This window comes from Flexivirga sp. YIM B11880 (genome assembly GCF_058148645.1).
In genome coordinates this window covers 56,886-109,192 of sequence record NZ_JBMAMH010000012.1, presented here as the reverse complement: position 1 = coordinate 109,192, position 52,307 = coordinate 56,886, and the positions used below count along the sequence as shown (strand labels likewise).

Genomic DNA, 52,307 nt, shown 5'->3' with positions numbered 1-52,307 from the left:
ACCAGCGACGTCGTCGCCGAGCTGCGCGACGAGAACGACGGGTGGCCGGAGCTTGTCGAACGGTTGCGCTCGGCCGGGCAGCGCGTCGAGATCGCCCGCCGCTTCCACAACGAAGCGGTGCGCGACGTGCAGCGCCTGCGGCACCGGCCCCAGGTGCGCTACCTCGGCCTCGCCGGCCACACACCGCTGCCGGCCCCGGTCGACTTCGACGACCGGCTGCCCGACGGCCTTTGAGCCGCACTGCGGTGTGCTCCGCCGCGGTGGCCGGTGCGCGCCGTGACCTAAAGGTGCCACGGGAATCTTTATGGCACCAAGCTGCCGTGGTGCGGCGGTATTCTGGCGGCGTACCCACATCTGAGCAAGGAGTCCAGCAGTGACGAACGTGTCCGAGACCGGCACCGCCCGAGTCAAGCGCGGTATGGCGGAGATGCTGAAGGGCGGCGTCATCATGGACGTCGTCACGCCCGAGCAGGCGAAGATCGCCGAGGACGCCGGCGCGGTGGCCGTGATGGCGCTGGAACGCGTGCCCGCCGACATCCGCGCGCAGGGCGGCGTGTCGCGGATGAGCGACCCGGACATGATCGACGGCATCATCGAGGCCGTCTCGATCCCGGTGATGGCCAAGGCTCGCATCGGTCACTTCGTCGAGGCACAGGTGCTGCAGAGTCTCGGCGTCGACTACATCGACGAGTCCGAGGTGCTGACCCCCGCCGACTACGCCAACCACATCGACAAGTGGGAGTTCACCGTTCCCTTCGTCTGCGGTGCGACCAACCTGGGCGAGGCGCTGCGCCGCATCACCGAGGGCGCGGCAATGATCCGCTCCAAGGGCGAGGCCGGCACCGGGGACGTCTCGAACGCCACGACCCACATGCGCCAGATCCGCCAGGAGATCCGCCGGCTGACCAGCCTGCCGGAGGACGAGCTGTATGTCGCCGCCAAGGAACTGCAGGCGCCGTACGAACTCGTCAAGGAGGTCGCCGAGGCCGGCAAGCTGCCCGTCGTGCTCTTCACCGCCGGCGGCATTGCCACCGCGGCCGACGCCGCGATGATGATGCAACTGGGTGCCGAGGGCGTCTTCGTCGGCTCGGGCATCTTCAAGTCCGGCAACCCGGCTCAGCGCGCCGAGGCGATCGTCAAGGCGACGACCTTCTACGACGACCCCGACGTGATCGCGAAGGTTTCGCGTGGTCTGGGCGAAGCCATGGTTGGCATCAACGTCGAGGACATCGCGCAGTCGCACCGGCTCGCCGAGCGCGGTTGGTGACACCCCTGCCGACAGGCTCAGAAACATACCGAGAGGCTCAGTTAATCGGCGCGAAACCGCCATATTTACTGAGCCTTTCGGCGTTTGGTGAGCCTCTCGGCGAGGCGGCTGCCCTCGCTCCGTCGGCGGTCAGGCGGTGCGCGGCAGGATCATCAGGTGGATCGGCAGATCCGTGTCGGGGTGCCACGGCGCCTGCGTCGTCTCGATGATCTGCCAACCACGCCGCAAGTACAGCTGGACCGGTGTCTCGTGAGCGGCAACCACGTCCAGCACCGGATAGCCTTCGGCCCGCGCTGCCTGGGTCGCGGTCTCCAATAGACGTGACCCGATGCCCTGTCCGGCGCGTTGAATGTCAGTGAAAAACGCTGAAACGCAACGCAACTCGTTCACGCCGACATCGTGGGCCGCGGCCCAGGATCGTCCCAGCAGGTCGTCCTCGACGCGCTCGAGGGCGACATGTCCCGCGACCTCGCCGTCCACCTCCGCGACCCAGGCGTGCAACTCGGTCGAACGCTTGAGGAACTGCTCGAGCGGCCGTGGGAACGGCCAGATGAACGGGTAGCGGGTCTGTGCCTGCTGGCGGGCGATGAGTGCGGCGAGCACCGGCAGGTCCGCATCCTGCCGGTCACGTATGACGAGATCCACGCCGGCACGTTATCCGGTCAGCCGGTGAGCGGTGCCACCGGTCGCTGGCCCGCCCGAGCGCGGCGGATCCGGCGAGCCGGTCCGCTGCGCAACAGCTCCCGCAGCCGCGCCTGATCGTATGTCGAGGGGCGTGTCGCGGACAGGAAGTCCTGCACGATCCGCACGAACTCCCCGGGATGATCCCGATGCGGGAAATGCCCACTGTCCGCAACGATCTCGACCCGGGCGCCAGGTGCCAGCGCCGCCACGTTGCCGGCCTGCGAGGCCGGGATGATCGGGTCATCGGCGCCCCAGACGACAGCCAGCGGCATCGACTCGGTGAGGTAGGCGCGGTCGGTCATCGTGACGATCTGGCCGTGCCGGTCGACGACGGCCCGCAGCACGTGGCCGGCGGCCGCGCGGGCCTGCGGGTCGCGGAAAGCGTTGTAGATCTCGGCGATCTCGTCGATGTCGCGCGTGCCGGGCAGCCGGGCGGCGTGCGCCATACGCAAGCCCACGGTGTTGACGTGCCGGATGCCGGGCAGCGTCAGCAGCCCCATCACCTGCTGGAATCCGGGCAGTGTCGCGAGCCGAATGACCGGGCTGACCTCCGGACCGAGGCCGCCGGGGGCGACCAGCACCAGCCGCTCGGTGAGCTCGGGGTACTGATAGGCGAACTGCATCGCCACGCCGCCACCGAAGCTGTGCCCGATCACTGTTGCCCGATCGATCTCGAGCACGCCGAGCAGGTCGCGCATCCCGTTGGCGAAACCGCCGAGGGTGTAATCGGCGCGTGGTTTGGCGGACCGGCCATGGCCCAGCAGGTCCGGCGCGATGACCGTGTGATCGCGGGAGAGCGGGCCGATCACCCGGTCCCAGGTCGTGTGGTCGCACGCGACACCGTGCAGCAACAGCAGCGCCGGCCCGTGACCGGTCAGGACGAACGCGCGGCGGTGACCGTGCACGTCCACGAACCGGATCCGGCGGGTTGCCTTCATGACGGGCGATTCAATCACTTGAACGGACGTCCTGCTACCAGGCGGTAAGTCCGTGTTGAAAACGTGTCCTACGCTCGGCACCGTGGCAGGCGGCAGCAGACCGGCATCGGGCCGTGGGTCCGCACTCACCCGCGAGCGGATCCTCGCCGTGGCGGGGGAGCTCGTGCGCGACGACGGCTCGCCGACGCTCAGCATGCGGACGCTCGGTGCCCGGCTCGGCGTCACGCCGATGGCGATCTACCGNCCTCGCCGTGGCGGGGGAGCTCGTGCGCGACGACGGCTCGCCGACGCTCAGCATGCGGACGCTCGGTGCCCGGCTCGGCGTCACGCCGATGGCGATCTACCGCCACTTCGGCAGCCGCGACGAGTTGCTCGTCGCGCTGCTCGACGAGGAATTCGCCGAGGTCACCTGGCCGGACCTGCCCGCGCCGGGGCCGGATCGAGCGGTCGAGGTGCTGTTGATGCTCCGCCGGGAGCTCGGCAGCCGACCCTGGGTGCTCGACGCGCTGACCCGCGGAGATCTGATGGCACCCTCTGCTGCTCGCGCCACGGACGACATCCTCGGCTCGTTGCTGGCCGCCGGCTGCACCCCCGAGCAGGCCGCCCACCGCTACTCGGCCGCCTGGCGGCTCCTCCTCGGCGCGACGCAACTCGACGCCCGCACCGCGCAGACGATGCGGAGTCTGCAGCGGCCCACGGTGCAGGAGAGCGTGCGGCGAGATGCGGCCGACAGTGGCTTCGAGGCGCTGGCCGCTTGCGGCGCGGCGCTCGCCGCGCAACGAGCGGAATTCGATCTGCGGGCCGCGCTGGTCTTGTTGGTGAGCGGGCGTGCGGACTAAGGTATACGCGTAAACACCGTCCACGGGAGCAGGTATGGCGCAGCGCTCGATCTTCGAAGCCGCCGGCGGAGCGGAAGCCATGACGCGCATCGCAGACGCGTGGCACCGGCGGGTGATGGCCGACCCAGTGGTGTCGCACGCCTTCCACGGAGGTGCCAAGCCGGGTCACGTCGACCGGCTGGCGGCATACCTCGGCGAGGCGCTCGGTGGCCCGGCGCGCTACACGACGACGTATGGCGATCACGCCACCGTGGTGCGCCTGCACAGTGGCAACGGGGAGCACGACGAAATGAATGAACGCGCGATCGACTGCTTCGCGGGAGCGTTGCACGACGCCGGGTTGGATACCGATCTGGAGACGTACCAAGCGATTCTGGACTACTGGGGCTGGGCGACCTGGTATCCGATGTACTTCCACGGGTCGGCTGAGGACGTACCCGCGGATCTGCCGATGCCGCACTGGAACTGGGACGCGACCGTCGGCTACCAGGGGCGACGATGATCACGCGATACCTGACGGTCAAGGACGCACGGGCGGCAATCGACTGATATCGCAGCGCGTTCGGCGCCCGGGTGTCCTTCGAGCCGATCGTCATGGCTGACGGCCGGGTCGGCCACGCCGACTGAGGTCTCGATGCGGCATCGGCCAGCGCCTCGGCCTACTCGGCCAAATGGGCTAGAGCCGTTCGCGGAGCCAGGCGATGTCGGCCTTGTGCTCCTCGGCACCGCCGGGCGTCTCGCACACCACCGGCGCCGCGGCGGCGCGCACGACCGCGGCCAGCTCGTCCGGATCGATCTGTCCTGCACCGAGATTGGCGTGCCGGTCGGCGCCCGAATCGAAGTCGTCGCGGCTGTCGTTGCCGTGCACCAGGTCGATGCGACCGGTGATCTCGTGGATGCGTTCGGCCGCCTCCGCGAGAGGAATGCCACCGGCCCAGGCGTGACAGGTGTCGAGGCAGAAACCAATCTGCTCGTGACCGTCCGCCTGGCGAATCGCCGCCCAGACGCCGGCGATGCGGACCAGGTGACGCGCCATCGCGTTGTCGCCACCGGCGGTGTTCTCGATGAGCAGGGGGACTTTGCAGTCCGTCGCCTCGACCGCCTTGCGCCAGTTGTCGAACCCCTTCGCCGGATCATCGGACTTGCCGACGTGCCCGCCGTGGACGATGAGCCCGGCTGCACCGATCTCGGCCGCCGCGTCCATGTGCTGTTGCAGGAGCTTGCGGCTCGGGATGCGGATCCGGTTGTTGAGCGTGGCGACGTTGATGACGTATGGCGCATGCACGTAGACCGTCACTCCCGCAGCTTCGGCGTCGGCGCGCAGCTTGGCCGCCCCACCGTCATACGCAACGACCGGGCCCTTGTAGCTCTGCGGATCGCCCAGGAAGAACTGCACCACCGTCGTGTCGCGGGCAGCTGCCTCCGCGAGCGGGTCCTGCTGGTTGACGTGGGCACCGATGCGAAGCGTCATGGCGACCAGCCTACGGAGGCTGTGTGACAGGCCGGCAGGCCGGCGGATCCGGACTCTCCCTCCGCTTCCGCCTCGGAAAGGGCGTAGCGTTGACGACGTGACGGATTCGACCACTTCGACACCTGCACCCGCCATCTCCACCGTCGGTGAACTGCGCGCCAGCGGACACCGGCAGCGCAGCGTCCGGGAGGAACTGCGCGAGAACCTGATCGAGAAACTGACGGCAGGCCACGATCCGTGGCCCGGGATCCAGGGCTTCGACTTCACCGTGATCCCGCAGCTGGAGCGGGCGCTCCTCGCCGGTCACGATGTCGTGCTGCTGGGCGAACGCGGCCAGGGCAAGACCCGCGTGCTGCGCACGCTCGTCGGCCTCCTCGACGAATGGACCCCGGTGATCGCCGGCTCCGAACTGGGCGAGCACCCCTACGACCCGATCACCCCGGCGTCCCGGCGCCGTGCGGCAGAGCTCGGCGACGAGCTGCCGGTCGCGTGGCGGCATCGGGAGACCCGGTATGCCGAGAAGCTCGCGACCCCGGACACGTCCGTCGGTGACCTGGTCGGTGATGTGGACCCGATGAAGGTCGCCGAGGGCCGCAGTCTGGGTGACCCGGAGACGATCCACTTCGGGCTGATTCCCCGCGCGCATCGCGGCATCGTCGCCATCAACGAGCTACCGGACCTGGCCGAACGCATCCAGGTCGCGATGCTCAACGTCATGGAGGAGCGCGACATCCAGGTGCGCGGCTACACCCTCCGCCTGCCGCTCGACGTGCTGGTGGTCGCCAGTGCCAATCCGGAGGACTACACCAACCGCGGCCGGATCATCACTCCGCTGAAGGACCGCTTCGGCGCGCAGATCCGCACCCACTACCCGCTGGAGGTGGAGGGCGAGATCGCCGTCATCGAGCAGGAGGCGCGCTTGGTCGCGAGCGTGCCGGCATACCTGATCGAGATCCTGGCGCGATTCACCCGTGCGCTCCGCGAATCCAACGCCGTCGACCAAAGGTCGGGTGTCTCAGCGCGATTCGCGATCGCGGCGGCCGAGACCATTGCCGCTGCCGCACTGCACCGGGCGACGCTGCGGGGGGAGCAGGAGGCGGTCGCACGGGTCATCGACCTCGAGACGGCGGTCGACGTGCTGGCCGGCAAGGTCGAGTTCGAGACCGGCCACGAGGGTCGTGAGGAGGCGATCCTGGAGCACCTGTTGCGCACCGCGACGGCGGAGACGGCGCGGGGCCGGCTGCGGGGCATCGATCTGGGGCTACTCGTGCGCGCGCTGGAGCGTGGTGCGCGGGTCACGACGGGCGAACAGGTCAGCGCCACCGAGGTGCTCGGCGAACTGCCGGTCCTCGGGGAGTCGGATCTCTACGACCAGGTCGCGGACCGGCTGGACGCGCGCACGCCCGGCGAGCGGGCGGGTGCGATCGAGCTGGCGCTCGAGGGTCTCTACCTGGCCAAGCAGGTCAGCAAGGAGTCGGACGACGAGGGCAACGCGACCTACGGGGAGCGCGAATCGGTATGACGATGCGCAAACCACAACTGCTGCCAGTGCACGGATAGCGTCTGAGAGATGGTCACTCACAGCGCTTCCCGTCGTTCCGTGCGAGTTGCCGGCTTCGCGGCGACCGTCCTCGCTGCTGCCGCGCTGGCTGTGCCCGCTGCGACCGCATCGCCGAACCGCGGGGCGCCAGACGGTTATTCGTGGATTCCGCGTCCGACCGGCGTGCAGGAACAGTTCCGCGGCCTGGCCGCCGTGAGCAGTCGCGTCGCATGGGTCAGCGGTGAGCAGGGCAGTGTGCTCCGCACCGCGGACGGTGGCCGCACCTGGACCGACGTGTCACCGTCGGCCGCCAAGGCCGACGGGCTGGCGCTGCGCGACATCGAGGCGGGGGACAGCCGGCACGCGGAGGCGTTGTCGATCGGTCCCGGGAGCGATTCACGCATCTTCCGCACCGACGACGGCGGCCAGACCTGGCAGCAGGTGTTCACCAACACCGACCCGGCCGCGTTCTACGACTGTATGGCGTTCAGCTCCCACGGCATCGGTCTCGCCATGAGCGACCCGGTCGACGGCTACTTCCGGATGGCGCGCACGACCGACGGCGGCCGCACTTGGAAGGTGTTGCCGACGACCGGCATGCCTCCGGCATACCCGAACGAGTTCGGGTTCGCCGCGTCCGGCACCTGCCTGGTCGCGGCGCAGGACCCGCACCGCGCGCGTCCGGGCGAGTTCTGGTTCGCCACCGGCGGCCAGGCGCCACGGGTGTTCCACACCACGAACGCCGGGGACAGCTGGACCGCGGAGGCGACACCGGTGCGCGCGGGTGACTCCGCCGGCATCTACAGCATCGCGTTCAAGAACTCCTGGACCGGCGTCGCAGTGGGCGGCGACTACACCGCGCCGACGGATGGAAGCAATGCAGCCGCAACGAAATTCGCCTGGTTCCCGTGGAAGGCGAGCAACTCGCTCGGCGGCTACCGCTCCGGTGTCGCGTACGGTCCGGGCTGGGGCGATGACATCATCGCGGTGGGGCCGACCGGCAGCGATGTCAGCACCAACGACGGTCGGACCTGGGCCACATTCGACACCACCGACTACGACGGCATCCATTGCTCGGTGGGCGGCGCATGCTGGGCATCGGGTCCGAACGGCGCGGTCGCCAAGCTGGTCACGCCATACTCGCGTTGGTCCAGGAAGTAGGCAAAAGCCTTGGCAACACTGGAGATCCTGCATTGGAACGACGTACACGGGCGCTATGAGGAGCTGGCGCGCGCCTCGGCGATGGCCCGCCGGATCCGGGTAGAGTCCGACCATCCGGTGCTGCTCTTCGACGGCGGTGACATCGAGGAGTCGAGTGTTCGCCTCTCCGCGCTGAGTTACGGGGCGGCAGGGTGGGCGGTGCTGCGGGCCGCAGATGTGGATGCGGCGGTGGTCGGCAACGGAGGCATGCTGCGATACGGCCCGGACCGGCTGGTCGACTACGCCGAGGCGTTCGGGCGGCCACCGCTGCTGGGCAACTTCCACCGCGACGGTGCACTCCCGGCCGGCGTCGCCGCGACCCAGGTGATCGACACCGACTCGGCGCGCGTGGGCGTCATCGGCATCTCGGTGCCGCTGATGAACTCCTACTCGTCCTACGGGTTGACCGAGGTGCCGCTCTACACGCTGGTTCACGACGCAGCCGTGCAACTGCGGCGCGACGGCGTGGACGTGGTCGTCGTGCTGAGTCACTGTGGGCTGCCGCAGGACACGGCACTTGCCGCCACACTCGGCGGCAGCGTCGATCTGGTCGTCGGCGGTCACACCCATGACGCGCTGCCCGACGGCACGTGGGCGTTCGGCGGCGTCCCGATCGCCCAGGCCGGCAACTACGCCGAGCACCTGGGCCGTGTGCTGCTCGACGTGACGACCGACGGCGTGACCGTCCGGTCGATGAGCCTCGAACCCGTGCCCGAGGACGGTCCCGCCGACCAGCGGGTGCTGGACGCCGTTGCCGACCAGGAGCGCAGGATCGAGGACTGGCTGGCCGAGCCGATCGCGACGCTGAGGGAAGCGGCGGACTACAACCCGGTCGACGGCGGTGGGGTGGCCCGACTGCTGGCGTGGGCGATGCACGAGGCGCAGCCGGTGGATGTCACCCTGCTCTATCCGGCCAATTGCGATGCCGGCCTGCCGGAAGGACGGGTGACGCGCGGAGACATCTGGGCCGCGACGTCGTCGCCGGCCAACCTGTCGATCATCACCACCACCGGCCGACGGCTGCGATCGATGCTGCAGATCGGGCTCAGTGCGGACAACGCCGACAGGACGCCGCGACTGTTCCGTGGCCGAGCGCTCGGTCGTCTGGTGGTGGTCGGCGCCACCATCGCGGACGGCGAGGTGTTCGTCGGCGACCGGCCGCTGAATGACGACGCGATCTACCGCGTGTCCGGCGGGGACGTCGAGGTCTCGTCATACGGCGGTCTCGTGCCGGACAACTCACCGGACATGGAGATCTTCGTTCCGCAGATCCTGCCGGAGCTTCTGGAGGCGTATCTCGTTGGCACCTAAGCACACTCATCGCGCACATTACGGCCGGTATGCCGGCGGCCCGGACCCGCTGGCGCCGCCGGTCGACCTGGCCGAGGCGCTCGACGCCATCGGCGAGGACGTCATGGCCGGCTACAGCCCGGAGCACGCGATGCGCGAGTTCCTGCGCCGCGGCGGCCGGCAGCAGCGGGGCCTCGACGACCTTGCGCGGCAGGTCGCCGAGAAACGTCGCGAGCTGCTCGCCAAGCACAACCTGGACGGGACCTTCCAGGAGATCAAGAAGCTGCTCGACGAGGCGGTGCTGGCCGAACGCAAACAGCTGGCACGCGACCTGGACGATGACGCCCGGTTCGCCGAGATGCGGATCGAGAACCTGCCGCCCTCGACCGCGGCGGCGGTCAACGAGCTGGCCGACTACCCGTGGCGCAGCTCCGAGGCTCGGGAGAAGTACGAGCAGATCAAGGACCTGCTCGGCAGGGAGATGCTCGACCAGCGGTTCGCCGGCATGAAGCAGGCGCTGGAGGGCGCGACCGACGAGGACCGGCAGCGGATCAGCGAGATGCTGCAGGACCTCAACGACCTGCTCGAGGCGCATGCCCGGGGGGAGGACACCGATCAGCAGTTCGCCGACTTCATGGCCAAACACGGCGACTTCTTCCCGGAGAACCCGCAGAACATCGACGAACTGCTCGACTCCCTGGCACAGCGCGCGGCCGCCGCGCAGCGAATGCTCAACTCGATGACTGCCGAACAGCGGGCCGAGCTGATGCAGCTGTCGCAGCAGGCGTTCGGCTCACCGGAGTTGATGCAACAGCTGGCGCAGCTGGACGCCAACCTGCAGTCGTTGCGCCCGGGCGAGGACTGGTCGGGTTCGGAGGAGTTCAGCGGCCAGCAGGGGATGGGCCTGGGTGACGGCACGGGCGTCATACAGGATCTCGCGCAGTTGGACGATCTGTCCGAGCAGTTGTCCCAGCAGTATGCCGGTGCGCAGATGGACGACCTGGACCTCGACGCACTGGCCAAGCAGCTCGGTGGGGAAGCGGCCGCATCTGCGCGAACACTCGCCGAGCTGGAGCAGGCGCTGCGCGAACGCGGTTATCTGACAAAGGATTCCAGTGGCGAGCTGAAGCTCTCCCCGCGTGCGATGCGGGAGCTCGGCCGGACGCTGCTGAAGGACGTCGCGACCCGGTTGAACGGCCGAGCCGGCTCACGCGATGCGCGTCGGGCCGGTATGGCGGGGGAGCCGACCGGCGCCAGCCGTGGGTGGGAGTTCGGCGACACCGAACCGTGGGACGTCACGCGCACGCTGACCAACGCCGCGCTGCGCCGGGCAAGTGGTGAAGACGAGCGACTCCTCGCGATCTCCGACGTGGAGGTGCAGGAGACCGAGGCGCGCACCCAGGCTGCGGTCGCACTTCTGGTCGACACGTCGTTCTCGATGGCGATGGACGGGCGGTGGGTGCCGATGAAGCGCACCGCTTTGGCGCTGCACCACCTCATCCAGACCCGCTTTCGCGGAGACACGTTGCAGCTCATCGGTTTTGGCCGGCATGCGCAGACGATGGACATCGACACGCTGACCGCCTTGTCGGCCGAGTGGGACAAGGGCACCAACCTGCACCACGCGCTGATGCTGGCCAACCAGCACTTCCGCCGGCACCCGAACGCCCAGCCGGTGCTGCTCATCGTGACCGACGGCGAGCCGACCGCGCACCTGGAGCCGGACGGGGAGGCGTGGTTCAGCTACCCGCCGCACCCGCTGACGATCGCCTACAGCGTGCGCGAACTCGACAACGCGGTGCGGCTCGGCGCCCAGACGACGATCTTCCGACTCGGCGAAGACCCCGGACTCGCCCGGTTCGTCGACCAACTCGCGAAGCGTGCGGGTGGCCGTGTCGTCGCGCCGGAACTGGACGAGCTCGGCGCCGCCGTCGTGGGCGGTTACTTGGGTGGGCGCGGCGGGGGCGCAACCTACGGTGACTTCGGCGGCTGGGGTTGGCGCGGCGGCTGGGTCAGCTGACTTTGCAGCGTTTTCCGAATGACATGCAGATGCCGACCAATGTCGAATCAGGTTCCTATCAGAGTGAGCCGGACTGATTGACGTGCTGCGCCGAATGGGTGTCTATTTCAAAAGCTGAGTCGATCGGCCAGCAATTGATCTCCTCCACATTGGTGAGGTGCATTCGTGAAGCGACAAACATCGCGTACCAAAGTAGTTGCCTTGGCAGCAGCAGGAACGTTGGCGGTCAGCATGGGTCTTGCGACCGCAGGCGCTGCGTCGGCCCAAACCGGTCGGCATACGGTCCAGGCCCGGCCGGCCTGGCTGGGCAAGGCGCGTGCCGAGGGAGCCTTGCCGAGCCGGCAGACGCTGAGTTTCAGCCTCCTGCTCGCAATGCGTGACCAGGCCGGGGCCAACGCCGAAGTTCGCGCCCTCAGTGATCCGTCGAGCGCGCGCTACGGCAAATGGCTCAGCCTGAAACAGTTCAATGCCGCGTACGGCCCGAGTAGGTCCGACATCGCGGCCATCACCTCCTGGGCGAAGTCGCAGGGTCTGCACGTGTCGTCGGTCTCGCCGAGCGGCATGCTCGTCAACGTCACCGGATCGACCAGCACTGTCGATCGCGTTTTCGCGACGAAGATGGAGTCCTACTCCTTCCTCGGTGTGACGGTCCGGTCCAACACCACGGCGTTAACCCTGCCGAGCAACACGTCGGCGACGGTGCTGTCCGCGGTCAAGGGCGTCGTGGGTTTGGACACGGGCGCCACCGTCAAGAAGCCCGCCGACACGCTGCCCGGGCCGCCCCCGGGTGCCCGCTACGGCGTGCAGCCCTGCTCGTCCTACTACGGACAGAAGATCGCGCGGACACTGCCGTCGGCATACGGCAAGAAGTGGCCCTACGCGGTCTGCGGCTACACCCCGAAACAACTGGAGAGCGCGTACGGCGTCGACCGCCAGCTCAAGCAGGGGCACTCCGGCAAGGGGCAGACGGTCGTCATCACCGACGCCTTCGCGGCGCCGACGATCGTCCAGGACGTGCGCAGGTACAACGCCAAGTACGGCCTCCCGCAGTTCACGAAGGGCCAGTTCACCCAGCAGACACCGGGACCGAACGGCTACGACCTGGTCAACGAGTGTGGCGGCAACGGCTGGTACGGCGAGGAGACGCTCGACGTCGAGGCCGTGCACACGATGGCGCCCGGCGCCAAGATCGTGTATGCCGGGGCACCGGACTGCGCGTCCGGACTCGACGACACTTGGGCGGCGGCGATCGACAACCACACCGGTGACGTGATCACCAACTCCTGGACCGACGGCGTCGACGACGTCGCGGACCTGGGGCAGTCCTACATCGACTTCTACCAGCAGTACTCCACCGAGGCTGCGCTGCGCGGGATCACGGTGAACTTCTCCACCGGCGACAGCGGCGACCACACGGCCGGCGGCACCGATCTGGCTGCCAAGACCGCGGAGTTCCCGGCCGATCTGCCGTACGTGACCGGTGTCGGCGGCACCAGCCTTGACGTCAACCAGAAGGGTGTCTGGGCCGGTGAGTGGGGCTGGCAGAACGCCTACGCGCAGCTGTCCGCGAACGGCACCTCGTGGGTGTCACCCCCCGGGACCTACTCCTCCGGTGGTGGCGGCGGCACCAGCCAGCTCTTCCCGCAACCCTGGTATCAGAAGGGCATCGTTCCGACCTCGGTCGCGGACTACTACGGCAGCACGCCGATGCGGGCGATCCCGGACATCGCGACCGTCGGTGACCCGAACACCGGCCTGGTCGTCGGTGAGACCCAGGCGTTCCCGGACGGGACGTACTGGGACACCTACCGGATCGGCGGGACCAGTTTGTCCTCGCCGGTGATGGCGGGCATTGTCGCGGTGGCCAGCTCCCGGGCGCACCACGCCCTGGGCTTCGTCAACCCGCTGTACTACTCGCTGCTCGACAGTCGCGCGCTGCACGACTTGAAGGCGCCGAGGCAGCCCTTGTCGCAGGTCCGCACGGACTACGTCAACCATCTGAACCGGTCCGGCGGGCTGCACTTCGAGTTGCAGCGCATCGACGTGCAGACCTCGACGCTGCACGACACGCGCGGCTGGGACGACGAGACCGGTGTCGGTTCACCGGCCGCGCTGTTCTACGTGTTCGCCGCACGCAAGTAACCAGCAGATCGGCGCCGGGCTGAGAGGCCCGGGACGCGTCGAGCGGCTCAGAAGTCCGGCCGTCCGCACGGTCGGATTTCTGAGCCGTCGATCGTTTGCTGACCTTGTCGTCAGGTGGAGGCGGTGACTCGCTCCGCGGCGGCGTCCGACTCGATCTGCTCGTCCGTCGCGTCCGCCACCGTCCGCAGCTTGCCGGGCCACCAGATCGCCGGCCCGATGTCGAGCGTCAGCGCCGTGACCAGCACGGCCCGGACCACGATCGTGTCGAGCAGCACACCGAGTGCGACCGCGAAACCGATCTCGGCGAAGGTGACCAGCGGCAAGGTGCCGAGCACCGCGAAGGTCGAGGCCAGCACCAGGCCGGCCGAGGTGATCACCCCGCCGGTGGCCGACAGGCCGACGATCGCCCCGCGGCGTGTGCCGTGTTGCCGCGCTTCCTCGCGGACCCGGGTCATCAGGAAGATGTTGTAGTCGATCCCCAGAGCCACCAGGAAGACGAAGACGAACAGCGGCAACGACGGGTCGGTGCCCGCGAAACCGAAGACGTAGTGGAAGGTCAACGAGGACAGGCCCAGCGCCGCACCGAACGAGACGATCACGGTCAGGATCAGCACGACCGGCGCCACGATCGCTCGCAGCAGGATGCCGAGAACGATGAGTACGACGAGCAGCGTCAGTGGGATGATCACCCGGCTGTCGTGGTCGGTCGCCTGCTGCACGTCATACGTCACCGCCGTCGTGCCACCGACGAGAGCATGCGCCCCGGGTATGCCGTGCGCAATGTCGCGGATGCGGATGACCTGGTCGAAAGCGTTGGAGCTGTAGGGATCTCCGGAGATCGCCGTCTGCAGCAGCGTGCGGTCACCCCGGGTCAGCGGTGCCGCTGTCGGGCTGAAGCCGGCCGACGACAGCTCGCCGGTGACCTGCCGTGCCGACTGGGAGTCGACGAGCACGTAGACGGGGTCGGCGCTGTTCTGTGAGTAGTGACTCTGCAGGATCTCGGCCGCGGCGACCGAGTCAGGATGCCCGGTGAAGCTCTCCGTCGTCGACAGGCTGTGCGAGTTCAGCTGGGTCAGGCCGAGGGTACAGAGCAGCAGGATGCCTACCGTGACCAGCCAGACGGCACGAGGTCGCGGTCGGATGAACCGGCCGACGCGCGCCCACAGCCCGCTCTGGGTCGGTTCGGGGCTGCCGTAGGTCGGCCGGCGCGGCCAGAACACCCAGCGGCCCACGGTCACCAGCAACGCCGGCAGCAGCGTCACCATCGCCAGCAGGGCGAACACGATGCCGAGCGCGGCGACCGGCCCGAGTCCCTTGGTGGAGTTCATCTCCGCGGCGAGGAGGCACAGCATGCCCAGGATCACCGTGCTGCCGCTGGCCAGGATCGCCGGTGCCGATCGGTGCAGCGCGAAAGCCATTGCCTCGTGGCGATCGTCGTGCCTGCGCAACTCTTCGCGATATCGGGCCACGAGCAGCAGTGCGTAGTCGGTGCCGGCGCCGATCACGAGCACGGTGAGGATGCCGTAGCTCTGGCCGTTCACCGTCAGGCCGGTGTGGTCGACGAGCAGATAGATGAACGCCTGCGCCGCGATGAGCGCCACGCCGGCACTCAGAATCGGCAACACCCACAGCACCGGACTTCGATACGTGAGCAGCAGGATGAGGATCACCACGCCGAGCGTGCCGAAGAGCAGCGTGCCGTCCAGGCCCGCGAACGCATCGGCCTGATCGGCGCCGAAGCCGACCGGACCACCGAGGTGCACACTCATGCCATTGGCGTGGCGGTCCGCCGTCGCCCGGATGTTGTCCGCGGTCGCCGGCAGATCGTTCCAGCCAGACTTGGGATCGATGTGCAGGGGCACGAGCGTCTGCAGGGTCGTGCCGTCCTTCGACGGAATGGGTCCGATGACCTTGCCCGCGAGGTGCGGCGTGTCCTTGCTGTAGGTCGTAGCGTCGGCCTGCGCCTTCGCCCGATCTGCGGCGGTCAGCCCGCCGGCGCGGTGATAGACGACGATCGCGGGCAGGCTGTTGCGATCGACGAACTTGCCCAGCTGGTCGAAGGTCTTCGTCGACTCTGCGCTGGTCGGCAGCCACGACGAGGTCTGATTGTCCTGTGCGCCGGAGAGTTTGCCGGCGAGCGGGCCGAGCGCAATGAGCGCCACGACCCAGATGACGAGTACGGCGTACTTGCTGCGGCGACCGCAAATCAGCCCGGCGATGCGGTGGTCCATCCGAAGATCCTCCCGAGAAGCTGGATGGTGACAGCAAGTACTTAGGTTTTCTCACTATCACGATATATCGTGAGTTTATCGAATGCCTGGGGTCGATGCACCTGATTTTTCGGTTCTGGCCGCGCAGTCCGCTGGCCGGCCGCCACGGGCGCGTCGCCGGGGGTGTGGGACGCTACCCACGTGAAATCACTGATCGGCGTGTTAGCCGTACAGGGCGACGTCCGCGAGCACGCACGCTCGCTCGAATCCCTTGGCGCGAGAACGCGTTTGATCCGTCGCCCGGGAGAGCTGGCCGACCTGGACGGCATCGTGCTGCCGGGTGGGGAGTCGACCACGATGGACAAGCTGCTGCGCGCTTTCGAGCTGCGGGACCCGTTGCGTGAGCGGCTGCAGCACGGCCTGCCGGCATACGGCTCCTGCGCCGGGATGATCCTGCTGGCCGACCGCGTGCTCGACGCCACGGCTGACCAGCAGACGCTCGGGGGCCTCGACGTCACCGTGCGCCGCAACGCCTTCGGGCGACAGGTCGATTCCTTCGAGGAGGACCTGTCGATGCCCGCGATCCTGGGAGACTCCGCCGAACCGGTGCGCGCCGTGTTCATCCGGGCGCCGTGGGTCGAGTCGGTCGGCCCGGAGGTCCGGGTGCTCGGCACGGTGAGCAGCGGTCCGGCGGCCGGGCGGATCGTCGCCGTGCGGCAGGACAATCTGCTGGCGACGTCGTTCCACCCCGAGGTCACCGGCGATCACCGGATCCACGAATACTTCCTGCGTATGGCGAAAGCGTGAGCGCCGGGTCTCGATGCGCCGCTCGTCCCTCGCGGCACTCGACCAGCGACGCTGGTTATAGCATCGTCGGTCGAGGCGCGAGCACGTTCGAATCAGAAGAGGGTTAAGGGTTCCATGAGCGGTCACTCCAAGTGGGCGACAACCAAGCACAAGAAGGCAGCGATCGATGCCAAGCGCGGCAAGCTGTTCGCCAAGCTGATCAAGAACATCGAGGTCGCGGCGCGCTCCGGTGGTGGTGACCCGGCCGGTAACCCGACGCTGTTCGACGCCATTCAGAAGGCCAAGAAGTCCAGCGTTCCCAATGACAACATCGACCGCGCGGTCAAGCGTGGCTCCGGTGCGGAGTCCGGCGGCGCCGACTACCAGTCACTGACCTACGAGGGTTATGCGCCCGGTGGTGTCGCGCTGCTCATCGAGTGCCTGACGGACAACAAGAACCGCGCCGTGGCCGAGGTCCGCGCCGCGCTGTCGAAGAACGGCGGCTCGATGGGCGAGTCCGGCTCGGTCGCATTCCTCTTCAACCGCAAGGGCGTCGTGATCGTCCCCAAGAAGCAGCCGAACGGTGAGGCCAGCGAGGACGGGCTGCTCGAGGTCGTGCTCGACTCCGGGGCCGAGGAAGTCAACGACCTCGGCGAGTCCTTCGAAATCGTCTCGGAGGCAACGGATTTGGTCGCTGTGCGGGAGTCGCTGCAGGCTGCAGGCGTCGACTACGACTCGGCGGACTCGTCGTTCCTTCCGACTGTTGAGGTGCCGCTCGACAAGGACGGCGCGAAGAAGATGTTCCGGATCATCGAAGCACTCGAGGACAGTGACGACGTCCAGAACGTCTACGCCAACGGCGACGTGCCGGACGAGGTGCTCGCGGAGCTCGAAGCCGAGGACTGACCGCCGGTGCGTGCCCTGCCGCAAGCCACGCCCAGTGCGCAGGGCGTCGACGCCGCGGCGGTCGGCGGCTTTCTCGATGCGCTGACCGGCAGTGGTGTCGAGATGCACAGCCTCGTGCTGTTGCGTCACGGTGCGGTCGTCGCCGAGGCGCACTGGTCGCCATACGAAGCCGGACAGTTCAACCTGCTCTACTCGCTCAGCAAGAGCTTCGTGAGCGCGGCTGCGGGAATCGCCGTGGCGGAGAAGCGGTTTCGGCTCGATGACCGCGTCGTCGACCTCGTGCCCGACCTCGTCCCGGACGACGTGCACGACCGCTGGGGGCGGGTCACCGTTCGTGACTGCCTCTGTATGGGGACCGGACATCTCGAGGACCCCGCGATCAGTCCCCGAGCCGACGACTGGCTCGCCGCGTTCTTGCGGCTGCCGCCCGAGCGGGAGCCGGGCACTGTCTTCACCTACAACCAGCTGGCGACCTACACGGTCGCCCGGCTCATCGAATCCAGCAGCGGCGAGCGGCTGCTGGACTACCTGCGGCCGCGACTGCTGGATCCGCTCGGCGTCTCCGACGCGGCCTGGCTGACCGACGGCCACGGCCACGACTGTGGCTTCTCGGGCTTGCATCTGTCCACCGATGCGATCGGGCGCTTCGGTCAGTTGTTGCTGCACCACGGAAGGTGGGACGACCGGCAACTCGTCCCGGCCGACTGGGTCGCATTCGCGACGTCCCTGCAGATGCCGAACGACGCAGCGCACCGTCGACCGGGCGCCGACGAGCCGACGTTCGACTGGGGACGCGGCTACGGTTTCCAATTCTGGATCTGCCGCAACGGTTTCCGCGGCGACGGCGCCTACGGGCAGTTCTGTCTTGTGCTGCCCGAGCAGGACGCGGTGCTGGCGATGACCGCCGAGACGACGCAGATGCAGGATGTGCTCGACGCGGTGTGGCAGCACTTGCTCCCGGGACTCGGAACCGCTGGCACCGCCACCGCCGACGAAGCCCTCGGTGCACGGCTCGCCGCTGCGGCCATCGAGCCACCGACCGATGACGGCAGCGGGCGCGGCACCGATGTCCTGGCACGGGTCGGTGGTGACGCGGCGCCGAGCGTCCGGTCGCTGGCGATTCGCAGCGAGGGAGACGGCTGGTCTGCGACATTCCGCAGAGGTGCCGACTCCTGGCAGCTGCCGATCGGCAGCGGCACCTGGTCGGCCGGTGCATGGCAGGGTGACCATGGGCTCCCTTTCCGGTCCGCGGGTGGCTGGGCCGACGGCGTCTTCCGGGCCGAGCTGCGGATGATCCGGACGCCGCACGTCATCCGGCTCATCGCTGATCCGGCAGACGCCACGGTCGAGCTGCACTGGCGACAGCCGCCGCTGCACGGCCTCGAACCGGCCGCTCACCGCATTCCTGTGGCGTAATCGCGGGTTCAACCGGCGGCGAACGGATTGATGACCTGCAGCCCAGCGGCTTCGAAGGGTGCGACGTCGCGCGTTGCCACAATGAAGGAACGGCTGCGCACGATTGCGGCGATCAGTGCATCGACATCCCCGATGGCGCGGCCGGTCGATCGAGCTTCGGCACGCAATTCGGCACACGCGATCGATGCAGGTTCATCGAAGTCGAGCACCCGGTCGCCAAACATCGGCCGGATGGTCTCCTCGAAGGTGTGGCTCAACTGCGTGCGCCGTTGTCCGCGGGGCAGCGCGGCGATGCCGAAGCGAATCTCGGCCAAGCTCAATGACGCGACGAACAGCGTCGAGGACGCCTGCCGGTCCGCCCACTCCACAACCGAGCGTTGCGGCGCCGCGCGCATCAGTTCGGACACGACGTTCGTGTCGAGAACGATCACGCGAAGTCGATCGGCTCAGAGTTGGTGCGGTCGCGCTCTACTTCGAGGTCGAAGCCGCCGACCTCTGCCGCCGCCCGTGCCACGCGGGTACCGAAACCGGCTCCTTCCGGCTCCGCGACTGCGTCACGCAGGATCGCACGCACCTCGGCCTCAGTGCTCCGACCGTGTGCGGCTGCGCGCGCCTTCAGCGCACGATGTGTCTCGGCTGGGAGGTTGCGGACGGTGATGGCTGCCATGGTCTACTCCGAGTTGCTATCAATGATGGTAAATGATAGCACTGCGACGCGCCGGACGAGCCTTCGCAGGTATGACGGCCCGCGCGCCTAGGCTGGCGAGCACCGAACATATGTCGGACCACCTGTGATCAAGGAGCTGCCCCGCTGTGCGAGTGCTCGGAGTCGACCCCGGCCTGACCCGGTGCGGTCTGGGAGTGGTCGAGGGAGGCATCGGGCAGCCGGTGCGGATGATCGCGGTCGGCGTGGTCCGCACACCGGTGACCGACGACCCGGCGGAGCGGTTGCTCAGCCTGCAGACCGAGATCGACGAATGGATGGAGCGGCACGAGCCCGACTCCGTCGCGGTCGAGCGTGTCTTCGCCAAGGCCAACATCAAGGGCATCATGGGCACGGCTCAGGCGTCCGCCATACCGATGCTGGCGGCTGCGCGCCGCGGCCTGCCGCTCGCGCTGCACACCCCGAGCGAGGTGAAGGCCGCCGTCACCGGCAACGGGCGCGCCGACAAGGCGCAGGTGACCTCCATGGTGACCCGCATCCTGCGGCTGGACACTGCGCCCAAGCCGGCCGACGCCGCGGATGCGCTCGCCATCGCGATCTGCCACGTATGGCGCGGCGGCGCCCAGGACCGCATCGCCGCAGCGGTCGCGAGGCAACGCGCGACGGCGGGGGCCCGCCGGTGATCGCGACGCTGCGCGGGACGGTGCTGCACGTCGGGCTCGACCAGGTCGTCGTCGAGGTCGGCGGCGTCGGCCTGCTGACTCACACCACCCCGGGCACCGCGGCCGCCCTGCGGAGCGGGGGAGAGGCTTCGCTCTCCACCACGCTCGTCGTGCGTGAGGACGCCCTGACGCTCTACGGTTTCGCCACTTCCGACGAGCGCGATCTGTTCGAGCTGGTGCAGACCGTGAGCGGTGTCGGCCCCCGCATCGCGTTGGCCATGCTCGCCGTCGCCAGTCCCGACCAGATCCGCGCCGCCATCGCCGGCGGCGACGTCGCCGCCCTCGTCAAGACGCCCGGCATCGGCAAGAAGGGCGCCGAGCGGATCGTGCTGGAGCTGAAGGACAAGGTCGGACCGTTGGCGCCCGGCGGCACGCACAACGCGGCGCCGGTGCCGACCAGTGGTCAGCACGGCCAGGTGAGCGAGGCGCTGATCGGTCTGGGCTGGTCGGCCAAGCAGGCCGACGACGCCGTCGCGAAGGTCGCGGCCGCCGATCCCGACGTCACCGAGGTCGCCGCGCTGTTGCGTGCGGCGCTGCGTGAACTCGGGCGCTGAGCAATGATGGAACAGATGGATGAGCGCACTGATGACGGTTCGTGGGACGCGACGTCGCGCATCGTCGACCCGGGCAGCGACGAGGAGGAGCGCCGACTCGAGGTCGCACTGCGGCCCAAGCGGCTCGCCGACTTCCCCGGCCAGCCGCGGGTGCGCGACCAGCTCGGGCTGGTGCTGGAGGCTGCCCGCCGCCGGCAGCGGCCGCCGGACCACGTCCTGCTCTCCGGGCCGCCCGGGCTCGGCAAGACCTCGCTGGCGATGATCATCGCGGCGGAGCTGGAGCAGCCGATCCGCATCACCAGCGGTCCGGCCATCCAGCACGCGGGCGACCTCGCCGCGATCCTGTCCTCGCTGGCGGAGGGCGAGGTGCTCTTCCTCGACGAGATCCACCGGATGGCGCGGCCGGCGGAGGAGATGCTCTACCTCGCGATGGAGGACTTCCGGGTCGATGTGGTCGTCGGGAAGGGGCCGGGCGCCACCGCCATACCTCTGGAGTTGCCGCCGTTCACCGTCGTCGGCGCTACGACGCGCGCCGGCCTGTTGCCCGCGCCGCTGCGCGACCGGTTCGGCTTCACCGGGCACCTCGACTTCTACAGCGCCGACGACCTGGCGCAGATCCTCACCCGCAACGCCACGCTGCTCGGCATCGACTCCACCAAGCAGGGCATCACCGAGATCGCCGGCCGCTCCCGCGGCACGCCGCGGATCGCCAACCGGCTGCTGCGCCGGGTCCGCGACTACGCGCAGGTGCACGGCACCGGAGTGCTCGACCGCGACGCGGCGCGTGCGGCCCTCGCGCTCTTCGACGTCGACGAGAGCGGGCTCGACCGCCTCGACCGGGCCGTGCTGGAGTCGCTGTGCCGCCGGTTCGGCGGTGGACCGGTCGGCCTCTCGACGCTCGCCGTCGCGGTGGGCGAGGAGCCGGACACCGTCGAAACGGTCGCCGAGCCCTACCTGGTGCGCGAGGGATACCTCGTCCGCACGCCGCGCGGCCGGGCCGCGGCGCCGCTGGCGTGGGAGCATCTCGGCTTCACGGCCCCGTCGGGTGGCGCGCCGGGCGCCATACCCTTGCCGCTGGACGACGACAACGGCCGATTCGGGGGCTGAGCGACACGGACGGAACCCGACCACCCGTCGGCGACGTTACTCACTTAGACTCACCCGTCGGCCGCTGATGCTGCCCTGACCCCACCAATCTCAAGGACTGACTTTTCGATGTATGCCCTGGAGCAGCCATGGACTCGCTGATTCTTCTGGTCCCGATCGTGCTGATCGCGTGGCTCTTCTGGACCCAGCGCAAGCGCCAGCAGCAGATGCGCGCGGCGCAGGACCAGATCCAGGTGGGGCAGGAGGTCAGTACGACGTCCGGCCTGCTCGGCACCCTCGTCGCCCTCGACGACGAGGAGGGGAGCATCGAGGTCTCACCGGGAGTGCAGGTGCGTTTCGTGCGCCGCGCGATCGTGCCGCGCCAGAAGGTGACCGGGCAGTCCGCTCTCCCGCCGAGCGCGACGGCTGACACCGTCGACCTGGACAAGCACGACGACCCCACACCCGAGACGAAGGCCGAATAGGTGGCAACCCGAGCACGTCGATCGGCGGGCGTCAGCCCGCGACGGATTCTGGCCGTCCTGCTGTTGTTGGTCATCGCCTTGTATGCCGGCATCGCCGGCGCATCCCAGTGGGCGCACCCCAAGGGCAAATGGGTCCCGTTGCTGGGTCTCGACCTCGAGGGCGGCCGGCAGATCACCCTGCAGCCGATCGTGGGCAAGGGTCAGCAGGTCAACGCCGGCCAGGTGGACCAGGCCGTCGACATCATCCGCAACCGCGTCAACGGCAACGGCGTCTCCGAGGCGCAGGTCTCGACGCTCAACAAGTCGCTGATCGTCGTGTCGTTGCCGGGCAACCCGAGCCAGGCGACCCTCGACTCGCTGGCCCAGTCCTCGCAGCTCGCCTTCCGCGCGGTGATCCAGACCCAGCAGTTGCCCGTCGCGACGCCCACACCCAGTTCCAGCCCGAGTTCGTCCAGCTCAGCGAAGCCGTCGTCGAGCAGCTCGCCGTCGGCCACGGCGTCGACGAGCTCGTCCGCCGCGAAGTCGGGGTCGCCGAGCGCGACCGCGACGTCCACGGCGTCCGGCGCCAATGACGTGCTGCCGCAAGCGTATCGGGCCGCGACCTCGTCGCCGTCCTCCACTCCGAGCGCCACCGCGAAGTCGTCGGCGAGCTCGACCCCGTCCAGTTCCGCTACGCCCAGCCCGACCCCCACCCAGCCGGAGCGGCAGCTGCCGGGCGCACGTCCCGAGCCCACCTCGGCGAGCGACACCGCCTGGGGCAACATGCCGGTCGACAAGATTTGGGTCGACAACGGTATGGCGACCGCCGGCGAGACCTATTCGCAGCTGTTCTCGGCGTTCCCGTGCACCGCGGCGCAGCACGCCGCGGGCACCCCGCCGGTCGAGAAGTGGCGCGAGATCGCGGCGCAGGCCCCGCAGAACCAGGCCGACATCGGTTGTGACGCCACCACCAAATATCTGATGGGCCCGGCCGAGGTCACCGGTAAAGAGGTCAGCGGCGCGTCCTGGGGCAACACCACCAACCAGCAGGGCAACCTGACCAGCACGATCGCGGTCAACCTCAGCCTGAACGACCAGGGCAAGAAGGCGTTCGGTGACGTCACCCAGCGGCTGATGCAGTACCCCTACCAGTCGGACCAGAACCGCTTCGCCATCACCATGGACGGCCGGGTCATCTCGGCGCCGGGCACCCAGTCGGCGATCACCGACGGGCAGGCGCAGATCACCGGCAACTTCACCGAGTCGAGCGCCAAGACGCTCGCGAACCAACTGAAGTACGGCGCCCTGCCGTTCTCGTTCAAGGAACTCACCTCCAACCAGGTCAGCCCGCAGGTCGGCACCGACCAACTGCAGAAGGGCATCCTCGCCGGCATCATCGGCCTCGCCCTCGTGGTGCTCTACTCGCTGTTCCAGTACCGGATGCTCGGTTTCGTCACCGTTGCGTCGCTGTGCGTCGCCGGCGTCCTGAGCTACGGGCTGGTGGTGCTGCTCGGCACCACGGCCGGCTTCCGGCTCACGATGGCCGGCGTCACCGGTCTGATCGTCTCGATCGGCATCACCGCGGACAGCTTCATCGTCTACTTCGAGCGGGTGAGAGACGAAGTCAGATCCGGGCGGCCGTTGCGGGCCGCCGTCGAGACGGGCTGGGCCCGCGCCCGCCGGACGATCATCATCTCCGACATGGTCAACTTCCTCGCCTCCGCCGTGCTCTACGTGCTCAGTGAGGACAACGTGAAGGCGTTCGCCTTCACCCTCGGGTTGTCCACGGTCGTCGACATCGCGGTCGTGATGATGTTCACCCATCCGGTGCTCACCCTGCTGGCCCGCACGAAGTTCTTCGGCGGGGGCCACAAGTGGTCCGGTTTCGATCCCGACCGGCTCGGTGCGCGCGGTGTCACGTATGCCGGACGTGGTCGCGTGACCATCGCCGACCGGAAGGCTGCCGCGGGTGCCGCGACCGCCGTCGAAGGAGGAAAGGCCTGATGGCCAGCTTCGCGCAGTTCGGCAACGACCTCTACACCGGTCGGCGGCAGATCAACTTCATCGGCCGGCGTCGCACCTGGTATCTCCTCACGGCCATCCTGCTCATCGCCGCCGCGGTCGGCCTGTTCGGCCGGGGACTGAACTTCAGCCTGGAGTTCAAGGGTGGTTCGCAGGTGTCGGTCGCCGACATCAAGAACGTCAGCAACTTCGACCAGCGAGCCCACGACGCGGTGAAGTCCGCGGTCGGCTCGGCGGACAACCTGGTCGTGACCAAGGCCGGTCCGACCACCGTCAACATCGAGTCCAAGAAGCTCGGCCACGGGACGTCGGCCGACACCGACAAGGTCGCGCGCGCGCTGGCCAAGGAGTTCGGTGTCAAGCAGAGCTCGGTGACCACGCAGTTCATCGGGCCGTCGTGGGGGAGCTCGGTGACCCACAAGGCGATCCAAGCGTTGATCGTCTTCCTGTTGCTGCTGGCGATCCTGTTGTCGGTCTACTTCCGCACGTGGACCATGGCGGCCGCCGCGCTCGTCGCGCTGGTGCACGACCTCTTCTTCACCGTCGGCATCTACGCGCTGACCGGCATCGAGATCTCCCCGGCGACGATGATCGGCTTCCTGACCATCCTGGGCTACTCCATCTACGACACGGTGGTGGTCTTCGACAAGGTCCGGGAAAACACCAACGAGGCGATCAGGACCGGCAACCGCACCTACGCGCAGGCGGCCAACTACGCCGTCAACCAGACCTTGGTGCGGTCCATCAACACCTCCGTCGTCGCGCTGCTGCCGATCACCGCGATCATGGTCGTCGGCATCTTCCTGCTCGGTCCGGGCACGCTGCTCGACCTGGCCGTCGCGCTCTTCTTCGGCATCGCCGTCGGCACGTACTCGTCGATCTTCATCGCAACGCCGCTGCTGGTGTCCTTGCGGCAGCGGGAGGCGGGGATCAAGGAACTCGACCGGCGGGCGAAGGCCTACCAGAACAGCCAGGCCAACGTGCTCGCCAAGACCGGCAGCCGCGACCAGCACACGCCCGGTGAGTCGGTGTCCGGTGTCATCGAGCCGGAGCGAGCCAAGGCCGCCGCGGCCGCGATGGCGAGCAAAACTCGCCGCCGCGAGATCCACCCGCTGGCCAAGCGGGCGGACGACTGACCTCGATGACCGCCGCCGACATTCTTGCCACGCATACCCGGGAGGTCGCCGACTTCCCGAAGCCGGGCGTGCTGTTCAAGGACCTGACGCCGCTCTTCCGGGATCCGTCGGCGTTCGAGCAGGTGCTCGCCGACATCGCCGGCCGCTGGGCCGGGAAGACCGACGTGGTCGCCGGGGTGGAGGCCCGTGGTTTCATCATCGGGGCGCCGCTCGCGCTGCGGATGGGCCTCGGGTTCGTGCCGATCCGCAAGGCTGGCAAGCTGCCGGGCGACACCCACGCGCGGTCCTACGATCTCGAGTACGGCACGGCGACGATCGAGGTCACGACCGACGCGTTCACCGCGGGGCATCGGGTGCTCCTCGTCGACGACGTCCTCGCCACCGGCGGCACGGCCGCGGCCGCGTGCGACCTCGTCGAAGGCGCCGGCGCGCAGGTCGTCGGCCTCGAGGTGTTGCTGGAATTGTCGTTCTTGCGCGGGCGGGACAGACTGCCCGATCGCGACGTGCGCGCGATCCTCGTGGACTAAGCGCCATTAGACTCGGTACATGAGTCAGGACGAGCGCACCAGCAACCCGTCGGGTGCGTCCCGGGTTCGTGCCCGGCTGGTCCGTTTCGGTGCTCCGCGGCCGAGCACAAACCGCGAGATCGAGCCGCTGCTCGCCATCGTCCGGGCGACTCACCCGAAGGCGGACGTGGCCGTCATCGACCGGGCCTACACCGTCGCCGAGAAGGCGCACCGCGGTCAGCTGCGCAAGTCGGGCGACCCCTACATCACCCATCCGCTGGCCGTCGCGACGATTCTGGCGGAGCTCGGTATGACGCCTCCGACGCTCGCTGCGGCGCTGCTTCACGACACGGTGGAGGACACGTCATACAGCCTGACGCAGTTGACCGAGGAGTTCGGTCGCGAGATCGCCATGCTGGTCGACGGGGTGACCAAGCTCGACAAGGTGACCTATGGCGATGCGGCCCAGGCCGAGACGGTGCGCAAGATGGTCATCGCGATGGCCAAGGACATCCGGGTGCTGGTCATCAAACTCGCCGACCGCCTGCACAACGCCCGCACCTGGCGCTACGTGTCGGCCGAGTCCGCCCAGCGCAAGGCCACCGAGACGTTGGAGATCTACGCCCCGCTGGCGCACCGGCTGGGCATGAACACCATCAAGTGGGAGCTGGAGGACCTGTCCTTCGCGACCCTCTACCCGAAGGTCTACGACGAGATCGCCCGGCTGGTGGCCGACCGCGCCCCGGCCCGGGAGGAATACCTGCGCGGCGTGCGCGAGCAGGTCACGGCCGACCTGCGCGCGGCCAAGATCAAGGCGACGGTCACCGGCCGGCCCAAGCACTACTACTCCGTCTACCAGAAGATGATCGTCCGCGGCCGCGACTTCGAGGACATCTACGACCTCGTCGCGATCCGGGTGCTGGTGGAGTCGGTGCGCGACTGCTACGCGGTGCTCGGCACCATTCACTCGCGCTGGAGCCCCCTTCCCGGGCGGTTCAAGGACTACATCGCGATGCCGAAGTTCAACATGTACCAGTCGCTGCACACGACGGTCATGGGCCCGCAGGGCAAGCCGGTGGAGATCCAGATCCGCACCTTCGCGATGCACCGACGCGCCGAATACGGGGTCGCGGCGCACTGGAAGTACAAGGAAGAGTCCAAGAAGGGCGGCGACGAGGTCGACGGCGACGCCGGCCCGGTCAACGACATGACCTGGCTGCGGCAGCTGCTCGACTGGCAGCGGGAGACCGCCGACCCGGGGGAGTTCCTGGAGTCGCTGCGCTTCGACGTCGGCTCCCGGGAGGTCTACGCCTTCACCCCGAAGGGTTCGGTGATCGGCCTGCCCGCCGGGTCCACCCCGGTCGACTTCGCGTATGCCGTACACACCGAGGTGGGTCACCACACGATCGGCGGCCGGGTCAACGGGCGCCTGGTGCCGCTGGAGAGCCCGCTGGAGAACGGCGACGTCGTCGAGATCCTGACCTCCAAGGCGGACGGCGCCGGCCCGAGCCGCGACTGGCTGAATTTCGTGAAGAGCCCCCGCGCCCGCAACAAGATTCGCCAATGGTTCTCCAAGGAGCGCCGTGAGGAGGCCATCGAGAACGGGAAGGACGCCCTCGCGCGGACCATCCGCAAGAAGGGCCTCGGCATACAGCGGCTGATGTCGCACGACTCGCTGACCGCCGTCGCCGAGCAGCTCAAATATCACGACATCGATGCGTTGTATGCCGCCATCGGCGACAGCCACGTCTCGCCGGACCACGTGGTCAAACAGCTGGTGACCATGCTCGGCGGCGAGGAGGGCACCACCGAGGACCTCGCCGAGGCGACCAACCCGGTGCGGCGCAACCGGCGCGCGTCGGCCGCCGATCCGGGGGTGACCGTCGTCGGCACCGACGACGTGTGGGTCAAGCTGGCACGCTGCTGCACCCCGGTGCCCGGCGACGACATCATCGGTTTCGTCACCACCGGCAACGGGGTGTCGGTGCACCGCCGCGACTGCACCAACGCCGAGCAGTTGCTGGCCCAGCCGGAGCGGCTGATCAACGTCGCGTGGTCGCCCTCGGCGGCGTCGGTCTTCCTGGTGCAACTGCAGGTGGAGGCGTTGGACCGCAACCGGTTGTTGTCCGATGTCACACGCGTGCTCTCCGACCAGCACGTCAACATCTTGTCCGCGTCGGTGCAGACGACGCGCAACCGGGTGGCCATGTCGAAGTTCACCTTCGAAATGGGCGACCCGAGCCACCTCGATCACGTCATCAAGGCAGTTCGCAAGATCGACGGCGTGTTCGACGTCTATCGCATCACCGGATCCGGGCACCGCAGCACCGAGGCTCCGGCGGCCAGCCAGTCCTGATCTCGAGAGGCAGCGAAGATCGTTTCCAGCCCGATCTGACCGGCCGGGTGCTGTCCAGCTGATCCACCGGATGACCAGGTCGGCGGACCGCCAATCACAAGGGGTTCGGCGTCGGGCAGTCGGTTAATGTGACGGCATGAGTCAATCCGATACCCCCACCCCCGATGAGCCAGCCACCGACGACGCCGGCCAGGAGACCATCGGCGCCGCCCATCCGGGCAGGCCCGACCAGCTCGAGCGCGACCCCGACGAGTGGGCCACCGGCGACGAGCCGATGACCGACGCCCAGCGCTCCTACCTGGAGACGCTGGCCCGCGAGGCAGGTGAGCAGCTGCCGGCGACGATGACCAAAGCCGAGGCCAGCAAGCAGATCGACCGCCTGCAGAAAGGCAACGACCGGCTCAGCTGACAGGAGGCTCCGTAGAGGATCCTCATGGCGCCGCAGGGTCGATCGGCGCGAAGAGCATGACGACTGTGATGGCGGTCCACATCAGCAGGAAGACCGGCTCGATGAACAGCGAGCCGTGGTCGGACAGGTACGTCACGGCGAACACGGCATACGCCACGAACAGCAACCGGTAGACCACCGAGACGACGACCCGCCACCAGCTCGACGCGGCGGGACGCAGCCGACGCCAGAGCAGCACTGCAACCGCTGTGACACAGGCGAACTCACCGATTCCCGCGACCACGTGGAGGTAATGGCTGGACGGCAGCTCCAGATGCCACTCCGCCCGCCGGCATGACGGCGAGAGCCCTTCCGCGCATTGATACGGGAACAGGCCTCCGAGCAGCACTGTCACGCCCATGAGCGCCATGAGCGGGGTCTCCGGCCAGAGGCGCCGCCGTCCGCGGGCCCAGAGCGCGGCATACGCAAGGAGCAACAGCACGCCCGAAGCGATGTCGAAGGCGCGCAGGTCGACCGAGTGCGGGACCGAGCGGGCCTCGAGGTCGCTGAACATGCCATTCTCGGAGACGGGGTAGTGCCCGGGCCGGATCAGGACATAGAGCCACCAGTTGTACGCCGCCACACCGAGCAGACCCGCGACGCGGGCGACGACGAGCAGCCCGTCGCGCTCAGCATTCCGGGAGTGAAGGTCGGCCATCGCCCTCGTCCCGAACGTCCCGAGTCTCACGCCGCTCGACGGCCGACGTGCAATGCTGATTGCAGCCGTCCCCGCCAGCGGGTGCTGTCCCTCACCACGTGATCCGTACCTGACATGCCCCCATCCTGCCGGGCGCAGCTTGGCCGCGAGGAGCAAGGGCGCTTGGCGGAACCGCGACCACGTCCCGTGCCGGAGCGTCGCGTGACCGTACACCGATCCGTCAACGGGGGCCTCATGCGCCGTTCAGGGGACCACGGAACCGCGACATTTGGCATGCGGACTGTCCGAAACTCGGACAGTTCTCCGCCCCACTTTCGCCTGGCGTGGTGTCCTTGCTTTGAGGCTAGACGGCCGGCTGTGCTTGCTTATCCGTCCGGACACGCGGGCGGCGATCCCTGCGCGCACCTGGCGTGCTGCACAATGATGGGATCATGGGCATCGAGGAGCGCCTGTCCGATCTGGGTGTGCAGTTGCCGGGTGTCCCGGCGATGCCTGCCGGTGTCGTAACGTCCTTCTCGTGGGTGCGAGTCGTGGGCGACCGCGTGCTGGTGTCCGGCCATGGTGCGCAGGACCTCGATGGTTCCCCGGTCGGCCCGTTCGGCCGTGTTCCAGACGAGGTCAGCTTCGAGCAGGCGGCGAACTCGGCCAGAGCAGCTGCTCTGTCTGTGCTGACCAGCGTGAAACGGGCAATCGGCGAACTGGACCGCATCACCGCCTGGCTCACGGTCACCGGTTTTGTGCAGGCCCAACCCGGCTACGCGCGGACCACTGCTGTGATCAACGCCTTTTCCGAGTTGGTGATCGAGGTCTTCGGCGACGACATCGGCCAGCACGCCCGGACAGCGATCGGCGTCGCGGCACTTCCTGTGAACCTGCCGGTGGTGGTGGCCGCCGAATTGAGTCTCGCCCCCTTCGGCTGGCACCCAGGAACGCTGCAGTAGACCGTGCCGGCCGGGAGCGAGATCACCTCGACCAGGCGGGCAGAGGCGGCTTGCGGTGCTCGAGCGCCGCGCAGCCGCACCTGTCGTTCCCGCACGGTCGACCCTAGGATTGGACCGTGATCAGCGGGCCAGATGATCTCGGCGATGACCTCGTGGTGCGGCCGCTCCGAGAAGAGGAATTCTCCGAGCTTCGCCGACTGCGCGCGTCGTCCAGTGACAGCGGGAAAGTGGCTTTCCGGCCACGGCATCACGGCGATGACACAGCGCTGCGTTCGCTTCGTTGGGGCGACAGTCAGCACTACGCGGCCGTTATCGACGGCGAACTCGTCGGCGCGGGGTGTGTGTCGTTCTCCCGTGTCGCCGACGGTGACCGTGAGATCGGTCTGGCCTGGTTGTCGGATTTGGTGGTGGCGCCGCCCTGGCGTGGGCGAGGGATCGCGCGTCGGCTCACTTCCGGCCGGCTCGACGCAGTCTCCAGCAGAGACGGTGCGTATGTGGTCGCTGCCGCGGTGCAGGCAGGCAACGCGCCGTCAATGGGGAACGCCATGCGCTGGGCTAACCGGATACTCGGAACGGTGCGGGTCACGCCCGTCCCTCCGCCCCGTCGGGCTCCAGCTCCGTCGCCGAACGTGCGTATCAGACCGATCGCGGTCGCCGATTTCGACGCCGTCGCAGCAGGCATCCGCATGGCCGCGCGAGAGCTTTCGCTCGCACCGGTTGTGAACGCGGACGAGCTCGCTCGATGGGTCGACGTTCGCGTAGGCGGACAAGTGCTGCACAGCTACACCGTGGCGGTCGACGCCACTGGCGCAGTGGTAGCGGGGATCGGCCTTGAACACGAGTACAAGCTGATCTCGATGGAGGTGACCCGGATGCCCGCTCTCCTGGCCGCCGCCAATGCCGTAGTCCGAGTCGTCCCGCGGAACAGGTTGATGCGCAACACCAACGTGCGCCTGGCGTGGTTCCGCCGCGGACAGGAGGCTGCAGCGCAACTGCTCTGGCATCACCTCAGATGGGACATGCGAGATGACGTCACCAGCGTTGTCCGCTCGGTGGACCCCGCCGGACCGCTGGCCCGCGCCTTGCCCGCCGCCCCTTGGCTGCCATCGACAACGATGCAGATCGTGATCCGTGAGCCACCCGGAACCGAGCTCCCGGGCCTGCCCGTCGGCCCGATCGTGTAACCGGACAATCAACGTTCCTCGTCCGCGCCGCCAGCCAACCGACAGCCGCGCCCGATCAGGGATCCCTCTGGGAGACAGCCACCGTGCCGACAACGCCGCCCCTGGTCGTGCAGTTGGTCTGGCTATGGAGCCGTCAGGACCACGGGCTCTTACGCCTGAGTAGTTCGTAATCAGCGCGGTCTCGGCGGTCGAATCGACTCAGCACAAGGTGAAGTGTTACTCGGCGTGTGTCGCGGGGTCGGAATCAGAGCAGTCCACGGCTTCCTGGACGGTGATCATCAAGAGACTGTCGCGTTGGTCAAATAGCTGAGCTTCGATGGTTCGCCTCGTCAACGACGGGACGTTCGGCACGTTGTCCCGTAAGAGCCGCCCGGCAAATCGCCCGGTAAGGGCGCCTTATCCGGGACGCCGCCTGCGAGACCAAATCCGGACAAGGTCCCATGCGTTCGGCGTTCAGTCGCCGCTTCAGCCGAGCAGCACCGCCGCACGATCCGCGTCGGCCGAGCCGGGGCCGGTGAGTCGGGCGAGATCGGCGAGCAGCACCGCGGTGCCGGCGACACCGTTGCAGAGTCCGAAATCGGCGTCGGCACCCTGCAGTCCGCACGGCCAGTTGCCGGGGTCGTCGCCGGCGACGTCGAGGAAGTCGGCTGCCGCCTCCAGCGCGAGTGTGCGGTGTGCCGGCTCATCGAGTGTCGTGGCGGCGAGGTCCAGCACGGCGACCGGTGCGCCGAGCCCGTGGCAGAGCGTCCAGCCCTGACCCAGCCCGTCAGCTCCATAGCGGTGCCACACCTCGCGCTCCGACCACACCTCGGCACCGCACGCCTGAACCGCGACCTCCAGCTCGGCGCGAATCGTCTCGTCGGACCAGGGAGCGACGAGGCCCTGCGCAGACAGCTCCAGCAGACGCAGTCGTATGGCGCCGGCGCCCGCCGCGCCGTGACACCACCGAGCCGCCCACACCGGCTTCCCGCCGCGCAGGTCCGGCCAGCCGCCGTGCAACGGGTCGGACCACGCCGCCTCGAAACGCAGCGCCTCCGCTGCGAGCGAGAGCGCGGAGTCGGCCAATTGCGGCCGATGCCAAGCTGTTTCGGCCAAGGCCCACGCAATGCCGCTCGCGCCGTGTGCCAATCCGCACAGCGGCCGGCCCGCGTCGCCGTGCTGGGTGTTGTCCGGCCAGGCGCGACCCCACAGCTGCACCTCCGAGCGACGCCACAACTCGGCCACGACCGCCGCGGCCAACTGCGGTGGTGCCGTCTCCACGCGGGTGAGCGCGAGCAGTGCTCCGGCCAGGCCCGAGGTGAGGTCGCAACAGTCGAACAGCGCCACGAACTCGGCGGGGTCGTGATGCAGCCACGTGGGCGTGGTGGCCCGGGCAGCTAGCAGCTCGACACCGGCGCGCCCGTCGAGCAGGCCGGGGGAGTCGAGTGGTGTCCGCCGGCACACGGCGCGGGCGGCGTGATCGCCGAGGGCGGCAACGTCTGGCCGGTGCAGCGCCGGCCCCAGCCGGCGGAGCGCCCAGGCGATGCCCGCGTCGCCGTCGTAGAAGGCCGACCGGCCGGCGGTGCACCGGTCCGGCAGCCCGGAATCACCCAGCACCCAGGTCGGCCAGGTCACCTGCTCGCCGGACTCGATCGCATTGTCCGCCAACAGATCTGCGCACGCGGACACCGTCCTCCGCAGCCGGTCCTCGATGCTCGGCAGCGGCGCGGGCGCGACCGGCGCGGGTGTCGCGGTGACGGTCATGTCAGAACCCTCGCGCCGCGCAGCTGGGTGTTCTCCTGGGTCACGCCGTGCGCGGCGAACACCTCCGCCACGACGTCCGTGAAGGCGTCGCCGCGAGCGTCGGCCCGCCAGTATGCGTCGCTCAGCCAGCGACAGCGCACCTCGCCGAAGCTGCGCCCGTCGCCGGGGTCCTCGCTCCAGGCGATGCCCGGTCGAAGCAGCCGGGTGAACGGCGGTGACGCGTTGCGCACGTGCTCGCGACATACCTCGATGACAGCACCGAACACCTCGTCGCGACACGCGTCCGGCACATACAGCACGACCGCGTCCGCCCGATCCAGTGCGGCCGGGTGCGTCGCCACCTTGAGTGACCAGTTCCCGGTGCTGCGCGGTATGACGCGAGTGATCTCGTGCACCAGTCGTGCCACCTCCACCCGGCGGGGCGCGAAGTACAGCCGGGTCATCTCGGGGTCCGGCTCGCGGTGTGGCCACGCCGGCCCCCAGGTCCTCCACCAGCCCTGATCCTCGTGGCCACCCCGGCGCTGAGTGACCCGTAGCCGCGAGCCCACGGTCGGGGCGAGCCCCACGCCGGTGCCGGTCGTGAGGTAGTCACCACGTCCGAGTGCCCTACGGCGCGTCTCGTCGGCGACCACGGCCGCGCCATACGCTCCGACCGCGAGCACCTGCTGCGACTCGGGAGACCATTCCAGGCCGCCGGCGTGTGCGGCGCGGAGCGCCCAGCCGAGCGGCGGGTCCCAGCGCCCGGGGGCGGTGCCGCCGGGCCGAGGTGCGGCCCACCAGTGCTCGTAGAGCGCCATCGCCGGGTCGTCCGCGTCGGCCATCGTGGTGAGCACCTGGTGGGCGGCGCGCAGTTCCTCGATCGTGTGCGTGGTCCAGCTCATCGTCAATTCCTCTCTGGGAGAAGCGCATTCCGTCGGACGTCCCGCAAGAGCCGCTCGACGATCACATGCTGGTCGGTGTCCGGCTGAGCCGCGTGCTGCCAGGCAGTGACAAGCAACCGGACGATGCGCCATGCGGGACCACCCTGCGGTGCGGGGCCGCCGGCCGCGGCATACGCAGCGCGGAAGTCCGCGACGGGGACTGCGGTCGCGGTGAGCGTCTGCTCGAGCGTGACCACGTCCCAGGCTGCGTCGCCGCGCCCCGCGGACTCCAGGTCGATGAAGGTGACGCGAGCGTCGACGTCGACGAACACGTTCGTGGCCGACAGGTCGCCATGTGTCCAGTGGGCGCTGCGCTCCCACGCCTCGGCCAGCGGCTGCAGCAGGCGCTGCACGCCGGCTTCCTGCCAGACCCCGAGGACCGCGTCACGGTCGCCCGCTGCGCTGTGGGTCCGCATCGACGGCAGCGGCTCGATCAGCAGCGGCCAGGGCGGGCGGGCGAACGGCACCCGGTCGTCGACCGGTGCGGTGTGCAGGCGCGCGAGCGCCAGGCCGAGCGCGGCGGCCACCCGGGCCGACGACGTCCCCCCGAGGGAGATCGTCAGCAGGTCCTGCCCGGCCGCGACACCGGTCCACACCACCGCTGATCCCCCTTGAGGGAACAGCGGTGGTGTCAGACCGAGGGGGTGCAGCCGGGTGAGGGCCAGCCGTTCGGCGGCGACGACGTCGTCGCCGTCGACCCGGCTCGCCATACCGGGCTGCTTGACGTACGCGACCGGTCGCCCATGTCGCTGCACACAGTGCACCCCGTTGGTACGGGACACGGGCACCACGTCGACCACTCCGGAGACCGCGTCGGCAGCGCCGGCCAGCCCCGCCCGGACGGCGAGCGACAGGATCTCCGGAGTGGTGGTCATCTCAGTCCTGTTCCGGCTGGTCGAGCTCGTTGATTTCTTCGAGCGCCGTGAGATAGCCGGCCCAGAACTCCTCGGGCACATCGGGCGCCGCGCCGTAGCCGTGCCCGTCCTCGCCGAACCCTTCCTGCCACGGCCCCGGATCGGGGATGGTGCACCCGGCCCGAGTGAGGATGTCGCAGCCGACTCGAGTCACTGGTGGACAGGTCAGCCGAGTGAACCCGCAAGCCACCCGGGTGACCAGGCAGACCGTGGAGCGCGTGACGTTGCAGGCGACGGTGCGGGTCAGGACGCACGAGGTGGATCGGCTGATCGTGCACACCGTGAGCCTGGTGTTGAGGCAGGTCAGGATCGGGCGCGTGACGACCGGCGCGACGATCAGGTCCACATTCAGCTCGTCCAGCACCGACTGGATCGGGTTGGCGAAGGTCCACTGGCCGTCGCTCGAACCGGCGAAGAGCAGCCCGACCACGTTCCGGTTGTCGTCCATGACCACCGATCCGGAGTCACCGTGATCGGAGAACCTGGCGGACCGGCTGGTGTCGGTCTGGACGCGGATCTGATGGTGCAGGGTGCGTGACCCGACGTCGCTGCCGTAGTCGATCGACACGGTGAAATCGGTCGAAACGATTGTGCCGTAAGTCAGTTCGGTGGTGCGGCCGCGCTTGCGAACCGCTGCCCCGATGGTCGCAGGCGTGTGGCCGGCGACGTCGCCGATCTCCTCGACGGTCGGGCTCGTCGCCTTGCCGGAATCCACCGTGACGACGGCGCCGTCCACGTCGTCGCTGAGCGTGGCCCGGGTGAGGCTGCCGAACTGGTTGCCGCTGGAGCCGCCGTCGAGCAGGGACGGCTGGACCATGCGGTCGCCGACCGACCAGGTGTTGTTCACGCAGGCCACGTGGAAGTTGGTGAGTGCCATCGTGCTGCCGTTGCCGCGGTCACGCACCATCGCGCCCAGCGTGCCGGCGAAGATGTAGTTGCCGGCCGACGGTACGTCGGGCGGCGCGAGATAGACGCTGCGCAGCGGTCCCATGGAGATGCCGCCGTGCATCGTCGTGTACACCGTCGTGTCGACCTCCGGAGTGACGTCGCCGACCAGCTCCATCGACGGCCCCTGCAGTTCGATGGTCATCTGCTGCACATCCGTGGGTACACCGTCGATCTCCTTCGGGACGCGGTCAGCGGCGGACAGCTCGGAGTCGGGTTGCTTCTGCTCGACGAAGACGACGATCGCCAGTTGCCCGGTGTTCTTGCCGTCGGTCTCCTTGTCGGCGATGTCGACCCCGACGACGTTCTTCCTCGCGAGCAGGTCGTCCTCGGCCGCCTGCTTGATCCCTCGGATCTGTGCCCGTGCCTGTGCTCGGTCGTCGGCCATGGGACTCTCCTTGCTGTGATCGCGCTCGCCTCTCGAGCTTGTTGACGGGAAGGAGCAGTTGCGGACACCCCTGATACGTCAGAGATCTCCGCGCCGAGAAGATCGGCGTCCGGACGTATCACCGCGGCTGCACGGTGCTCCTGCAGGGTGTCAGCACCCGGCCGAACACGCAGGAATCGGTGGCAGCACGAGGCTCCCAGCGCCATACTTGGAGCCACCGGGTCCACCGGTCTCGAGGAGACACCATGAATGATGGCACCCGCGCCGAATCCCAGTTTGCCCAATCGGTTTCGCCGGTGCCGATGCTGCCTCCGTCGGCCGTGGCACGTTTCTCCGCACGGATGCTCGATCCCGATCAGTGGCCCGTGAACGACGACGGCCGGCCCGCGGCACCCACCCTGTATGCCGGGGACCGGATCGTGCTGCCGGGTGTCCCGGGTCGCAGCGTGGAGTCGGTGGTGCGCACCATGCAGGAGTTGCTCGGTGACCGTGCGCGCGTCGTGGTGGTGAACTCGTCCGACGTGCTGGACCGGAAGCTGCGGCTGACCGAACAACTCGAAGGCCTCATGCCCACCGTGGTGCGCCTGGTGCCCACGAGCGCCGACCCGCGCCCGGTGGATGCGGCACCGTGGGTCCTGCGCGCCCGGGACGCCGGCATTCCGGCCGGGTTGAGCCACATCCTCACCGTCGCCGGCTATCTGCAGGGCGTCGGCTATCTCCAGGGAGTGGGTTACCTCCAGGGCGTCGGTTACCTGCAGGGTGTCGGCTACCTGCAAGGTGTCGGTGCCGAGGCCGGCGGTGCATCGCGTGCTCCGGTCAGCTGGGCCGCCCCGGACCCCGCCGACGGAGTCGACGCCGAGGACGGGCCCGTGGTCGCCCTGCTCGACACCGGCATCGGCGAACACCCGTGGTTCACACATCACACGGACCGTGATCCGCGGCTCGCCGGTGCGCCGATCGGCTTGCGGTTCAACGCATCCGACGATCCGGAACAGACCGGGGTCACCCTCGACCGGGTCAACGGAACACTCGACCCGCGCGCCGGGCACGGAACGTTCCTGGCCGGCATCGTCCGGCAGCACTGCCCCTCCGCGACCCTGATCAGCGCGCCGGTCATGTATGGCGACGGCGCCGCGGACGAGGGCGATCTGCTCGCGGCGCTGACCGATCTCTACGCCTACCACCTGCTGGCCTGCGACGGCCGCGTCGAGGGGCGTCCGCTCGACGTGCTCTCGCTGTCGATGGGCTACTACGCCGAGTCGCCGGGAGCGGTCGTGCACAGCAGTGCACTGGCCGCCATCCTCAAGGCGTTCGGGGACGCCGGCGTCAGCGTCGTGGCAGCGGCGGGCAACGATGCGACGACCACACCCTTCTATCCGGCCGGCCTGGCGGCCGGCGGAGGGGGTGCCGTGCCGCTGCTCGCCGTGGGTGCCACCGATCCGGGGCAGGCGCTGGTCTCCGTCTACTCCAACACCGGCTCGTGGGTCACCGCCTACCGGGCGGCGACCAACGTGGTGAGCACCATGCCGACGACGTTCAATGCGGCTGCCCGGGCAGCGATTTCGACGAATGCCGGTGTGCTGCCGGCACGCGCCGCGGTGGATCTGGACGACTACTCGTGCGGTTTCGGGCTGTGGAGCGGCACATCGTTCGCCGCGCCGGCGTTGGCCGGCGACATCGCGGCCGCCCTCGGCGGCAGCGGCGGCCCGGACGACGAGAGCCGCCGTCACCGACTGATCGCGGCGGTGCAGTCGTGTCTCGGCGGTGCGTCGTGACGGCCGTCGGTTCCCGCCGGGACGGCCTGGCCGATCGGGCCGCCGGTTGTTTCCGGGACTATCGCGCCGGTGACGACCTCGCGATGTCACGTCTGGTGGACGCGGTCACCCCCGTGATGTGGCGCGCTGCTCGTGGCGCGGGTCTCGACAGCGGCACCGCCGAGGATGTCGTCCAGGAGGTCTGGCTGACCCTCTACCGGCAGGCGGACCGGATCACCGACGCGCAGGCGGTGCTGCAATGGCTGCTGGTCAGCACCCGGCGGCGCGCCTGGGCGGAGGCACGCCGGGCCGGCCGCGTGCAGGCGGAGGACGAGCCGGTCGACCGGCTCGCGCCCGTGGCCGACGGTCCCGAGGCGACGATGCTGCGCACCGACTCCGAGCGGACCCTCTGGAGGCATTTCCGGCAACTGCCGCCACGATGCCGGGCACTGCTGTCCGTCGTGGCGACCGGCGACCGCCCCGACTACGCCGGACTGGCCGCGGCGATGGGCGTGTCCGTGGGCAGTATCGGCCCCACCCGGGGGCGTTGCCTGGCCAAGCTCCGGGCGTCGCTGGAGGCCGATCGTGAATGGGAGGACGCACGATGAACCGCATCGAAGAACTGCTCGGCGGACCGATCGATTCGACCGACGAGCAGATCCTGCAGACGCTGGGTGGCATCGTCTCCGCGAACGACCCGGTGCCCGCCGGGTTGATCGACCAGGTGAAGTTCGCGCTGACGGTGGAGGCGCTGGGTGCGGAGGTCGCCGAGCTGCTCGACTCGACGCCGGTCGGCGTGCGGTCGACATACGAGCCGATCACGACCGTGACTTTCAGCGGCGACGAGGTGACCGTGCTGCTCACCCTGGACTCGGAGCGACGCCCACGCCGGCGCATCACCGGCTGGCTGAGCACGCCGGAGGTCTCCGTGCGGGTGCACGGCCCGGACGGCGAGGTCGAGGCGGTGCTCGACCAGGACGGGCGATTCGAGGTCGAGTTCTCCCGAGCCGGATTGGTGCACTTGGTGATTCAGCAGACAGCGCGCCCTGGCACGCGACCACTTGTCACCCCACCGATTCAGATCTGAGAGGCACTATCAGCACCTCGTATGCCGAACGCGAACTCGCCCAGGCCCGCCGCCTGAACACCCTGGGCCAGTGGTCCGCGTCCCGCAGCCGGCTCACGGGGGCGATCGAGAGCCTCGACGGTGACGCCGGCCAACTGGAGCTGCTCGGCCGGGTGCTGGTGACCCGCGCGCTGGCCGATCTGCACGTCGGCGGCCCGGACGCAGCGCACCGCACACTCGGGGAGGCGCGTCGCGCGGCGGCCTCGGCCGGGTCGAGGTATGTCGTCGCCCTCGCCTTCGTCCAGGAGGGCACCATCGCCATGTACCGCGGCGACTGGGCGGCCGGCCTCGCCGCGCTCGAGCAGGTGCACGAGGAGGACCTGCGCTCACCGGCCGAGGTGCTCGCGGTGCTGCTCAACCGCGGCCTGGCCAACATCACGCTGCGCCGGCCGGCCGCCGGACGCCGGGATCTGCGGGCTGCGCTGAAGCTTGCCGCGCAACAGGACTGGCCCGAGGTCGTCTTCAAGGCGCGGCACAATCTGGGTTGTCTCGAGTTCTTCGTCGGCCACCTGCCGGAGGCCATCCGCATGATGCAGGAGGCGGACGAGCTGCCCGTCAGGGTGGACCGGCTGCAGTCGCGTCGCGACATGGCCGCGGCGCTGCTCGAGGTCGGCCTGGTCGACCCGGCCGAGGACCTGCTGCGGCGTGCGCTGCGCAGCGCACACCGCAGCAGGCCCTCCGCCGGGTCGACCCGGCCGAGGACCTGTTGCGGCGTGCGCTGCGCAGCGCACACCGCAGCAGGCCCTCCGCCGGGTCGACCCGGCCGAGGACCTGTTGCGGCGTGCGCTGCGCAGCGCACGGAACCGGCACCTGCGGCTCGACGAGGGCAACATCCTGCTCGACCTGGTCGGTGCGCAACTGCTCACGGGTGACGTGCGCGGCGCCGGCCGCAGCGCCGCCGCAGCCAGCCGCGCGTTCCGGGCGTATGGCGATGGGCCGCTCACGGCATACGCCGAACTCATGACGATCGCCGTCGACGTCGCACGCGGCCGCGCGAGCTCGGCACCCGACCCGGCTCTGCTGAACGGCACGACCACTGCGGGGCGGATGGCGACGCGTCTCACCGCCGAGCTGATGATCAGCCGCGGGGAACCGGGGGAGGCGGCCCGGCTGCTCGACAAGCTGCCAGTCGTCCCGGCTGAGGGGCTCGCTGCAGGCATGTACGAGCATCTACTCAGGGCGCGGATCGCGGCGGCAAACAGCGATCATCGCGCCGCAGAACGCGAATTCCGAACCGCGGCACGGAAACTGGTGCGCATGCAGGGTTCGGTTGCCAGTTTGCAGGCGCGGGCGGCGGTCGCCGTGCACGGTGCCCGACTGGCCGACTACAACCTTTCCGAGGCCATGCGGCTCGCCGAGCCCGGCGAGGTCTTCCGGGCCGTCGAACGGTGGCGCGCGGCGTCCCAGCGGCTACCGGCTGTGCGGCCGCACCCGGACCCGACCGTCGCGTCCCTGGTGTCGCGGCTGCGGCAGCTGCGCCACGACCTGCAGGCGGGGGAGGACGAGGTCACCCTGCGAGCCGAAATCGCCTCGCTGGAGGCGCAACTCGGCCGTCGGCTGTGGGCGGCCGGTGCGACCGGCACGGCCGCCGGGCTGGCACCGGCGCCATACCGGCGGGTGCGGGCCGAACTCCTCCGGACCGGCACGACGTTGCTCTACTACTTCGCCCATCGGGGCGCGATGCACCTGCTCTGCTGCGGGCCACGGGGTGCGGCGGTTCGTCCGCTGCCCGGCGGTGCGGAGGCGGCGAAGCTGGCGGCCCGATTGGAGGCGGACCTGCGGGTACGCGCGCATGCCGGCGCGGACCGCGCCCTCGGTCCGGCCATCGACCGGGGGATCGCGCGCACCGCCGAGCGGCTCGCCGCCGTGTTGCTGCCGGAGTCCGTGTCGCTCACCGATGCAGTGCTCGTCGCGCCGACCCGGGCACTCGGTTCGCTGCCGTGGAGCATGCTGCCCGCACTCACCGAACGCGCGGTGGTGGTCGCCCCCTCCGTGTCGCGGTGGTGCGCGGTGGATGGCCAGGCCGGTCCGCCGCGGCGTGCAGAGCTTCTGCTCGGTCCCCGAATCACCCACGGCCACAACGAACTACACGAAGTCCATGAGGTATGGCGCGCGACCGGACTCGAGGTCGTCAGCCATGCCCCGGCGACCACGGAGCGGCTGCGCGAGGCGTTCGCCGGCGCGGACCTGGTCCACGTCGCGGCACACGGTGTGCATGCCCAGCAGAGTCCGCTCTTCTCCCGACTGGAGCTCCACGACGGCCCGCTGTTCGCCCACGAACTGACCGGTGGCGAGCGGGCGCCGCAGCATGTCGTGCTGTCCGCCTGCGACCTCGGCCGTTCGCATGTCGGACCGGGCGACGAGCCGCTCGGCCTGGCGGCGGCACTGCTCGGCCTCGGCGTCCGCAGCGTGCTCGCCGCCGCCGGACCGGTCAACGACGCCTTGGCCGCTGAGGTGATGAGCAGCTACCACCGCGGGCTCGCGTCGGGTCGCACGGCGGCGGAGAGTCTGCGGTCGGCGCGCGCGGCGCAGCCCGGTGCGGCGATCTTCAGCGTCTACGGCGCGGACTGGTCGGTCAGCCGGCCTGCGGGGCGAGGAACGCGGTGAGCGCGTCGGCATACATCCGCTGATCGTCGGTGCCGACGAGTTCCCGCACGGAGTGCATCGACAGCGTGGGCGCACCGAAGTCGACGGTCGTGACGCCGGTCAGCGCCGCGGTGACCGGCCCGACGGTCGACCCACACGGCAGGTCCGACCGGACCACGAAGCGTTGCACCGGGACGTCCGCCTGCTCGCAGGCCAGCGAAAACGCTGCCGCACCAACTGCATCCGTCGCATAGCGCAGGTTGGTGTTGAGCTTCAGCACCGGGCCGCCGTTCATCGCGATCTGGTGCTGCGGCTCGTGCCGGTCGGCGTAGTTGGGGTGGGTCGCGTGCGCCATGTCGCCCGACGCGATCACACTGCCGGCAAGCGCCCGGTGCAGTTCGCCCCGGTCGCCGCCGAGGGTGCCCGTGATGCGCTCCAGCGTCGTCATGAGCAACGCCGACTGCGCACCGCGCTCGGACACCGAGCCGATCTCCTCGTGGTCGAAGAGGGCCAGCACCTGGGTTGCCGGTCGCGCCGGCCCTGCTTCGTGGGCGCGGATCAGCGCGACGGTGCCGGCGTACGACGTGGCCAGGTTGTCCATGCGTGCGCCCGCGATGAGCTCCTGCTCCCGGCCGAAGAACGCCGCCGGCTGCAGGTCGAACGTCATGGCGTCCCAGGCCAACACGTCACCGGCCGGGACCTCGAGCTGCTCGGCGAGGTATGCCTGGAAGTCGCCGGGCGTGTCGCCGAGGCCCCAGTGCGGCACCAGGTGCTGCTGTGGATTGAGTTTTTCTCCCTCGCGTGCCGACCGGTCGAGGTGTATGGCGAGCCGCGAGATGCGCAGCACCGGCTCGTCGACCAGGAACAGACGTTGCGCCACACTGTTGTCGGCCCGGACGGCGGCCCGGCCCGCGACGCCGAGGTCACGGTCCATCCAGCTGGGTGCGATCAGCCCGCCATACGGCTCGACACCCAGCAGCTGCCAGCCCGCGCGGGTCACGTCCGGCTGCGGCTTGATGCGGAAGTTCGGCGAGTCGGTGTGTGCGCCGACGATCCGGACCGGAGTCGTCGCACCGGCGGAGTGCCGCGTCGACCAGGCGAGCAACGACCCGCCGCGGATCAGGAAGTAGCCGCCCGGTTCAGCCGGCCACTCGTCCGTCTCGGCGACCTCCCGGAAACCGGCCGCGGTGAGCATCCGGGCCGACTCGGCGCACGCGTGGAACGGTGTCGGCGCCGCGTTCAGGTAGTCGATCAGCCCCGCGCCCACCGTGCGCGCCGCCGTCGACGGTGCCGTCACTTGTCCGCGTCCTGCAGACCGCTGCGCGCCTGCTCGAGCCACGCCTGCCGCGCCTTGAGTGAGTCCTCCAGCTCCTTGACCTTGCGGTCGTTGCCCCGCTCCCGGGCCTTCGCCAGATCCGCCTCGAGGTCGGCGACGGCCCGCTCCAGCTGGTCGACCATCGACTGCGCGCGTGCGGCGAGTTCCGGGTCGGTCTTCTTCCACTTGGAGTCCTCGGCGTCACGCACGGCCTGCTCGACCTTGCGCATCGCCTGCTCGATGCGGTTCATGTCCTTGCGCGGCACCTTGCCGGCGGCGTCCCACCGGTCCTGGATGCTGTGTAGCGCGGACTTGGCCGCGCCGAGGTTCTTCACCGGGAGCAGAGCCTGCGCTTCCTTCAGCAACTGCTCCTTCACCTGCAGGTTGGCCTCGAACTCCTTGTTCTCCTCGGCGACCACCTCGTCCTTGGCGGCGAAGAACGCATCCTGCGCGGCCTTGAAGCGGGCCCACAGCTTGTCGTCGTCCTGGCGTGACGCGCGGCCGGCCTGGCGCCATTCGCTCATCAGCCGTTTGAACGCGGACGCGGTCGGTCCCCAGTCCTTGGACGCTGCCAGCCGCTCGGCCTCGACGATCAGCCGCTCCTTGCGTGCCTTGACCTCGGCGTGTTCCTCGTCCAGCCTGGCGAAGTGCGCGCGGCGCGTCTTGTCGAAGGCGTTGCGGGCGTGGCTGAACCGCTGCCAGAGGGCGTTCTCGGTCGGCTTGTCGAGCTTGGTGCCGCTGCGTTGCAGGGTCTTCCACTCGTCGAGCAGCGCGCGCATCCGCGCGGTGCTCGACTTCCACTGGACCTTTTGCGTCGGCTGGGCGGCGATCTGCTCTGCCTCGGCGACCAGTGCCTCACGCTGCTGGGCCGCCTCGGCGCGAGCGGCGGCTCGAGCCTCACCCTCCACTTGAGCCTTCGCCTTCAGCGCGGTCGCGATCTGCTCGACCGTGGCATCCAGCTGGGCCAGGTCGCCGACCACCCGCGCCTCGCCGACCTGCTCACGCAGGGCACGCAGCGCCTCCTGGCCGTCGTGCACCGACAGGTCGGTCTGCACGACCCGCTGCAGCAGCAGGCCTGCGGCCGCGGCCAGCTCGTCGTACTTCCGAGCGAAGTAGGCCAGGGCCTCCTCGGGCGTCGCCTCCGGATAGGAGCCGACCTCCCGGTCACCGTCCGGTGTGCGCACGAAGACCGTGCCGTCCTCGGCCACGCGGCCGAACGACGCGGAGTTGCTGGTCGCCGCCGGCGCGGGCGTCGGTACGGCCGGTGCCGCGGGCGGGTGCGGCAACGGCGCAGCGGGCGGGTGCGGCAGAGGCGTTGTCGGCGGGTGCGGCACGGGCGCGGCCGGGGGGTGTGGCACGGGAGCAGCCGTGGGCTGCGGGCGCGGCTCCGCAGGAGTGGTCACCTGCTCGGTCGTCGCGTCGGAGCCTTCGTCCGTCGGCTGCGGGCTCTCGGGGGACAGGTCGCTCATGCTGCGCTCTTCTTCTGCGTGACGGTGACTTTGAGGATGCTGATCGGCTGGCTCGGGGCGCCGTCGCCGGTGGAACTGTTGGTGCCGGCCCTGGCCACCGCGTTGATGATGTCCATGCCCCTCGTGACCTTGCCGAAGATGGAGTAGCCGCCGGTGTTGGTAGGCAGTTGGGTGTCCTTGTAGACCACGAAGAACTGTCCGCCGTTGCTGTCCGGACTCTCGCCGCGCGCCATGGCCACCGTGCCGGCCGGGTAGTCGCCGTCGCTCGGAGCGTTCTCGACGCCGAAGCCATAGCCCGGGCTCCCGGTGCCGGTGCCCGTCGGGTCGCCGCACTGCAGGACGTAGATGCCCTGGGTGGTGAGCCGATGGCACGGGCTGTTGTCCCAGTAGCCCTTGGCCAGCTGGAGGAACGACGCCACCGTCTGGGGCGCCTTGGCGCCATACAACTCGAAGGTGACGGTCCCGCACGTGGTCTGCAGGACGGCGGTGAACGTCTTGCCCGCGGCGGCTTTCTTCGACGGCAGCTTCAGCTGTTGCGCGGACGCGGCAGGGGCCGGCGGCTTCGTGCAGCGCAGGGTCGTGCCGGAAACGCCCACGGCGGGTGACGTGGCGACGGTGGCGGCCGGGGTTCCCGTGCCGTTGGTCGTGCTCGATCCGCAGGCGGTGAGGGCCGCCACCGGGAGGAGGCACGCGACTGCCAGGACGGACCGTGTCCGGTTCAGACGCAAGGGTCGGTTCTCCTCGGTGCTATCGGGCGGTGGCGCGCAGCGGTGGCGGCGACAAACGTCCGTCAGTCTATGTCGTTCGGTGTGGATTTCCACCGGATACTCCATGGCCGATACGTCGTCGTGACCGCCAGCCGGCCCCCGATAGGCTCGCCGGGTGCTCACCGCCTCCTTTCCCGCAGCTGTCTTCGGCACCAACTGCTATGTGATCGCGCCCGGGAAGGGCGAGGAGTGCGTCGTCGTCGACCCCGGCATCGGCGTCGTCGAGACGTTGCGGGACGCACTGGCGGAGCTGCGGCTACGGCCCGCCGCGGTCCTGCTGACGCACGGTCACGTGGATCACGTCTACTCGGTGACGCCGGTGTGCGGCGGCAGCACCGCGGCATACATCCACGCCGACGACCGCTATCGGCTGGTCGACCCGCTGAGTTCGCTCGGCCCGCAGCTGGTCGGGATGTTCGAGCAGCAGTTCGGGGCGGCACCGACGTGGACGGAGCCGGAGGACGTCGTCGAGATCCGCGACCACGAGACGTTGCAGCTGGCCGGTATGACGTTCGACGTGCGACATACGCCCGGGCACACCGAGGGCTCCGTGCTCTTCGGCATCGGCGAGGTGCCCGACGGCCTGCCGGCCGAGGCGGACGTCGACTCCACGGTGCTCTCCGGGGACACGCTCTTCGCCGGCTCGATCGGCCGCACGGACCTGCCCGGCGGCGACGGCGAGGCGATGAACCGCTCGCTGCGGGACGTCGTGCTGACGCTGCCCGACACCGCCCTCGTGCTGCCCGGCCACGGGCCGGGCACCACCATGGCGCGCGAACGCGCCACCAACCCCTACTTGCAGAACCTCTAGAGGACTCATGGCAACCAAGGTCACGCCCATCAGTGGCTTCCAGGAATGGCTCCCGGCCGACCGCATCGCCGAGCTCATCGTGCTCGACACCATCCGCGAGGTCTTCGAGCTGCACGGCTTCGCGTCCATCAACACCCGTGCGATGGAGACGGTCGACCGGCTGGCCGGGCAGGGCGAGGACGCCGACAAGGAGATCTACGGCGTGCGCCGGCTCGCCGCCGGCCCCGACGACTCCGGTGAGACCTCGCTCGGGCTGCACTTCGACCTGACCGTGCCGTTCGCGCGTTACGTGCTGGAGAACTCCGGCAAGCTCACCTTCCCGTTCCGCCGCTACCAGATCCAGCCGGCCTGGCGCGGCGAGCGGCCGCAGCGCGGCCGCTACCGGGAGTTCATCCAGGCCGACATCGACATCATCGACATCGGCTCGCTGCCCGACCACTACGAGGCCGAACTCCTGCTCGTCGTCGCCGACGTCTTCTCCCGGCTGCCGATCGGCGACTACCGCATCCACGTCAACGACCGGAGGATCTGCGAGGGCTTCTACCGCGGGCTGGGCATCGAGGACGTCTCCGGCACGCTGCGCATCGTCGACAAGCTCGACAAGATCGGCGCGGACGCCGTGCGCAAGCTGCTGCTGGACGCCGGTTGCAGCGAGGAGCAGGCCAAGCAGTGCCTGGCGCTGGCCGAGATCAGCAGTCCGGACACGGGATTCGTCGACCAGGTCCGGGCCCTCGGCGTGCGCCACGAGCTGCTCGAGGAGGGGCTGGCGAAGCTTGCCGCGATCGTGCAGGTCGCGAACGAGCACGCTCCCGGCGTCGTCCTCGCCGACCTGCGGATCGCGCGCGGGCTCGACTACTACACCGGCACGGTCTACGAGACGATGCTCGAGCGCGACCCGGGCTACGGGTCGATCTGCTCCGGGGGCCGGTATGACGCGCTCGCGACCGACGGCAAGCGCACCTTCCCCGGTGTCGGCATCTCGATCGGGGTGTCCCGGTTGCTCGGCAAGCTGATCACCGAGGAGGGGCTGACCGCGTCCCGCGAGACGCCGGCCGTGGTGCTGGTCGCCGTCAACGACGAGGACAGCCGCCGCGACTCGATGCGCGTGGCCACCGCGTTGCGCGCCCGCGGCATACCGACGCTGGTGGCCCCGAAGGCGGCGAAGTTCGGCAAACAGATCCAGTTCGCCGACCGCCGCGGGATACCGTTCGTGTGGTTCACCGGCGCCGACGGCGACCAGGTGAAGGACCTCCGCAGCGGCGACCAGGTGCCGGCCGACCCCGCGTCGTGGACCCCGCCGGAGGCCGATCTGCGCCCATCACTTGTCAGTCCCCCCGCCCACGACGCCTGACCCCCCGCCCGCCGGCCCCTTTGCCGAGAGGCTCACTAATCGTCGACAGGCTCAGAAACACGGGCCGGATCGGGCCGTTTTGCTGAGCCTGTCGAGGCGTTTCTGAGCCTCTCGGCATGCGGGGAGCGGTGCAGGTCGGCGTCGTGAATGGTGGGGCGGTCACGGTCGCCATGGCGCAGGCCGAGCGACGCGAGGTATGCCGCGGCCAGCGCCTCGATCACCGCGTCGTCCCCGTCGCGCCAGCCGGACACCACCTCGGCGCCGATGCCGGCCAGCGTGCGAGGCTGCAGCCGGGTCAACGCGTCCAGGGCGAGGAGGTCGGCACCGCTGGGAAGCGTCGCCAGCCTGGCCGCCCGACCGGCCCGGCGGGCGTAGCCGATCCGGACGACGAGCCAGCCGAAGACCGCCGCGAGCACGGGCACCAGCGCGATCTCGAAGCCGATGGCAGCCCCGAGCGTGCCGAGGTTGTCGGCCAGTTGCCCGCCGGCGTGCTGCAGCGTGGTCGATGCATTGGCGGCGTGATCGACGGGCCGGCGGATGTCGTCGCCGATCATCGGCGTGTGCGACAGCACGCCGGCCGCGTCGTGCAGGTTGCGGGCCAGGCCCCGACCGCTCGTCTCGATCTTTCGGGCACCCGCCTCGGAGCCCGAGACGTGGTCGTGCACATACGTCCCCAGCCAGAGCCAGGCCGCCACCCAGCCGGCTGTCGCCACGTCGTACCCGGCTTGGCGGATGGCGCGGGACCGCTGGGCGGCATACAACTTCACGAGCGGTGTCCTCCGTGCCCCTTCACGAAGGTGCTGACGTGACTCGTGAGAATGTCGTTCCATGGGCACCTCCTCGCTGGAGCGGTCGATGCGCGGCTGGCTGGATCATCTGCGCGTCGAACGCGGCGCGTCGCCGCACACCCTCCGGGCCTACGAGCGCGACCTGCGTCGCTACGCCGATCACCTGACGGGACGCGGCATCGACGACGCCCGGGCCGTCGGCGAGGCCGACATCACCGACTTCCTGGCGACCCTGCGGGAAGGCGATCCCGAGCACCAGCCGCTGGCCGCGTCCTCCGCGGCGCGGACCCTGGTCGCCGTCCGCGGCTTCCACCGCTTCCTCACGCTCGAAGGGGACACTCCGCAGGACGTTGCCGCCGCGGTGCCGCCGCCCACGCCGCCGCGACGACTCCCCAAGGCGATCCCGCTGGACCAGGTCGAACGGCTGCTCGCGGCGGCGAGCGTGGGTGACACGCCGGCGTCGCTGCGGGACCGTGCGCTGCTCGAGCTGCTCTACGGCATCGGCGCGCGGGTCACGGAGGCGGTCAGTCTGGACGTCGACGACGTCGACTTCGCGTCCGCCACCGTGCGAGTGCTCGGCAAGGGCGGCAAGGAGCGGGTGCTGCCGCTCGGCCGGTATGCCGCGGACGCGCTCACGGCATACCTCACGCGAGCGCGGCCGGCGCTCGCGACCCGGGGGACCGGAACACCCGCCCTGTTCCTCAACCAGCGCGGGGGACGGCTGTCCCGGCAGTCGGCCTGGAACGTCATCCAGGCCGCGGCAAAGCGCGCCGACCTGCCCGGTCACCTCAGTCCGCACACGCTGCGGCATTCGTTCGCGACGCACCTACTGGACGGCGGCGCGGACGTGCGGGTCGTGCAGGAGCTGCTCGGCCACGCATCGGTGACGACCACCCAGATCTACACGATGGTGACGGTGCAGCAGCTCCGGGAGGTCTTCGCCAGCTCGCACCCGCGCGCCACCTGACCCGGCGAGCCTCCCGACCCGCGGCGTGCGACGGATGTAATAGGTTTGACCGCGATCGCCGAGAGGCCGAACGAGTTACGGGAGCGCGCAGTGAGTTCGAAGGAGCAGGTCGGGCCGACAGGGCGCCCGCTGCCCACCTTTCCCCGGCCGGCTGAGCTGAAGAGCCACGGCCCCGCACGCGTCATCGCGATGTGCAACCAGAAGGGTGGCGTCGGCAAGACCACCAGCACCATCAATCTCGGCGCCGCGCTGGCCGAATACGGCCGCAAGGTGTTGCTCGTCGACTTCGACCCGCAGGGAGCGCTCTCGGTCGGGCTCGGGATCCGCGCGCATGAGCTGGACACGACCGTCTACAACCTGCTGGTGTCGCGTGAGCACGACATCCACGACGTGATCCAGCAGACGGCCAACCCGAACCTCGACGTGCTGCCGGCCAACATCGACCTGTCGGCGGCCGAGGTGCAGCTGGTCGGCGAGGTCGCCCGCGAAATGGTGCTCGCGCGCGTGCTGCGGCCCGTTCTCGACGACTACGACGTGATCCTGATCGACTGCCAACCCTCGCTCGGCCTCCTCACGGTCAACGCGCTGACCGCGGCACATGGCGTCGTCATACCGCTGGAGTGCGAGTTCTTCGCCATGCGCGGAGTCGCGCTGCTGGTCGAGACGATCGACAAGGTGACCGACCGGCTCAACCCGCGGCTGGAGATCGACGGGATCCTGGCCACCATGTATGACGGTCGCACCCTGCACAGTCGCGACGTCATCCGTTCGGTGGTGGGGCATTTCGGGGACAAGGTGTTCCACACGGTGATCAGCCGGACGGTGAAGTTCCCGGACGCCTCGCTGGCTGCCGAACCCATCACGACCTACGCGTCCGGACACGGCGCGGCCGAGGCCTATCGGCAACTGGCGCGCGAGCTGGTGTCTCGCGGCGCAGCGGCCTGATGATCCCTGATCGAGCCGACTCGACGGACACCGACTCCAGCCCGCCCGAAGCGGTCCCCGGAGGTGTCCTCACCCGGCGGGCTGCGTCGACACCCTTCGAGGTGCACCTCGATGTTTTCTCCGGGCCGTTCGAGCTGCTGCTCGGGCTGATCTCCAAACACAAGTTGGACGTCACCGAGATCGCCCTGGCCAAGGTTACCGACGAGTTCATCGCGCACATCCGGCATGCCCAGGATCAGCAGGCCGACTGGGATCTGGGCCAGGCGTCGGAGTTCGTGCTGATCGCGGCAACCTTGTTGGACATCAAGGCAGCTCGGCTGCTGCCTGACCTGCGCGCGGACGATGACGACGACCTGGCACTCATCGAGGCACGCGACCTGCTCTTCGCCCGGTTGCTGCAGTACCGCGCGTTCAAGGAGGTGTCTGCCGAGTTCGCCGAGCGGATGGCGTCCGCCGGCCGGATGACGGCCCGGCAGGCCGGGCTGGAGGACCGCTTCGCCAAGCTGCTGCCCGAGCTGATCATGAACGTCACGCCGGATCAGCTCGCGCGCATCGCGGCTCATGCCATGGTCCCGCGGCCGGAGCCGACGGTCGGGCTGACGCACCTCCACGCGCCGGCCGTCAGTGTGCGTGAGCAGGCCGCGATCGTCATCGGTGAGCTGCGGGACCGGCGCCAGGCCAACTTCCGGTCGCTGGTCGCGGACGCCGAGTCGACGCTGGTGATCGTCGCGCGCTTCCTCGCGCTGCTCGAGCTCTACAAGGAGTCGGTGATCACGATGGACCAGCCGGAAGCACTGGGGGAGCTGATCGTGCACTGGACCGGAGACGACCGCGGACAGGTCGAGGTCAGCGCCGAGTTCGACGACGACCGCACGGAGGAGACCGATGACTGACGAGCCGATCCCGCCCGACGAGGCCACCGAACCGGACGCGGAGCAGGAGCCGACCGCCGAGGAGGCCACGTTCGACGTGCGGGCGATGCCCGGTGGCGCACGCAGTGCGATCGAGGCGGTGCTCATGGTGGTCGACCAGCCGGTGACCGCTGCCGAGCTCGCCACCGCGCTGGAGCTTCCGGAGCCGGAGGTCACCGGGATCATCGAGGAGCTGGAGCGCGAGTATGCCGAGCAGCAACGCGGATTCACGCTGCGGTGCATCAACGACGGGTGGCGGGTCTACAGCCGTCCGGACTACGCACCAGCAGTGGAGAAGTTCCTCCTCGACGGACAGCAGGCCAAACTGACCCAGGCGTCGCTGGAGACGCTGGCGGTGATCGCTTACCGGCAGCCGATCTCGCGCTCGCGGATCAGCGCGGTCCGCGGCGTCAACGTCGACGGGGTCGTGCGGACGCTGCTCACTCGCGGGCTGATCGTCGAGGTGGGGACCGAGGGCGAGCAGGGTGCGATGCTGTACGGAACGACTCCCTACTTCCTGCAGCGACTCGGGCTCACCTCGCTCGACGAACTGCCGGCACTGGCGCCATACCTGCCCGATGCAGATGTGGTGGACGAACTCATTGCGCAGGGACACGGATGACAGGCAACAGACGAAACAATCAGCCTAGCAAGGGATTTCGTGGCCGGGGCCGCCCGCAGGGCGGTCGCACCGGTGGTGCGGGCCGGCCGGCACGGACCCGTGGCGGTCAGCCGCGGCGTCCGCAGACGCAGCCGCCGAAGGCACCGAGCAGGCCATACGTCGACGTGCACGACCCGGACGGCGTGCGGCTGCAGAAGCTGCTGGCCGCGGCCGGCGTGGGCAGCCGGCGGGTCTGTGAGGATCTGATCCGGCAGGGCCGGGTCTCGGTGGACGGCAACGTGGTTCGCGAGCTCGGCGTCCGCATCGACCCGCTGCGCCAGACGGTGCACGTGGACGGCGAGCGCGTGCAGCTGGACGAGTCGCGGGTCTACCTGGCGTTCAACAAGCCGTTGGGCGTCGTGTCGACGATGAGCGACGACATGGGCCGGCCGTCGGTCGGCGACTACGTCGAGCAGCGCAAGGAGCGCCTCTTCCACGTCGGGCGGCTCGACGTCGAGACCGAGGGTCTGTTGCTGCTGACCAATGACGGCGAACT

General features: G+C 69.3%; 49 protein-coding genes and 1 pseudogene (1 of these 50 only partly in view). 35 read left to right on the top strand and 15 right to left on the bottom strand.

Going from position 1 to position 52,307, the window contains the following annotated elements; genetic code table 11:
- Both ACN8HC_RS16010 and pdxS read left to right on the top strand, forming a co-directional pair.
- Positions 1-234 (top strand): annotated as a pseudogene (locus ACN8HC_RS16010) (hypothetical protein); the annotation flags it as partial.
- A 139-nt stretch (positions 235-373) separates the two neighbouring features.
- Entirely contained in the window at positions 374-1,267 is an 894-nt protein-coding gene (pdxS, locus tag ACN8HC_RS16005; protein ID WP_490075838.1) for a pyridoxal 5'-phosphate synthase lyase subunit PdxS, read from the top strand.
- Positions 1,268-1,396: 129 nt separating this feature from the next.
- On the opposite strand, the gene ACN8HC_RS16000 is transcribed toward pdxS, so the two are convergent.
- The gene (locus tag ACN8HC_RS16000) at positions 1,397-1,912 is read right to left on the bottom strand and encodes a GNAT family N-acetyltransferase (RefSeq protein WP_490075837.1); all 516 of its coding nucleotides are present in this window, start codon (positions 1,910-1,912) and stop codon (positions 1,397-1,399) included.
- Positions 1,913-1,929: 17 nt separating this feature from the next.
- A complete protein-coding gene (locus tag ACN8HC_RS15995) occupies positions 1,930-2,889 on the bottom strand; it encodes an alpha/beta fold hydrolase (RefSeq protein WP_490075836.1) in 960 nt (319 codons plus the stop codon).
- A 251-nt stretch (positions 2,890-3,140) separates the two neighbouring features.
- Between ACN8HC_RS15995 and ACN8HC_RS15990 the strand changes: the two genes are divergently transcribed.
- Both ACN8HC_RS15990 and ACN8HC_RS15985 read left to right on the top strand, forming a co-directional pair.
- A complete protein-coding gene (locus ACN8HC_RS15990) occupies positions 3,141-3,728 on the top strand; it encodes a TetR/AcrR family transcriptional regulator (RefSeq protein WP_490075835.1) in 588 nt (195 codons plus the stop codon).
- 34 nt (positions 3,729-3,762) lie between these two features.
- Positions 3,763-4,230 carry a globin domain-containing protein gene (locus tag ACN8HC_RS15985; protein ID WP_490075834.1) on the top strand — a complete coding sequence of 156 codons (468 nt, stop codon included), beginning with the start codon at positions 3,763-3,765 and terminating at the stop codon, positions 4,228-4,230.
- A 174-nt stretch (positions 4,231-4,404) separates the two neighbouring features.
- Here the strand turns inward: ACN8HC_RS15985 and ACN8HC_RS15980 are convergent, their stop codons facing one another.
- Positions 4,405-5,199, bottom strand: a complete 795-nt coding sequence (locus ACN8HC_RS15980) for a deoxyribonuclease IV (protein ID WP_490075833.1) — start codon at positions 5,197-5,199, stop codon at positions 4,405-4,407.
- A gap of 97 nt (positions 5,200-5,296) precedes the next feature.
- Between ACN8HC_RS15980 and ACN8HC_RS15975 the strand changes: the two genes are divergently transcribed.
- The 5 genes from ACN8HC_RS15975 (at position 5,297) to ACN8HC_RS15955 (ending at position 13,391) form a co-directional block, all read left to right on the top strand.
- The gene (locus ACN8HC_RS15975) at positions 5,297-6,721 is read left to right on the top strand and encodes a sigma 54-interacting transcriptional regulator (RefSeq protein ID WP_490075832.1); all 1,425 of its coding nucleotides are present in this window, start codon (positions 5,297-5,299) and stop codon (positions 6,719-6,721) included.
- A gap of 48 nt (positions 6,722-6,769) precedes the next feature.
- Entirely contained in the window at positions 6,770-7,900 is a 1,131-nt protein-coding gene (locus tag ACN8HC_RS15970; RefSeq protein ID WP_490075831.1) for an oxidoreductase, read from the top strand.
- A gap of 9 nt (positions 7,901-7,909) precedes the next feature.
- The gene (locus ACN8HC_RS15965; RefSeq protein WP_490075830.1) at positions 7,910-9,250 is read left to right on the top strand and encodes a bifunctional metallophosphatase/5'-nucleotidase; all 1,341 of its coding nucleotides are present in this window, start codon (positions 7,910-7,912) and stop codon (positions 9,248-9,250) included.
- Positions 9,240-11,249 (top strand): VWA domain-containing protein, encoded by a 2,010-nt coding sequence (locus ACN8HC_RS15960; RefSeq protein WP_490075829.1) that lies wholly within the window; start codon positions 9,240-9,242, stop codon positions 11,247-11,249. Before ACN8HC_RS15965 ends, ACN8HC_RS15960 begins: the two co-directional genes overlap by 11 nt.
- 201 nt (positions 11,250-11,450) lie before the next feature.
- A complete protein-coding gene (locus ACN8HC_RS15955; RefSeq protein ID WP_490075828.1) occupies positions 11,451-13,391 on the top strand; it encodes a S53 family peptidase in 1,941 nt (646 codons plus the stop codon).
- Positions 13,392-13,501: 110 nt separating this feature from the next.
- On the opposite strand, the gene ACN8HC_RS15950 is transcribed toward ACN8HC_RS15955, so the two are convergent.
- Positions 13,502-15,622, bottom strand: coding sequence for an MMPL family transporter (locus ACN8HC_RS15950; protein ID WP_490075827.1), 2,121 nt, complete (start codon positions 15,620-15,622; stop codon positions 13,502-13,504).
- A 180-nt stretch (positions 15,623-15,802) separates the two neighbouring features.
- Here ACN8HC_RS15950 and pdxT point away from each other — a divergent pair, with 180 nt between their 5' ends.
- The 3 genes from pdxT to ACN8HC_RS15935 all read left to right on the top strand — a co-directional run bounded on the left by pdxT (position 15,803) and on the right by ACN8HC_RS15935 (position 18,709).
- On the top strand, positions 15,803-16,408 hold the full coding sequence (gene pdxT, locus ACN8HC_RS15945; protein ID WP_490075826.1) for a pyridoxal 5'-phosphate synthase glutaminase subunit PdxT: 606 nt from the start codon (positions 15,803-15,805) through the stop codon (positions 16,406-16,408).
- A 114-nt stretch (positions 16,409-16,522) separates the two neighbouring features.
- On the top strand, positions 16,523-17,293 hold the full coding sequence (locus tag ACN8HC_RS15940) for a YebC/PmpR family DNA-binding transcriptional regulator (RefSeq protein ID WP_490075825.1): 771 nt from the start codon (positions 16,523-16,525) through the stop codon (positions 17,291-17,293).
- 6 nt (positions 17,294-17,299) lie between these two features.
- Entirely contained in the window at positions 17,300-18,709 is a 1,410-nt protein-coding gene (locus tag ACN8HC_RS15935; RefSeq protein WP_490075824.1) for a serine hydrolase domain-containing protein, read from the top strand.
- 8 nt (positions 18,710-18,717) lie between these two features.
- Here ACN8HC_RS15935 and ACN8HC_RS15930 read toward each other — a convergent pair whose 3' ends face one another.
- Complete coding sequence (locus tag ACN8HC_RS15930) at positions 18,718-19,140, bottom strand: type II toxin-antitoxin system VapC family toxin (protein WP_490075823.1); 423 nt, start codon at positions 19,138-19,140, stop codon at positions 18,718-18,720.
- Positions 19,137-19,376, bottom strand: coding sequence for a FitA-like ribbon-helix-helix domain-containing protein (locus ACN8HC_RS15925; protein WP_490075822.1), 240 nt, complete (start codon positions 19,374-19,376; stop codon positions 19,137-19,139). Before ACN8HC_RS15925 ends, ACN8HC_RS15930 begins: the two co-directional genes overlap by 4 nt.
- Positions 19,377-19,522: 146 nt before the next feature.
- Between ACN8HC_RS15925 and ruvC the strand changes: the two genes are divergently transcribed.
- The 9 genes from ruvC to ACN8HC_RS15880 all read left to right on the top strand — a co-directional run bounded on the left by ruvC (position 19,523) and on the right by ACN8HC_RS15880 (position 28,628).
- Positions 19,523-20,056 (top strand): crossover junction endodeoxyribonuclease RuvC, encoded by a 534-nt coding sequence (gene ruvC, locus ACN8HC_RS15920; protein WP_490075821.1) that lies wholly within the window; start codon positions 19,523-19,525, stop codon positions 20,054-20,056.
- Positions 20,053-20,649 (top strand): Holliday junction branch migration protein RuvA, encoded by a 597-nt coding sequence (ruvA, locus tag ACN8HC_RS15915; RefSeq protein WP_490075820.1) that lies wholly within the window; start codon positions 20,053-20,055, stop codon positions 20,647-20,649. The genes ruvC and ruvA overlap by 4 nt, the downstream gene beginning before the upstream one ends.
- A 15-nt stretch (positions 20,650-20,664) precedes the next feature.
- A complete protein-coding gene (ruvB, locus tag ACN8HC_RS15910) occupies positions 20,665-21,756 on the top strand; it encodes a Holliday junction branch migration DNA helicase RuvB (RefSeq protein ID WP_490075819.1) in 1,092 nt (363 codons plus the stop codon).
- A gap of 128 nt (positions 21,757-21,884) precedes the next feature.
- Positions 21,885-22,220, top strand: a complete 336-nt coding sequence (gene yajC, locus ACN8HC_RS15905; RefSeq protein ID WP_490075818.1) for a preprotein translocase subunit YajC — start codon at positions 21,885-21,887, stop codon at positions 22,218-22,220.
- The gene (gene secD / locus ACN8HC_RS15900) at positions 22,221-24,203 is read left to right on the top strand and encodes a protein translocase subunit SecD (RefSeq protein ID WP_490075817.1); all 1,983 of its coding nucleotides are present in this window, start codon (positions 22,221-22,223) and stop codon (positions 24,201-24,203) included.
- Entirely contained in the window at positions 24,203-25,357 is a 1,155-nt protein-coding gene (secF, locus tag ACN8HC_RS15895) for a protein translocase subunit SecF (RefSeq protein ID WP_490075816.1), read from the top strand. The genes secD and secF overlap by 1 nt, the downstream gene beginning before the upstream one ends.
- A gap of 5 nt (positions 25,358-25,362) precedes the next feature.
- Complete coding sequence (locus ACN8HC_RS15890) at positions 25,363-25,884, top strand: adenine phosphoribosyltransferase (RefSeq protein WP_490075815.1); 522 nt, start codon at positions 25,363-25,365, stop codon at positions 25,882-25,884.
- Positions 25,885-25,903: 19 nt separating this feature from the next.
- Positions 25,904-28,219, top strand: coding sequence for a RelA/SpoT family protein (locus ACN8HC_RS15885; RefSeq protein WP_490075814.1), 2,316 nt, complete (start codon positions 25,904-25,906; stop codon positions 28,217-28,219).
- Between the two features lie 136 nt (positions 28,220-28,355).
- The gene (locus tag ACN8HC_RS15880; protein WP_490075813.1) at positions 28,356-28,628 is read left to right on the top strand and encodes a DUF3072 domain-containing protein; all 273 of its coding nucleotides are present in this window, start codon (positions 28,356-28,358) and stop codon (positions 28,626-28,628) included.
- A 22-nt stretch (positions 28,629-28,650) separates the two neighbouring features.
- Here ACN8HC_RS15880 and ACN8HC_RS15875 read toward each other — a convergent pair whose 3' ends face one another.
- On the bottom strand, positions 28,651-29,325 hold the full coding sequence (locus ACN8HC_RS15875; RefSeq protein WP_490075812.1) for a DUF998 domain-containing protein: 675 nt from the start codon (positions 29,323-29,325) through the stop codon (positions 28,651-28,653).
- 431 nt (positions 29,326-29,756) lie between these two features.
- Here ACN8HC_RS15875 and ACN8HC_RS15870 point away from each other — a divergent pair, with 431 nt between their 5' ends.
- Positions 29,757-30,266, top strand: a complete 510-nt coding sequence (locus tag ACN8HC_RS15870; protein ID WP_490075811.1) for a RidA family protein — start codon at positions 29,757-29,759, stop codon at positions 30,264-30,266.
- Positions 30,267-30,418: 152 nt separating this feature from the next.
- On the top strand, positions 30,419-31,450 hold the full coding sequence (locus tag ACN8HC_RS15865; RefSeq protein WP_490075810.1) for a GNAT family N-acetyltransferase: 1,032 nt from the start codon (positions 30,419-30,421) through the stop codon (positions 31,448-31,450).
- A gap of 465 nt (positions 31,451-31,915) precedes the next feature.
- Here ACN8HC_RS15865 and ACN8HC_RS15860 read toward each other — a convergent pair whose 3' ends face one another.
- Genes ACN8HC_RS15860 through ACN8HC_RS15845 form a run of 4 tightly spaced genes read right to left on the bottom strand, consistent with a single transcriptional unit; the run spans position 31,916 to position 36,360 of the window.
- Positions 31,916-33,193: a lanthionine synthetase LanC family protein gene (locus ACN8HC_RS15860; RefSeq protein WP_490075809.1), complete on the bottom strand. Its 1,278-nt coding sequence runs from the start codon at positions 33,191-33,193 to the stop codon at positions 31,916-31,918.
- Entirely contained in the window at positions 33,190-34,074 is an 885-nt protein-coding gene (locus ACN8HC_RS15855) for a T3SS effector HopA1 family protein (RefSeq protein ID WP_490075808.1), read from the bottom strand. Before ACN8HC_RS15855 ends, ACN8HC_RS15860 begins: the two co-directional genes overlap by 4 nt.
- 2 nt (positions 34,075-34,076) lie before the next feature.
- Positions 34,077-34,988, bottom strand: coding sequence for a phosphotransferase family protein (locus tag ACN8HC_RS15850; RefSeq protein ID WP_490075807.1), 912 nt, complete (start codon positions 34,986-34,988; stop codon positions 34,077-34,079).
- Position 34,989: 1 nt separating this feature from the next.
- On the bottom strand, positions 34,990-36,360 hold the full coding sequence (locus tag ACN8HC_RS15845) for a chymotrypsin family serine protease (RefSeq protein WP_490075806.1): 1,371 nt from the start codon (positions 36,358-36,360) through the stop codon (positions 34,990-34,992).
- 245 nt (positions 36,361-36,605) lie between these two features.
- Here ACN8HC_RS15845 and ACN8HC_RS15840 point away from each other — a divergent pair, with 245 nt between their 5' ends.
- The 5 genes from ACN8HC_RS15840 to ACN8HC_RS15820 all read left to right on the top strand — a co-directional run bounded on the left by ACN8HC_RS15840 (position 36,606) and on the right by ACN8HC_RS15820 (position 41,847).
- The gene (locus ACN8HC_RS15840; protein ID WP_490075805.1) at positions 36,606-38,135 is read left to right on the top strand and encodes a S8/S53 family peptidase; all 1,530 of its coding nucleotides are present in this window, start codon (positions 36,606-36,608) and stop codon (positions 38,133-38,135) included.
- Entirely contained in the window at positions 38,132-38,722 is a 591-nt protein-coding gene (locus ACN8HC_RS15835) for an RNA polymerase sigma factor (RefSeq protein WP_490075804.1), read from the top strand. Before ACN8HC_RS15840 ends, ACN8HC_RS15835 begins: the two co-directional genes overlap by 4 nt.
- Positions 38,719-39,201, top strand: a complete 483-nt coding sequence (locus ACN8HC_RS15830; RefSeq protein ID WP_490075803.1) for a hypothetical protein — start codon at positions 38,719-38,721, stop codon at positions 39,199-39,201. Before ACN8HC_RS15835 ends, ACN8HC_RS15830 begins: the two co-directional genes overlap by 4 nt.
- Before the next feature lie 152 nt (positions 39,202-39,353).
- Entirely contained in the window at positions 39,354-40,112 is a 759-nt protein-coding gene (locus ACN8HC_RS15825; protein ID WP_490075802.1) for a hypothetical protein, read from the top strand.
- Positions 40,015-41,847: a CHAT domain-containing protein gene (locus ACN8HC_RS15820; RefSeq protein WP_490075801.1), complete on the top strand. Its 1,833-nt coding sequence runs from the start codon at positions 40,015-40,017 to the stop codon at positions 41,845-41,847. The genes ACN8HC_RS15825 and ACN8HC_RS15820 overlap by 98 nt, the downstream gene beginning before the upstream one ends.
- On the opposite strand, the gene ACN8HC_RS15815 is transcribed toward ACN8HC_RS15820, so the two are convergent.
- Genes ACN8HC_RS15815 through ACN8HC_RS15805 form a run of 3 tightly spaced genes read right to left on the bottom strand, consistent with a single transcriptional unit; the run spans position 41,816 to position 45,338 of the window.
- A complete protein-coding gene (locus ACN8HC_RS15815) occupies positions 41,816-43,123 on the bottom strand; it encodes a M18 family aminopeptidase (RefSeq protein WP_490075800.1) in 1,308 nt (435 codons plus the stop codon). The two genes, ACN8HC_RS15820 and ACN8HC_RS15815, sit on opposite strands and share 32 nt — an antisense overlap.
- The gene (locus ACN8HC_RS15810) at positions 43,120-44,610 is read right to left on the bottom strand and encodes a DUF349 domain-containing protein (protein ID WP_490075799.1); all 1,491 of its coding nucleotides are present in this window, start codon (positions 44,608-44,610) and stop codon (positions 43,120-43,122) included. Before ACN8HC_RS15810 ends, ACN8HC_RS15815 begins: the two co-directional genes overlap by 4 nt.
- Positions 44,607-45,338 (bottom strand): peptidylprolyl isomerase, encoded by a 732-nt coding sequence (locus tag ACN8HC_RS15805; protein ID WP_490075798.1) that lies wholly within the window; start codon positions 45,336-45,338, stop codon positions 44,607-44,609. The genes ACN8HC_RS15810 and ACN8HC_RS15805 overlap by 4 nt, the downstream gene beginning before the upstream one ends.
- Positions 45,339-45,492: 154 nt before the next feature.
- On the opposite strand from ACN8HC_RS15805, the gene ACN8HC_RS15800 reads away from it, so the two are divergent.
- Positions 45,493-46,188 (top strand): MBL fold metallo-hydrolase, encoded by a 696-nt coding sequence (locus tag ACN8HC_RS15800; protein WP_490075797.1) that lies wholly within the window; start codon positions 45,493-45,495, stop codon positions 46,186-46,188.
- A 7-nt stretch (positions 46,189-46,195) separates the two neighbouring features.
- On the top strand, positions 46,196-47,539 hold the full coding sequence (gene hisS / locus ACN8HC_RS15795) for a histidine--tRNA ligase (RefSeq protein ID WP_490075796.1): 1,344 nt from the start codon (positions 46,196-46,198) through the stop codon (positions 47,537-47,539).
- Between the two features lie 35 nt (positions 47,540-47,574).
- Here the strand turns inward: hisS and ACN8HC_RS15790 are convergent, their stop codons facing one another.
- Positions 47,575-48,369, bottom strand: coding sequence for a hypothetical protein (locus ACN8HC_RS15790; RefSeq protein WP_490075795.1), 795 nt, complete (start codon positions 48,367-48,369; stop codon positions 47,575-47,577).
- Between ACN8HC_RS15790 and xerD the strand changes: the two genes are divergently transcribed.
- The 5 genes from xerD to ACN8HC_RS15765 all read left to right on the top strand — a co-directional run.
- Positions 48,368-49,294: a site-specific tyrosine recombinase XerD gene (xerD, locus tag ACN8HC_RS15785; protein WP_490075794.1), complete on the top strand. Its 927-nt coding sequence runs from the start codon at positions 48,368-48,370 to the stop codon at positions 49,292-49,294. The genes ACN8HC_RS15790 and xerD overlap by 2 nt on opposite strands.
- A 90-nt stretch (positions 49,295-49,384) precedes the next feature.
- Positions 49,385-50,239 (top strand): ParA family protein, encoded by an 855-nt coding sequence (locus ACN8HC_RS15780; RefSeq protein ID WP_490075793.1) that lies wholly within the window; start codon positions 49,385-49,387, stop codon positions 50,237-50,239.
- On the top strand, positions 50,239-51,132 hold the full coding sequence (locus ACN8HC_RS15775; protein WP_490075792.1) for a segregation and condensation protein A: 894 nt from the start codon (positions 50,239-50,241) through the stop codon (positions 51,130-51,132). The genes ACN8HC_RS15780 and ACN8HC_RS15775 overlap by 1 nt, the downstream gene beginning before the upstream one ends.
- Entirely contained in the window at positions 51,125-51,772 is a 648-nt protein-coding gene (gene scpB / locus ACN8HC_RS15770) for an SMC-Scp complex subunit ScpB (protein ID WP_490075791.1), read from the top strand. The genes ACN8HC_RS15775 and scpB overlap by 8 nt, the downstream gene beginning before the upstream one ends.
- A protein-coding gene (locus ACN8HC_RS15765) for a pseudouridine synthase (protein WP_490075790.1) crosses the window boundary here: on the top strand, positions 51,769-52,307 show its 5' portion. It continues 364 nt past the right edge of the window; only the first 539 of its 903 coding nucleotides appear in the window; it begins with the start codon at positions 51,769-51,771; the stop codon falls past the right edge of the window. The genes scpB and ACN8HC_RS15765 overlap by 4 nt, the downstream gene beginning before the upstream one ends.

Bases quoted from the DNA above. Each gene is read 5' to 3' on its own strand.
- ACN8HC_RS15995 (WP_490075836.1), bottom strand. From the start codon at position 2,889: ATGAAGGCAACCCGCCGGATCCGGTTCGTGGACGTGCACGGTCACCGC.
- ACN8HC_RS15985 (WP_490075834.1), top strand. From the start codon at position 3,763: ATGGCGCAGCGCTCGATCTTCGAAGCCGCCGGCGGAGCGGAAGCCATG.
- ACN8HC_RS15980 (WP_490075833.1), bottom strand. From the start codon at position 5,199: ATGACGCTTCGCATCGGTGCCCACGTCAACCAGCAGGACCCGCTCGCG.
- ACN8HC_RS15970 (WP_490075831.1), top strand. From the start codon at position 6,770: ATGGTCACTCACAGCGCTTCCCGTCGTTCCGTGCGAGTTGCCGGCTTC.
- ACN8HC_RS15950 (WP_490075827.1), bottom strand. From the start codon at position 15,622: ATGGACCACCGCATCGCCGGGCTGATTTGCGGTCGCCGCAGCAAGTAC.
- ACN8HC_RS15940 (WP_490075825.1), top strand. From the start codon at position 16,523: ATGAGCGGTCACTCCAAGTGGGCGACAACCAAGCACAAGAAGGCAGCG.
- ACN8HC_RS15925 (WP_490075822.1), bottom strand. From the start codon at position 19,376: ATGGCAGCCATCACCGTCCGCAACCTCCCAGCCGAGACACATCGTGCG.
- ruvB (WP_490075819.1), top strand. From the start codon at position 20,665: ATGGATGAGCGCACTGATGACGGTTCGTGGGACGCGACGTCGCGCATC.
- yajC (WP_490075818.1), top strand. From the start codon at position 21,885: ATGGACTCGCTGATTCTTCTGGTCCCGATCGTGCTGATCGCGTGGCTC.
- secF (WP_490075816.1), top strand. From the start codon at position 24,203: ATGGCCAGCTTCGCGCAGTTCGGCAACGACCTCTACACCGGTCGGCGG.
- ACN8HC_RS15890 (WP_490075815.1), top strand. From the start codon at position 25,363: ATGACCGCCGCCGACATTCTTGCCACGCATACCCGGGAGGTCGCCGAC.
- ACN8HC_RS15885 (WP_490075814.1), top strand. From the start codon at position 25,904: ATGAGTCAGGACGAGCGCACCAGCAACCCGTCGGGTGCGTCCCGGGTT.
- ACN8HC_RS15880 (WP_490075813.1), top strand. From the start codon at position 28,356: ATGAGTCAATCCGATACCCCCACCCCCGATGAGCCAGCCACCGACGAC.
- ACN8HC_RS15875 (WP_490075812.1), bottom strand. From the start codon at position 29,325: ATGGCCGACCTTCACTCCCGGAATGCTGAGCGCGACGGGCTGCTCGTC.
- ACN8HC_RS15870 (WP_490075811.1), top strand. From the start codon at position 29,757: ATGGGCATCGAGGAGCGCCTGTCCGATCTGGGTGTGCAGTTGCCGGGT.
- ACN8HC_RS15860 (WP_490075809.1), bottom strand. From the start codon at position 33,193: ATGACCGTCACCGCGACACCCGCGCCGGTCGCGCCCGCGCCGCTGCCG.
- ACN8HC_RS15855 (WP_490075808.1), bottom strand. From the start codon at position 34,074: ATGAGCTGGACCACGCACACGATCGAGGAACTGCGCGCCGCCCACCAG.
- ACN8HC_RS15850 (WP_490075807.1), bottom strand. From the start codon at position 34,988: ATGACCACCACTCCGGAGATCCTGTCGCTCGCCGTCCGGGCGGGGCTG.
- ACN8HC_RS15845 (WP_490075806.1), bottom strand. From the start codon at position 36,360: ATGGCCGACGACCGAGCACAGGCACGGGCACAGATCCGAGGGATCAAG.
- ACN8HC_RS15840 (WP_490075805.1), top strand. From the start codon at position 36,606: ATGAATGATGGCACCCGCGCCGAATCCCAGTTTGCCCAATCGGTTTCG.
- ACN8HC_RS15830 (WP_490075803.1), top strand. From the start codon at position 38,719: ATGAACCGCATCGAAGAACTGCTCGGCGGACCGATCGATTCGACCGAC.
- ACN8HC_RS15810 (WP_490075799.1), bottom strand. From the start codon at position 44,610: ATGAGCGACCTGTCCCCCGAGAGCCCGCAGCCGACGGACGAAGGCTCC.
- hisS (WP_490075796.1), top strand. From the start codon at position 46,196: ATGGCAACCAAGGTCACGCCCATCAGTGGCTTCCAGGAATGGCTCCCG.
- xerD (WP_490075794.1), top strand. From the start codon at position 48,368: ATGGGCACCTCCTCGCTGGAGCGGTCGATGCGCGGCTGGCTGGATCAT.
- ACN8HC_RS15790 (WP_490075795.1), bottom strand. From the start codon at position 48,369: ATGGAACGACATTCTCACGAGTCACGTCAGCACCTTCGTGAAGGGGCA.
- ACN8HC_RS15775 (WP_490075792.1), top strand. From the start codon at position 50,239: ATGATCCCTGATCGAGCCGACTCGACGGACACCGACTCCAGCCCGCCC.
- scpB (WP_490075791.1), top strand. From the start codon at position 51,125: ATGACTGACGAGCCGATCCCGCCCGACGAGGCCACCGAACCGGACGCG.